Source organism: Betaproteobacteria bacterium (assembly GCA_016194905.1).
Lineage (GTDB): Bacteria > Pseudomonadota > Gammaproteobacteria > Burkholderiales > JACQAP01 > JACQAP01.
The window spans coordinates 1-57671 of sequence record JACQAP010000009.1; the positions used below are offsets into that span (position 1 = coordinate 1).

General features: G+C 60.7%; 49 protein-coding genes (1 of these 49 running past the window's edge). 15 read left to right on the top strand and 34 right to left on the bottom strand.

The window, feature by feature from the left end; genetic code table 11:
• Nucleotides 1-211 precede the first annotated feature (211 nt).
• The 5 genes from greA to HY067_05425 all read right to left on the bottom strand — a co-directional run bounded on the left by greA (nt 212) and on the right by HY067_05425 (nt 6426).
• Nucleotides 212-688 carry a transcription elongation factor GreA gene (greA, locus tag HY067_05405; protein MBI3527388.1) on the bottom strand — a complete coding sequence of 159 codons (477 nt, stop codon included), beginning with the start codon at nt 686-688 and terminating at the stop codon, nt 212-214.
• Between the two features lie 39 nt (nt 689-727).
• Nucleotides 728-3931, bottom strand: a complete 3204-nt coding sequence (carB, locus tag HY067_05410; GenBank protein ID MBI3527389.1) for a carbamoyl-phosphate synthase large subunit — start codon at nt 3929-3931, stop codon at nt 728-730.
• Between the two features lie 18 nt (nt 3932-3949).
• Nucleotides 3950-5170, bottom strand: coding sequence for a glutamine-hydrolyzing carbamoyl-phosphate synthase small subunit (carA, locus tag HY067_05415; protein ID MBI3527390.1), 1221 nt, complete (start codon nt 5168-5170; stop codon nt 3950-3952).
• Between the two features lie 68 nt (nt 5171-5238).
• On the bottom strand, nt 5239-6045 hold the full coding sequence (gene dapB, locus HY067_05420) for a 4-hydroxy-tetrahydrodipicolinate reductase (protein MBI3527391.1): 807 nt from the start codon (nt 6043-6045) through the stop codon (nt 5239-5241).
• A gap of 33 nt (nt 6046-6078) precedes the next feature.
• A complete protein-coding gene (locus HY067_05425) occupies nt 6079-6426 on the bottom strand; it encodes an outer membrane protein assembly factor BamE (GenBank protein MBI3527392.1) in 348 nt (115 codons plus the stop codon).
• Between the two features lie 98 nt (nt 6427-6524).
• On the opposite strand from HY067_05425, the gene fur reads away from it, so the two are divergent.
• The gene (fur, locus tag HY067_05430; protein MBI3527393.1) at nt 6525-6956 is read left to right on the top strand and encodes a ferric iron uptake transcriptional regulator; all 432 of its coding nucleotides are present in this window, start codon (nt 6525-6527) and stop codon (nt 6954-6956) included.
• Nucleotides 6957-7011: 55 nt separating this feature from the next.
• Here fur and recN read toward each other — a convergent pair whose 3' ends face one another.
• Nucleotides 7012-8697 carry a DNA repair protein RecN gene (gene recN, locus HY067_05435; GenBank protein ID MBI3527394.1) on the bottom strand — a complete coding sequence of 562 codons (1686 nt, stop codon included), beginning with the start codon at nt 8695-8697 and terminating at the stop codon, nt 7012-7014.
• 29 nt (nt 8698-8726) lie between these two features.
• The gene (locus HY067_05440) at nt 8727-9599 is read right to left on the bottom strand and encodes an NAD kinase (GenBank protein ID MBI3527395.1); all 873 of its coding nucleotides are present in this window, start codon (nt 9597-9599) and stop codon (nt 8727-8729) included.
• An 81-nt stretch (nt 9600-9680) separates the two neighbouring features.
• Between HY067_05440 and hrcA the strand changes: the two genes are divergently transcribed.
• Nucleotides 9681-10718, top strand: coding sequence for a heat-inducible transcriptional repressor HrcA (gene hrcA, locus HY067_05445; protein MBI3527396.1), 1038 nt, complete (start codon nt 9681-9683; stop codon nt 10716-10718).
• A gap of 117 nt (nt 10719-10835) precedes the next feature.
• The gene (locus HY067_05450; protein ID MBI3527397.1) at nt 10836-11939 is read left to right on the top strand and encodes a ferrochelatase; all 1104 of its coding nucleotides are present in this window, start codon (nt 10836-10838) and stop codon (nt 11937-11939) included.
• A 10-nt stretch (nt 11940-11949) separates the two neighbouring features.
• Here HY067_05450 and HY067_05455 read toward each other — a convergent pair whose 3' ends face one another.
• A complete protein-coding gene (locus tag HY067_05455) occupies nt 11950-12522 on the bottom strand; it encodes a DUF922 domain-containing protein (protein MBI3527398.1) in 573 nt (190 codons plus the stop codon).
• 152 nt (nt 12523-12674) lie between these two features.
• Here HY067_05455 and grpE point away from each other — a divergent pair, with 152 nt between their 5' ends.
• The 3 genes from grpE to dnaJ all read left to right on the top strand — a co-directional run bounded on the left by grpE (nt 12675) and on the right by dnaJ (nt 16461).
• On the top strand, nt 12675-13238 hold the full coding sequence (gene grpE / locus HY067_05460; GenBank protein ID MBI3527399.1) for a nucleotide exchange factor GrpE: 564 nt from the start codon (nt 12675-12677) through the stop codon (nt 13236-13238).
• A 66-nt stretch (nt 13239-13304) separates the two neighbouring features.
• Nucleotides 13305-15236 carry a molecular chaperone DnaK gene (gene dnaK, locus HY067_05465; protein ID MBI3527400.1) on the top strand — a complete coding sequence of 644 codons (1932 nt, stop codon included), beginning with the start codon at nt 13305-13307 and terminating at the stop codon, nt 15234-15236.
• Between the two features lie 100 nt (nt 15237-15336).
• Nucleotides 15337-16461, top strand: a complete 1125-nt coding sequence (gene dnaJ / locus HY067_05470; protein MBI3527401.1) for a molecular chaperone DnaJ — start codon at nt 15337-15339, stop codon at nt 16459-16461.
• 55 nt (nt 16462-16516) lie between these two features.
• Here dnaJ and HY067_05475 read toward each other — a convergent pair whose 3' ends face one another.
• Both HY067_05475 and HY067_05480 read right to left on the bottom strand, forming a co-directional pair.
• Nucleotides 16517-17398 (bottom strand): trypsin-like peptidase domain-containing protein, encoded by an 882-nt coding sequence (locus tag HY067_05475; GenBank protein ID MBI3527402.1) that lies wholly within the window; start codon nt 17396-17398, stop codon nt 16517-16519.
• A 201-nt stretch (nt 17399-17599) separates the two neighbouring features.
• Nucleotides 17600-19036, bottom strand: a complete 1437-nt coding sequence (locus HY067_05480) for a cysteine--tRNA ligase (GenBank protein ID MBI3527403.1) — start codon at nt 19034-19036, stop codon at nt 17600-17602.
• Between the two features lie 147 nt (nt 19037-19183).
• Here HY067_05480 and HY067_05485 point away from each other — a divergent pair, with 147 nt between their 5' ends.
• The 5 genes from HY067_05485 to HY067_05505 all read left to right on the top strand — a co-directional run bounded on the left by HY067_05485 (nt 19184) and on the right by HY067_05505 (nt 23296).
• Nucleotides 19184-20158 (top strand): tetratricopeptide repeat protein, encoded by a 975-nt coding sequence (locus HY067_05485; GenBank protein MBI3527404.1) that lies wholly within the window; start codon nt 19184-19186, stop codon nt 20156-20158.
• A gap of 98 nt (nt 20159-20256) precedes the next feature.
• Nucleotides 20257-21390 carry a L,D-transpeptidase family protein gene (locus tag HY067_05490; protein MBI3527405.1) on the top strand — a complete coding sequence of 378 codons (1134 nt, stop codon included), beginning with the start codon at nt 20257-20259 and terminating at the stop codon, nt 21388-21390.
• Between the two features lie 50 nt (nt 21391-21440).
• Entirely contained in the window at nt 21441-22010 is a 570-nt protein-coding gene (locus HY067_05495; GenBank protein ID MBI3527406.1) for a peptidyl-prolyl cis-trans isomerase, read from the top strand.
• A gap of 23 nt (nt 22011-22033) precedes the next feature.
• Nucleotides 22034-22504: a peptidylprolyl isomerase gene (locus tag HY067_05500; GenBank protein ID MBI3527407.1), complete on the top strand. Its 471-nt coding sequence runs from the start codon at nt 22034-22036 to the stop codon at nt 22502-22504.
• A 66-nt stretch (nt 22505-22570) separates the two neighbouring features.
• On the top strand, nt 22571-23296 hold the full coding sequence (locus tag HY067_05505; protein ID MBI3527408.1) for a UDP-2,3-diacylglucosamine diphosphatase: 726 nt from the start codon (nt 22571-22573) through the stop codon (nt 23294-23296).
• 30 nt (nt 23297-23326) lie between these two features.
• On the opposite strand, the gene HY067_05510 is transcribed toward HY067_05505, so the two are convergent.
• The 18 genes from HY067_05510 to aroC all read right to left on the bottom strand — a co-directional run bounded on the left by HY067_05510 (nt 23327) and on the right by aroC (nt 43671).
• Complete coding sequence (locus tag HY067_05510; protein MBI3527409.1) at nt 23327-24508, bottom strand: O-succinylhomoserine sulfhydrylase; 1182 nt, start codon at nt 24506-24508, stop codon at nt 23327-23329.
• A gap of 201 nt (nt 24509-24709) precedes the next feature.
• A complete protein-coding gene (gene purF / locus HY067_05515; GenBank protein MBI3527410.1) occupies nt 24710-26230 on the bottom strand; it encodes an amidophosphoribosyltransferase in 1521 nt (506 codons plus the stop codon).
• 65 nt (nt 26231-26295) lie between these two features.
• Nucleotides 26296-26787: a CvpA family protein gene (locus tag HY067_05520; protein ID MBI3527411.1), complete on the bottom strand. Its 492-nt coding sequence runs from the start codon at nt 26785-26787 to the stop codon at nt 26296-26298.
• A 92-nt stretch (nt 26788-26879) separates the two neighbouring features.
• A complete protein-coding gene (locus tag HY067_05525) occupies nt 26880-27518 on the bottom strand; it encodes an SPOR domain-containing protein (GenBank protein ID MBI3527412.1) in 639 nt (212 codons plus the stop codon).
• A 24-nt stretch (nt 27519-27542) separates the two neighbouring features.
• The gene (folC, locus tag HY067_05530; GenBank protein MBI3527413.1) at nt 27543-28820 is read right to left on the bottom strand and encodes a bifunctional tetrahydrofolate synthase/dihydrofolate synthase; all 1278 of its coding nucleotides are present in this window, start codon (nt 28818-28820) and stop codon (nt 27543-27545) included.
• An 18-nt stretch (nt 28821-28838) separates the two neighbouring features.
• Entirely contained in the window at nt 28839-29702 is an 864-nt protein-coding gene (locus HY067_05535) for an acetyl-CoA carboxylase carboxyltransferase subunit beta (GenBank protein ID MBI3527414.1), read from the bottom strand.
• An 88-nt stretch (nt 29703-29790) separates the two neighbouring features.
• The gene (locus tag HY067_05540; GenBank protein ID MBI3527415.1) at nt 29791-30591 is read right to left on the bottom strand and encodes a tryptophan synthase subunit alpha; all 801 of its coding nucleotides are present in this window, start codon (nt 30589-30591) and stop codon (nt 29791-29793) included.
• A 74-nt stretch (nt 30592-30665) separates the two neighbouring features.
• Nucleotides 30666-31877 carry a tryptophan synthase subunit beta gene (gene trpB, locus HY067_05545; GenBank protein ID MBI3527416.1) on the bottom strand — a complete coding sequence of 404 codons (1212 nt, stop codon included), beginning with the start codon at nt 31875-31877 and terminating at the stop codon, nt 30666-30668.
• Nucleotides 31870-32493: a phosphoribosylanthranilate isomerase gene (locus tag HY067_05550; protein ID MBI3527417.1), complete on the bottom strand. Its 624-nt coding sequence runs from the start codon at nt 32491-32493 to the stop codon at nt 31870-31872. Before HY067_05550 ends, trpB begins: the two co-directional genes overlap by 8 nt.
• Before the next feature lie 20 nt (nt 32494-32513).
• Nucleotides 32514-33314 carry a tRNA pseudouridine(38-40) synthase TruA gene (gene truA, locus HY067_05555; GenBank protein ID MBI3527418.1) on the bottom strand — a complete coding sequence of 267 codons (801 nt, stop codon included), beginning with the start codon at nt 33312-33314 and terminating at the stop codon, nt 32514-32516.
• 110 nt (nt 33315-33424) lie between these two features.
• Nucleotides 33425-36175: a hypothetical protein gene (locus tag HY067_05560; GenBank protein MBI3527419.1), complete on the bottom strand. Its 2751-nt coding sequence runs from the start codon at nt 36173-36175 to the stop codon at nt 33425-33427.
• Between the two features lie 141 nt (nt 36176-36316).
• Nucleotides 36317-37429: an aspartate-semialdehyde dehydrogenase gene (gene asd, locus HY067_05565; GenBank protein ID MBI3527420.1), complete on the bottom strand. Its 1113-nt coding sequence runs from the start codon at nt 37427-37429 to the stop codon at nt 36317-36319.
• A gap of 75 nt (nt 37430-37504) precedes the next feature.
• The gene (gene leuB, locus HY067_05570) at nt 37505-38575 is read right to left on the bottom strand and encodes a 3-isopropylmalate dehydrogenase (GenBank protein MBI3527421.1); all 1071 of its coding nucleotides are present in this window, start codon (nt 38573-38575) and stop codon (nt 37505-37507) included.
• Nucleotides 38576-38645: 70 nt separating this feature from the next.
• Complete coding sequence (gene leuD, locus HY067_05575; GenBank protein ID MBI3527422.1) at nt 38646-39287, bottom strand: 3-isopropylmalate dehydratase small subunit; 642 nt, start codon at nt 39285-39287, stop codon at nt 38646-38648.
• Between the two features lie 8 nt (nt 39288-39295).
• Complete coding sequence (leuC, locus tag HY067_05580; GenBank protein MBI3527423.1) at nt 39296-40705, bottom strand: 3-isopropylmalate dehydratase large subunit; 1410 nt, start codon at nt 40703-40705, stop codon at nt 39296-39298.
• Between the two features lie 64 nt (nt 40706-40769).
• Nucleotides 40770-41930 carry an MFS transporter gene (locus tag HY067_05585; GenBank protein MBI3527424.1) on the bottom strand — a complete coding sequence of 387 codons (1161 nt, stop codon included), beginning with the start codon at nt 41928-41930 and terminating at the stop codon, nt 40770-40772.
• Nucleotides 41931-41955: 25 nt separating this feature from the next.
• Entirely contained in the window at nt 41956-42501 is a 546-nt protein-coding gene (locus HY067_05590) for a hypothetical protein (protein ID MBI3527425.1), read from the bottom strand.
• A gap of 12 nt (nt 42502-42513) precedes the next feature.
• The gene (aroC, locus tag HY067_05595) at nt 42514-43671 is read right to left on the bottom strand and encodes a chorismate synthase (GenBank protein ID MBI3527426.1); all 1158 of its coding nucleotides are present in this window, start codon (nt 43669-43671) and stop codon (nt 42514-42516) included.
• A 221-nt stretch (nt 43672-43892) separates the two neighbouring features.
• Between aroC and HY067_05600 the strand changes: the two genes are divergently transcribed.
• The 3 genes from HY067_05600 to HY067_05610 all read left to right on the top strand — a co-directional run bounded on the left by HY067_05600 (nt 43893) and on the right by HY067_05610 (nt 47054).
• A complete protein-coding gene (locus HY067_05600; GenBank protein MBI3527427.1) occupies nt 43893-45626 on the top strand; it encodes an EAL domain-containing protein in 1734 nt (577 codons plus the stop codon).
• 97 nt (nt 45627-45723) lie between these two features.
• Nucleotides 45724-46518, top strand: a complete 795-nt coding sequence (locus HY067_05605) for a thymidylate synthase (GenBank protein ID MBI3527428.1) — start codon at nt 45724-45726, stop codon at nt 46516-46518.
• A 74-nt stretch (nt 46519-46592) separates the two neighbouring features.
• Nucleotides 46593-47054 carry a dihydrofolate reductase gene (locus HY067_05610; protein ID MBI3527429.1) on the top strand — a complete coding sequence of 154 codons (462 nt, stop codon included), beginning with the start codon at nt 46593-46595 and terminating at the stop codon, nt 47052-47054.
• Here HY067_05610 and HY067_05615 read toward each other — a convergent pair whose 3' ends face one another.
• The 6 genes from HY067_05615 to apbC form a co-directional block, all read right to left on the bottom strand.
• Nucleotides 47055-49244 (bottom strand): tetratricopeptide repeat protein, encoded by a 2190-nt coding sequence (locus tag HY067_05615; GenBank protein MBI3527430.1) that lies wholly within the window; start codon nt 49242-49244, stop codon nt 47055-47057.
• Between the two features lie 210 nt (nt 49245-49454).
• On the bottom strand, nt 49455-50744 hold the full coding sequence (locus tag HY067_05620; GenBank protein ID MBI3527431.1) for a FecR domain-containing protein: 1290 nt from the start codon (nt 50742-50744) through the stop codon (nt 49455-49457).
• 270 nt (nt 50745-51014) lie between these two features.
• Entirely contained in the window at nt 51015-52352 is a 1338-nt protein-coding gene (locus tag HY067_05625) for a DUF560 domain-containing protein (GenBank protein ID MBI3527432.1), read from the bottom strand.
• Nucleotides 52353-52523: 171 nt separating this feature from the next.
• Entirely contained in the window at nt 52524-54779 is a 2256-nt protein-coding gene (locus HY067_05630; GenBank protein MBI3527433.1) for an arginine/lysine/ornithine decarboxylase, read from the bottom strand.
• An 89-nt stretch (nt 54780-54868) separates the two neighbouring features.
• A complete protein-coding gene (locus HY067_05635) occupies nt 54869-55441 on the bottom strand; it encodes a dCTP deaminase (protein ID MBI3527434.1) in 573 nt (190 codons plus the stop codon).
• A gap of 121 nt (nt 55442-55562) precedes the next feature.
• Nucleotides 55563-56651, bottom strand: coding sequence for an iron-sulfur cluster carrier protein ApbC (apbC, locus tag HY067_05640; protein ID MBI3527435.1), 1089 nt, complete (start codon nt 56649-56651; stop codon nt 55563-55565).
• 108 nt (nt 56652-56759) lie between these two features.
• On the opposite strand from apbC, the gene metG reads away from it, so the two are divergent.
• Nucleotides 56760-57671: the 5' portion of a methionine--tRNA ligase gene (metG, locus tag HY067_05645; protein MBI3527436.1), read on the top strand. The gene runs 1182 nt beyond the window's last position; 912 of the gene's 2094 nt are visible here — the first part of the coding sequence; its start codon is at nt 56760-56762; its stop codon lies beyond the right edge, outside the window.

The window sequence follows — 57671 nt, forward strand, 5'->3', positions numbered from 1 at the left end:
CTAGGGGCTAGTGGCTAGGGGCTAGGGGCTAGGGGCTAGGGGCTAGGGGCTAGGGGCTAGGGGCTAGGGGCTAGGGGCTAGGGGCTAGGGGCTAGGGGCTAGGGGCTAGGGGCTAGGGGCTAGGAAAATTCTAGTTTGGTTTTATTCAGGCGTTGGGTTCTTGAAGAATCTTTTTCGATTCCCCTAGCCCCTCATCCCTAGTCCCTCGTCCCTACAGGTACTTCACATCCAGGATCTCGTATTCCTTGATGCCGCCCGGTGCCTTGACCTCGGCGACATCGCCGGAATATTTCCCGATCAGAGCGCGCGCTATCGGCGAGCTGATCGAAATCTTGTTGTTCTTGATATCAGCTTCATCATCACCGACGATCTGGTAGATCACGGTTTCGTGGCTGTCCACTTCTTCCAGCTCCACCGTTGCACCGAACACGCAACGCCCGTCGGCATCGAGGTGGACCGGATCGATAATCTGCGCGTTGGCCAGCTTGCTTTCCACTTCGACTATGCGGCCTTCGATGAAGCTTTGCCTTTCCTTTGCGGCATCGTATTCGGCGTTCTCGGACAGATCTCCGTGCGAACGCGCCTCCTGGATCGCGGCGATCACTTGGGGCCGCTCCACCGTCTTGAGTTGATGCAGTTCGCTGCGCAACAGTTCGGCGCCCTTCACGGTCAATGGAACCTTGTTCATCATTTAGAGCCCTTAGAGATTTATGGATTGTCCGGTCGACTACAGCCTGGCGTGCAATTCCTGCACCGAGTAGGCAGTCAGTTCCTGCATGTGCTGCATGCCGGTGCAGGCCGCGCGCGCGCCGGCGATCGTCGTGAAATAAGTCACACGCGCCTGCAATGCCGAGCGCCGGATCGAGTAGGAGTCTTGTATCGCGCTGCGGCGGTCTTCCACCGTGTTGACGATCAGCGCGACCTCGCCGTTCTTGATCATATCCACGATGTGCGGCCGGCCCTCGGCGACTTTGTTGACCGGCGTAACCTGCAAGTCCGCTTCGGCCAGCGCCGCCGCCGTGCCGCGCGTCGCCAGCAGGCTGAATCCGAGTTTCGATAGTGTGCGCGCGATTTCGACGACTTTGGGCTTGTCCGAATTGCGTACGCTGATGAAGACTTTGCCGCTCGGCGGCAGTTTCACGCCGGCGGCAAGCTGCGACTTCACGAACGCCTCCGCGAAAGTGTTGCCCACACCCATGACTTCTCCCGTGGACTTCATCTCCGGTCCGAGGATCGTATCCACGCCCGGGAATTTGATGAACGGGAACACCGCCTCTTTTACAGAGTAGTACGGCGGGATCACTTCTCCCTTGATACCCTGGCTCTTGATGGTCTGACCGACCATGCAGCGCGCGGAAATCTTGGCGAGCGCCAACCCGGTCGCCTTGGACACGTAAGGCACGGTACGGGACGCGCGCGGGTTGACTTCTAGCACGAAAACAACGTCATTCTGAATCGCGAACTGGACGTTCATCAGGCCGACCACCTGCAATGCCCTGGCCATCGCCGCGGTCTGCCGCCGAAGTTCATCCTGCAGCTCCCTGGAAAGGCTGAATGGCGGCAGCGAGCAAGCCGAATCTCCGGAATGCACGCCTGCCTGTTCGATGTGCTCCATGATGCCACCGATCAGCACATCCTCGCCGTCGCAGATTGCGTCGACATCGACCTCGATCGCATCATTCAGGAAACGGTCGAGCAGTACCGGGGAATCGTTTGAAACTTTCACCGCCTCGCGCATGTAACGTTCCAGATCGCGCTGCTCGTGCACGATCTCCATCGCCCGCCCGCCGAGCACGTAGGACGGCCGAACAACCAGCGGGTAGCCGATCTCCTGCGCCAGCGCGATCGCCGCCTCCGGGTTGCGCGCGGTGCGGTTCGCCGGCTGCCGGAGCCGCAGTTCCATCAGCATTTTCTGGAACCGCTCGCGGTCTTCCGCGCAATCGATCATGTCCGGATTGGTACCGATGATCGGCACGCCGTTGGCGTCGAGATCCTGCGCGAGCTTCAGCGGCGTCTGGCCGCCGTACTGCACGATCACGCCGAAAGGCTTCTCGACGGCGACGATCTCGAGCACGTCCTCGAGCGTCAGCGGCTCGAAGTACAATCGGTCGGACGTGTCGTAATCGGTGGACACCGTTTCCGGGTTGCAATTGACCATGATGGTCTCGTAGCCGTCTTCGCGCAGCGCCAGTGCGGCGTGCACGCAGCAGTAGTCGAACTCGATGCCCTGGCCGATCCGGTTCGGCCCGCCGCCCAGCACCATGACTTTCTTGCGACCGGTCGGCCGCGACTCGCACTCTTCCTCGTAAGTCGAATACATGTAGGCCGTGCGGGTATCGAATTCGGCCGCACAGGTGTCCACGCGCTTGTAGACCGGCCGTACGTTCAGCTCCCAGCGTTTGGCACGCACGGCGTCCTGGGTGGCGTTCAACAGCTTCGCCAGCCTGCGGTCGGAAAATCCGGCGCGCTTCAGGATCAGCAATGCATTACGGTCCAGGTCGCCCACGCGTTTGCCGGCGAGCGCCTTCTCCTGGCGGATGATGTCGTCGATCTGCATCAGGAACCACGGATCAATGCGAGTCAGTTGCTGGACTTCCTCGAGGCTCATGCCGATGCGCAAGGCGTCGGCGAGGAACAGGATGCGATCCGGCCCGGCATCGGCCAATTCGGTTTCGATGAGTTCCCGGTCGGTCGTCTTCTCGTCGAAACCGTCGATGCCCGTTTCCAGCCCGCGCAGCGCCTTCTGCATCGATTCCTGGAAGGTGCGGCCCATGGCCATGACTTCGCCCACGGATTTCATCTGCGTGGTCAGGCGCGAATCGGCCTGCGGGAATTTCTCGAACGCGAAACGCGGAATCTTGGTGACGACGTAGTCGATGGTCGGTTCGAAGGATGCCGGCGTGATTCCGCCGGTGATGTCGTTCCTGAGTTCGTCGAGCGTGTAGCCGACCGCGAGCTTGGCCGCCACCTTGGCGATCGGAAAACCGGTCGCCTTCGAGGCCAGCGCTGACGAGCGCGATACGCGCGGATTCATCTCGATGATGACCATGCGCCCGTCCTGCGGATTGATGCCGAACTGCACGTTCGAGCCACCGGTATCGACGCCGATCTCGCGCAGGCACGCGATCGACGCGTCGCGTATGATCTGGTATTCCTTGTCGGTCAGCGTCTGCGCCGGGGCCACCGTGATCGAGTCGCCGGTATGGATGCCCATCGGATCGAGGTTCTCGATCGAGCAGACGATGATGCAATTGTCCTTGTGGTCGCGCACCACCTCCATCTCATACTCTTTCCAGCCGATCACTGACTCTTCGATCAGCAGTTCGTGCGTCGGCGATGCATCCAGGCCACGTTCGCAGATGGCGACGAATTCTTCCTTGTTGTAGGCAATGCCGCCGCCGGTGCCACCGAGCGTGAACGAGGGCCGGATGATGGTCGGGAAACCGACCATCGCCTGCACCTGCAGTGCTTCTTCCAAGCTGTGCGCGATGGAGGAACGCGGGCTCGCCAGCCCGATCCTGGTCATCGCCTTCTTGAACTTCTCGCGATCCTCGGCCTTGTCGATGGCCTCCCTAGACGCGCCGATCAGTTCCACGGCGTACTTATCAAGTACGCCGTGCCTGGCCAGGTCGAGGGCGCAATTCAGCGCGGTCTGGCCGCCCATCGTCGGCAACAACGCGTCCGGCCGCTCCACGGCGATGATTTTCTCCACCATCTGCCAGGTGATCGGCTCGATGTAGGTGACATCGGCCATCTCCGGATCGGTCATGATCGTGGCCGGATTGGAATTCACCAGGATCACGCGATAACCCTCCTCGCGCAGTGCTTTGCAGGCTTGCGCGCCCGCGTAGTCGAACTCGCAGGCCTGGCCGATGACGATCGGGCCGGCGCCGATGATGAGGACGCTTTTGAGGTCGGTGCGCTTCGGCATGGTTCGATCGACCCGGCGCTAGCGATGCGCCTTGTGCTGTTCCATCAATCCGATGAAACGGTCGAACAGGTAATCGACGTCGTGCGGTCCGGGGCTGGCTTCCGGATGGCCCTGGAAACAGAACGCCGGCTTGTCGGTGCGGGTGAAGCCCTGCAGGCTGCCGTCGAACAGCGATACGTGCGTGACTTTCACGTTCGCGGGCAGCGTTGCCGCGTCCACCGCGAATCCGTGGTTCTGGCTCGTGATCATGACGCGGCCGGTTTCGAGATCCTGCACGGGGTGGTTGGCACCATGGTGGCCGAACTTCATCTTGATGGTCCGGCCACCACTGGCGAGTCCGAGCAACTGGTGGCCGAGACAGATGCCGAAAGTCGGCACGCCGGCATCCAGACATTTACCGATCGCATGAATCGCGTAGTCACAGGGCTCGGGATCGCCCGGTCCGTTCGACAGGAATACGCCGTCGGGTTTCAGCGCCAACGCTTCCTCGGCCGAAGTCTGCGCCGGCAGCACCGTCAACCTGCAGCCGCGGCTCGCGAGCATGCGCAGGATGTTGTGCTTCACGCCGTAATCGTAGGCGACGACGTGATATTTCGGCGTTGCCTGCGTCCGATATCCCTCGCCCAGCGCCCACTCGGATTGATTCCATTGGTAGCGCTTTTCGCAGCTGACCACTTTCGCGAGGTCCATGCCGGCCAGACCGGGGAAGGCGCGCGCCTGCAGTAGCGCGAAGGCTTCGTCGACCTTGCCACCCATCAGGCAGCCGTTCTGGGCACCTTTGTCGCGCAGAATGCGGGTGAGCTTGCGAGTATCGATGCCGGCAATCGCCGGGATGTTCTGTTCGCGCAGGTAATCGGGCAAGTCCTGGCTCATGCGGAAATTGCTTGCGCGGTTCGGCAGATCGCGTATGACCAGTCCGGCGGCGAAGACCCTGTTCGACTCGGCGTCTTCCGGATTGACGCCGACATTGCCGATGTGCGGATAGGTCAGCGTGACGATCTGCCGGCAATACGAAGGATCGGTCAGAATTTCCTGATAGCCGGTCATCGCGGTGTTGAACACCACTTCGCCGGATGTATGAGCCTGCGCACCAATCGAAACTCCGCGAAATACCGTGCCATCGGCGAGCACGAGTATGGCGGGCTGACGGTCGAGGGCAGGCAAGAGGGGCTCCCGGAAACGCGGTTTCTTAAGGTACACATGGAAAGCGGGAGAGGCACACGCCCCTCCCGCTTTCATTTGGTCTGCGATTATAGATGAACGACGGCAGTCGTTCAATGCGCCGCGGCTAATTAGAGCCGGGCGGCTTATTTCAACCCGAGCACGTCCTGCATGTCGTACAGGCCGGACCTTTTGCCGGCCAGATAGCGGGCCGCGCGCAATGCGCCGAGCGCAAAGGTCGCGCGGCTGGCGGCCTTGTGCGTGATCTCGACCCGCTCTCCGGTACCCGCGAACAGCGCGGTATGGTCGCCGACGATATCGCCACCGCGCACCGTGGCGAATCCAATGGTCGACGGCTTGCGCTCGCCGGTCACGCCCTCGCGACCGTAGACCGCCTCCCTGGTAAGGTCGCGGCCAAGGGCTGCGGCGATCACCTCGCCCATGCGCAGCGCGGTGCCGGAAGGCGCGTCCACCTTGTGCCGGTGATGCGCCTCGATGATTTCGATGTCGTAACCCTCGTTCAGTACTTTTGCAGCGAGTTCGGCCAGCTTGAACGTCAGATTGACGCCGACGCTCATGTTTGGCGCCATCACGATCGAAATCTTCCTCGCCGCTTCGACGATCAGCGCTTTCTGCGCCGGCTGGAAGCCGGTCGTGCCGATTACCATGCGGATGCCTTGCGCGCTGCACAGTTTCACATGGGTCAGCGTTCCTTCGGGCCGAGTGAAATCCACCAGCACGTCGCAACCCGCGAGCGAACCTTCGAGATCTGCCGATATGCGAACGCCGCACGGTGCACCCACCAGTTCACCGGCATCCTTGCCGAGAGAGGGATTGCCGGGAAGTTCGAGCGCTGCCTTGAGGCGAAAATCCGTCGACTGCGCGATGGCCTCGATCAAGGCCCGGCCCATGCGCCCGGAACTGCCCGCTACTGCAATCTGCTGAGTCGTCATCTCGCCGCGCGCAAATGAACCTAGAAAAGCCCCTCAGGGCTTACGGGTATCGGGGGCCGCCTGCGAGAGAATATCGGCAGGCACGATGTCGCCCTCGACATGTTTGAGCTTGTCACCGTCGAAGATGACCGTGATCTTGTACTGCGCATGCACGTCGTTCGCCTTGCCGGTCAGGTAGACATAGTCCCAGCGGTTCTGATGGAAGACGTCGGCAATCAGCGGCGTGCCGAGAATGAAACGCACCTGGGATCGCGTCATCTCCGCTTTGAGCTTCGCCACCATCGCCTGGTCGACATAATTGCCCTGCTGGATATCGATCTTGTGCGGCGCCAGCATGCAGCCGGCGAGCAGCAGTGTCGGTAAGAGAAACAGAAGGCGCATTTTTTCGGGGCGCGCATCGGTGCAGAGGCCGTGCGCGGTTTCCAAGCAGATTGAAAGCCGCTATGATAATTCACCCTTCCCTTCCTGTCAGTCCCGCCATGAGTACACCCCACGATCTGAAGAACATCGGACTGAAGGCGACCCTACCGCGCCTGAAAATTCTCGATCTGTTCGAGAACAGCGATGTGCGGCACCTGACCGCCGAAGACGTCTACAAGATCCTGCTCAACGAAGGCATGGAGATCGGGCTTGCCACGATTTATCGCGTTCTTACCCAGTTCGAACAGGCCGGCATTCTGATCCGGCACCATTTCGAGTCCGGCAAGGCGGTATTCGAGTTGAATCAGGGCGGCCACCATGATCACCTGTTGTGCCTTCAGTGCGGGCGAGTGGAAGAGTTCCTGGACGCGGAGATCGAGCGTCGCCAGATGAAAATCGCCAAGGATCGCGGCTTCTCCATCCACGAGCACTCGCTGCAGCTTTACGCCGACTGTATCAAACCGGACTGCCCCAACAAGCCAAAGGCGTGAACGAAGGCTATCGGCAGACCGCGAATGGCTGAAAGCGGCTCGCTCCTTTTTCTGTTCACCGCTTGCCGTTCACTGTATTTCCGTTCACCATCTCAAGCATTTCGGCAGCGTGCTTGCGAGTAGTCTCGGTGATTTTCACGCCGCCCAGCATGCGCGCAATCTCCTCCACCCTGGCATCGCGGTCCAGCACAGCCACCGCACTGGCGGCCTTGCCGTTCGCGGCAGTTTTACTCACCTGCCACTGATGGTCGCCGGCGGCGGCTACCTGAGGCAGATGGGTCACACACATCACCTGATGCTTGCGGCCGAGGGTCTTCAGCATGAGACCGACGATTTCGGCGACCCGCCCGCCAATGCCGGCATCGACCTCGTCGAAAATCAGCGTCGGTACCGCGGCGACCTGACTGGTGACGGTCTGGATTGCGAGGCTGATCCGCGACAGTTCTCCGCCCGATGCCACTTTCGCCAGCGGTCGCGGCGTCGCGCCGGAATGTCCGGCGACCAGAAATTCGATTTGCTCCAGTCCGTGTGCATTGCCCTCGGCCAGCGCATTGAGCGCAATCTCGAACGCGCCACCCGCCATCGCCAGCGCCTGCATCGAGGTAGTGACTTTTTTCGCCAGGTCCGTCGCGCCTCTTTTTCGCGAAGACGATAGTTTGCCGGCGACGTTCTTGTACGCCTTCTGGGCCTCCGCCTCGCGCTGGCGCAACGCATCGGCGTCGAAACCCGCGGCCAGTTCGGCAAGCCGCGTCCTTATTTTCTGCAGCCGCTCGGGAATGTCGGCGATCCGCAGTTTGAACTTGCGCGCCGCGGTGTGCACCGCGTCGAGCCGGGCTTCGACCTCGCGCAGGCGCTGTGGATCCAGTTCGAGCCGCTGCTGATAGTGGCGCAGACCGTAAACGGTTTCCTGCAACTGGATCTGCGCCGGCTCCAGCATATCGAGAATCTCCCTGAGCTTTGGATCGAAGTCCACCATGCCCTGCAAGCGCGACTGTACCGAAGCCACCGCCGTCAGGGTCGACACCTCTCCTTCCGACAACACGTCGAGTCCGAATTGAACGGCTTCGATCAGGCTGGCAGCATTCGCCAGCCGTTTGTGTTCGGCCTGCAGTTCGTCCCACTCCTCGGCCCGGAACGCCAGCGCTTCGAGTTCCTTCGCCTGCCAATCGAGTTGCTCACGCTCCGCCGCCAGTGCTTGTGCGTCGGTTTCCAGCGCCACGAGTTGGCGACGAATGTCCTGCCATGTGCGATAAGCCTCCGCGACTTGTCCTGCCAGTTCGGCCGCACCGGCATAACCATCGACAAGATCGCGCTGCGACGCGGCACGCAACAGGGATTGGTGGGCATGCTGGCCGTGAATGTCGACCAGATGTTCGCCGATGTCCTTCAGCTGTTGCACGGTCGCGGGCCGGCCGTTGACGTAGGCGCGCGAACGGCCCGACGTTTCGATGACTCTGCGCAACAGACATTCGCCCTCGTCGCCGACGAGGTCGTTTTCCCGGAGGTACGCTGCCAGCGCGGAGGCGCGGTCCGCGGCGAATTCGGCACTCACTTCGGCTTTGTCCCTGCCGTCGCGCACCAGCCCGGACTCGGCACGCTCGCCCAACACGGCAGCGAGCGCATCGATGAGGATCGATTTGCCTGCACCGGTCTCGCCGGTCAGCACGGTGAAACCCGGTTGGAATTCCAGGTCAAGCCTGTCGACAATGACAAAATCGCGGATGCTGAGGGTGCGCAACATGGACGCTTCGTGATCGGCGGCCGGCGGAACTAGAGCGTTTCGCTCCAGTGTAGTTTTTCCCGGAGCATGTGGTAGTAATTGTGCCCAAGCGGGTGCAGCAGCCGGATCGAATGGGGGCAGCGCCGCACCAGAATCTTGTCGCGCTCCTTTAACTCGTGGTGCGAATGGCTGTCGAAGTGCACGCGCGCGTCGGCGGCCTTGAGGATCATGATTTCGATCTCCGATTCGCTGCCGACGACAATCGGCCGGTTCGACAGCGTATGCGGACACACCGGCACCAGGCCGATGACGTTCAGGCTGGGATGAAGTATCGGACCGCCCGAAGATAGCGCATAGGCCGTGGAGCCGGTCGGGGAAGTCACGATCAGGCCGTCAGAGCGCAGGTTGTAGACAAACTTGCCGTCGATGCGCACCTCGATTTCTATCAGGCTGCCTTCGGCACCCTTGTTGACCGAGATATCGTTAAAGGCCACGACGTCCAGTACCCTGTGCTCCGCGCTCCAGACTTCGGCTTGGAGCAGCATGCGGGATTCCTCCACGAAGTTGCCCTCGAGGATGGCCGCCATCGCATCGAACATACCGCCCATGGACAGATCGGTCAGGAAACCCAGCCGGCCCTGATTGATGCCGACCAAGGCCACGTCGAAGGGTGCGAACGTGCGGGCGATGTTGAGCATCGTGCCGTCGCCGCCGATGACGATCGCCAGTTCGGCCGTACGCCCAACCTCCTCCAGCGGCAGCACAGAATAGCTGTTCTTGCCGACGTGGATTGCAGTCAACGGATCGAGCAGCACCTGGATACCGCGCTCGTGCAGGAACCGCGCAAGGCGCAGAACGGGTTCGGCGATTTCCGGGCTTTTGTATTTGCCGATCAGCGCGATGGTCTTGAATGTCTTCGACATGCTTCGAATTAGAGCACATTTGCCGATCCGGCTCCCGTCAGCAACCGACAGATCGCGACTGGGGCACGGTAGAATGCCTGCATGACCACGAGCGATCCTTTTCCCAGCGAACGGGCGCAGCGGCTTCTGAAGATGCTGGTCGAGCGCTATATTTCCGACGGCCACCCGGTCGGGTCGCGCGCGCTTGCCAGGCTTTCCGGCCTCGAACTGAGCCCGGCGAGCATCCGCAACGTCATGGCGGACTTGGAAGAACTCGGTTTCATCTCCAGCCCGCACACTTCCGCGGGCAGGGTACCGACGCCGCGCGGCTATCGTTTTTTCGTCGATACGCTGCTCAAGGTCCGGCCGCTGGATCAGGTCGAGATCAGCCAGTTGGAAGGTCAACTACAGCCGGACAACACGCAGAAGCTCGTCGCCCAAGCCTCGCACCTGCTGTCCGACCTGACGCGCTTCGCGGGTGTGGTGATGACGCCCAAGCGCAGGACCGCCGCCTTCCGCCACATCGAATTCCTGAGCCTTTCCGAAAAACGGATCCTGCTGATCATCGTCGCGCCGGATGGAGACGTGCAGAACCGCATCATCCTGACCGATCGGGCCTACAAACCTTCGGAATTGATCGAAGCGGGAAATTTCCTGAACCAGAACTTCGCCGGTCTGACGTTCGACGAGATCAAGGGACGCATCCATGAAGAACTGCGCCAGTTGCGCGAGGACATGACGCAGCTGATGACCATGGCGCTGGAAGCCGGCAACGAAGTCATGGGCCAGCATTCAGAGGATTACGTGCTCTCAGGCGGACACAACCTGCTGCATGTTCAGGACCTGTCGTCGAACATGGTAAACCTGCGCAAACTCTTCGACATGTTCGAGCAGAAAACCAGCCTGCTGCAACTGCTCGACATCAGCAGCCGCGCAGAAGGTGTGCAGATTTTCATCGGCGGCGAATCTGGCCTGGTACCGCTGGACGAATGCAGCGTAGTGACTGCGCCTTACGAAGTGGACGGGCAGGTGGTCGGCACCGTCGGCGTGGTCGGGCCGACCCGCATGGCCTACGAGCGCGTGATCCCGATCGTCGACATTACCGCGAAACTGTTGTCCAGCGCGCTGTCACAACACTGAACACGGGCGAACAGCAACCGGAGGACAGTGAACTGAAAACCCACCGGTGCTTTCGCACTTCTCGGTAGTCGACCACAGATTACCGTTCGCGGATAACCGTTCACGCCTTACATGCCCATGCCCTTTTTCCCCGAACCGAAACACCAGCACGGCGCCATCCCCAAAACCGGCATTCTGCTGATCAACCTCGGCACGCCGACGGCGCCCACTGCGAGTGCGCTGCGGCCTTATCTGCAGGAATTCCTGTCGGATCCGCGGGTGGTCGAAATATCGCGCCCGCTGTGGTGGCTGATCCTCAATGGCATCGTACTGCGCACGCGTCCGCGTCAATCGGCTGCGAAGTACGCGCTGATCTGGACCAAGGACGGTTCGCCGCTGGCGGTGCATACCGCGAAGCAGGCGACATTGCTGAAAGGCTACCTGGGAGAACGGATCAAGACACCGCACCTAGTGGCATGGGCCATGCGTTACGGCCAGCCTTCGATCGAAAAGGCGTTGCTCGGACTGCGCGAACAGGGTTGTGACCGCATTCTGATATTGCCGCTCTATCCGCAGTACGCGGCCAGCACCACGGCCAGCGCCTTCGATGCCGTATTCGACACCGTGAAGCAAATGCGCAACGCACCTGCGTTGCGGCTGGTCAAGCATTACCACGATCACTCTGCGTACATTGCAGCGCTGGCGAAGAACATCAACGACTACTGGGTGACCAACGGCCGTCCCGACAAGCTGCTGATGAGCTTCCACGGCGTGCCGCGCTTCGCGCTCGACCGCGGCGATCCTTATCACTGCGAGTGCCATAAAACAGCACGGCTGCTGGGTGAAGAACTCGGCCTTGCGCCGGAGCGCTATCAGGTCTCGTTTCAGTCCCGCTTCGGACGAACGGAATGGCTGAAGCCCTACACCCTGCAGACGGTGAAGGAACTCGGCAAACGCAAGACCGGCAGGCTGGATGTCATCTGCCCGGGCTTCGTTTCGGATTGCCTGGAAACCCTGGAGGAGATCGGCATCGAGAACAAAGCCGCTTACCTCAAGGCCGGCGGCAGGGAATTCCATTACATCCCGTGCCTGAACGAACGCCACGAGTGGATCCAGGCACTCGCGCGCATTGCTGCCGAAAATCTGCAAGGCTGGGCATCGACGGACTGGGAGGCCGGCGCGGCGCTGCGCACAGCCGCCGCAGGTCGCGAGCGTGCCCTGGCTCTCGGCGCGAAAAATTGAGCGCGAAAATCTACAGCAATGTAGCGCCCTGATTGCGGCCGTGGTCGGTCTTGCGGTCGTACTCTCCGTCGAGCGCCTGGTATTTCGCCACGATCGCCTGCGCCGCTGCGTTGGCGGCCGCCTCCAGATCCTCACAGTTGCTGGCCGGCTTGACGGCGAGCACAGCAGCGTCGATCTCCTTGCCGGCTTTCAACCCGTGCTCCTTGTGACCATCTTCGTGGCGCCGCAAGGCTTCGAGGAATTTTGTCCAGCGGGCCTTCAAGGCAGCCGCCCCCTTGTCTTCACCGCGCCACCGCGGCAGGGTCTGGGCGATGCCGATCGCGACCGCAACATCCTTCATCGAGCATGCGGTTCCCTGCTGCTGGTGCCGGAATTTCCATTGAATGTCCCACCGGGTCCTGCCTGCGTAATGGTTGCCGTCGAACCCGACTGGCCCGTTTTGATCGAGTTGAGCCGCCAGCACAGTGGCTGACGGGCCATCGATGTAGTAGTAACTGGTGTGCATGCGCACCAGCGGTTCTCCGGCAGCCGGCACGACCGGCATCGAGATCAGCACGGCGCACGCGAATAGTATCTTGCGCATTCTTTAAGAACTCCTGGAGGTCGTATCCGCAAGGCAAAAGGCCACGCAGATCGGGCCGGTAGTATAGCGGCCCGCGTTTTTTCGCCAGAACGGGGTTGAAACCGGCGGGCACGCCCCCAGATCACCTTCGATTTCGTCTCAGGAGGAGTTGAATGCACGACCAGAACAAAACAGCCTCGGCGCCGGATGCGGAATCCGAACCCGGGAACTCGACCAATGCGACAGCCAACGATCCGACCCCGGGATACGCGTCAGCCCTGGCAGGACAGCTCGAAAAAGCCGAGGCTGCCGCCCAGGAGCATCGCGACGCGTGGCTGCGGGCAAAGGCCGATGCGGACAACATTCGCAAGCGGGCTCAGAGCGACCTGGCCAACGCTCACAAGTACGCCCTGGAAAATTTCTCGGCCGAACTGATCCCCGTGCGCGACAGTCTCGAAGCGGCGCTGGCCAGCCAGAACGCAACACCGGAATTGCTGAGAAGCGGCGTCGAACTCACGCTGAAACAGCTCACGGCGGCCTTTGAGAAGTTTTCAGTTCGCGAAATCAACCCCTTGGGCGAGAAATTCGATCCCCACAAGCATCAGAGCATCAATATGGTCGAGTCCGATGCGGAGCCCAATTCGGTGGTCGGCGTGCTGCAGAAGGGCTACGCCCTGAATGACCGGATACTGCGCCCGGCGCTGGTCAGCATCGCAAAACCAAAGGCTTCCGCTTGATTTTCCGACCCAGAGCCCAAACCTTCGGAGACAAAGGTATTTTTACTTTCGAGCAAAGGAACCATCATGGCAAAAATCATCGGCATTGACCTCGGCACCACGAACTCCTGTGTGGCCGTCATGGAAAACGGCCAGCCCAAGGTCATCGAGAACGCCGAAGGCGCGCGCACGACGCCTTCGATCGTCGCTTACATGGACGATGGTGAAATCCTGGTCGGCGCCCCGGCCAAGCGCCAGGCGGTCACCAATCCGAAGAACACCCTGTTTGCGGTAAAACGGCTTATCGGCCGCCGCTTCACCGAGAAAGAGGTGCAGAAGGACATCGACCTGATGCCCTACAAGATCGTGCAGAACAGCAATGGCGACGCCTGGATAGAGGTGCGCGGCAAGAAGATCGCGCCTCCCGAAATCTCGGCGCAGGTGCTGATCAAGATGAAGAAGACCGCCGAGGATTACCTCGGCGAGCCAGTCACCGAGGCGGTGATCACGGTGCCCGCCTACTTCAACGATTCGCAGCGCCAGGCCACCAAGGATGCCGGGCGCATCGCCGGGCTCGAGGTCAAGCGCATCATCAACGAACCGACCGCGGCTGCACTCGCCTTCGGCATGGACAAGAAGGAAGGCGACCGCAAGATCGCGGTCTATGACCTCGGTGGGGGTACCTTCGACGTATCCATCATCGAGATTGCGGAAGTCGACAAGGAACACCAGTTCGAAGTCCTCTCCACGAACGGCGACACCTTCCTCGGTGGGGAAGACTTCGACCAGCGTTTGATGGACTATCTGGCCGACGAATTCAAGAAAGACCAGGGTATCGACCTGCGTAACGACGTGCTCGCGCTGCAGCGTCTGAAGGAAGCCGCCGAGAAGGCGAAGATCGAGCTTTCCTCCACCCAGCAGACCGAGGTAAATCTTCCCTACATCACGGCGGATGCTGCCGGACCGAAGCATCTGGCGATCAAGATCACCCGCGCCAAGTTTGAAAGCCTGGTCGAGGAATTGATCCAGAAGACTGTCGAGCCCTGCCGCATAGCCATCAAGGATGCCGGCGTGAAGCTCGATGACATTGCCGACGTGATCCTGGTCGGCGGCATGACCCGCATGCCCAAGGTGCAGGACAAGGTCAAGGAGATCTTCGGCAAGGAGCCGCGTAAAGACGTCAATCCTGACGAGGCGGTCGCGATCGGCGCTGCAATCCAAGCCGGCGTGCTGCAAGGCGAAGTCAAGGACGTTCTGCTGCTGGACGTGACGCCATTGTCGCTCGGCATCGAGACGCTCGGCAGCGTGATGACCAAGCTCATCCAGAAAAACACGACGATCCCAACCAAGGCGCAGCAGGTGTTCTCGACCGCCGACGACAATCAGACCGCGGTGACAATCCACGTGCTGCAGGGCGAGCGCGAGATGGCCGCCGGCAACAAGAGCCTGGGTCAGTTCAATCTGTCCGACATTCCGCCGTCACCGCGCGGACTGCCGCAAATCGAGGTCACGTTCGACATCGACGCCAACGGCATCCTGCATGTTTCGGCCAAGGACAAGGCCACGGGCAAGGAAAACAAGATCAAGATCCAGGCGAACTCGGGCCTCAAGGAGGACGAGATCAAGCGTATGGTCCAGGATGCCGAAGAGCACGCGGACGAGGACCGCAAAGCCCGTGAGCTGGTTGACGCGCGCAACCAGGCCGATGCGCTGATCCACGCGGTGAAGAAATCGCTCACCGAGCATGGCGACAAGATCGACGCGGACGAGAAGGCCGGAATCGAAAGTGCAATCAAGGATGCGGAGGAAGCCATCAAGGGCTCCGACAAGGGTGCGATCGAAGCAAAGACCCGGTCTCTGACGGAAGCGTCGCACAAGCTCGCCGAGAAGATGTATGCGCAGCAGCAGCCCGAAGGCGGCACTTCGCAGAAGTCCGAAGCCGCCAGCGGCAATGCCGACGAAGGCAACGTCGTGGATGCCGAGTTCGAGGAAGTGAAGGACAAGAAGAAATCGGCCTGACGCGGGTCAGGCGCTTAACGTGAGGGGTGAGGCGGAAATCCGGCTCACCCCTTGTGTTGTTTGGGAAAGCAGGGCAACGACCTTGCAGCGAAAGAGTTAAATGGCGAAACGCGACTATTACGAAGTGCTCGGCGTCAATCGCGATGCTTCCGACGAGGACCTCAAAAAGGCTTATCGCAAGCTGGCGATGAAACATCATCCGGACCGCAATCCGGACAATCCGAAGGCGGAAGAGCTGTTCAAGGAGGCGAAACAAGCCTACGAAGTGCTCTGCGACTCCGGCAAACGCACCGCCTATGATCAATACGGCCATGCCGGTGTGGACCCGCACTCCGGTATGGGGGCCGGCGCAGCCGGCGCCGGTTTCGGCGGCTTTGCCGACGCCTTCGGCGATATCTTCGGTGACATTTTCGGCGCAGGGCGCGGCCGCTCGAACGTCTACCGGGGCGCAGACCTGCGCTACAACCTCGAAATCGCGCTGGAAGAAGCGGCGCGCGGGACCGAAACGCGCATCCGCATTCCGACGATGGAGGAGTGCGAGACCTGCAAAGGTTCCGGTGCAAAACCCGGCAGCCAGCCGATCACCTGCCCGACCTGCAACGGCCAGGGCCAGGTGCGCATGACCCAGGGATTTTTCTCGATTCAGCAGACCTGCCCGAAATGCCACGGCAATGGCAAGGTGGTACAGAACCCCTGTGCGACCTGCAGCGGTGCGGGACGTCTGAAGAAGCAGAAAACGCTGTCGGTGAAAATTCCGCCCGGCGTCGACGAAGGCGATCGCATCCGTCTGACTGGCGAGGGTGAGGCGGGTGTCAACGGCGGCCCGCCGGGCGATCTGTATGTCGTGATGCATATCCGTCCGCACGACGTTTTCACGCGCGAGGGCAATGATCTACACTGCGAAATGCCGGTCAGCTTCTCCAGGGCGGCGCTTGGCGGCGAGATCGAGATCCCGACGCTGGACGGTTACGCCAAGATCAAGATACCCGCGGAAACGCAGTCGGGGAAAGTGTTCAGGCTGCGCGGCAAAGGCATCAAGGGCGTGCGCAGCCAATCCTATGGCGACCTGCTCTGCCACGTCGTCGTGGAAACGCCGGTGAACCTCACTGCGCGGCAAAAGGAAATGCTGCAGGAACTCGAGGAAATCAACGAACGCGACGGCGGTCGCCACAATCCCCGCGCCAAGAGTTGGATGGACAAGGTGCGCGAATTCTTCGAGCCCTAAGCTGGAAAAACTTAGAGAACAAAAAGGGCCGCCTGGCGGCCCTTTTTGTATCCGTCTACCGAATCGAAGTACGCGCGGACTCGGAAGCCTGCTTCGCCCGTAGCCGGGCGGTACCGCCTTCCATCACGCCGCCCAGCGCCATCAGTGCGCGGCTGAGCGCCTCCCAGGACTGCATCTGCCCCGGCTCCTCCTGCGTCCACAATCGCGCCGCCGCTTCCATCTCCGCCCATTTGCCGTCCGCCTCGTAACTAGCAACCTGCAGAAACAGCGGCTGGTCGCCTTGCGGCCGCATCCAGAACGGATTCGAGCGGGATTCAGATTCGACATCAGACGACGTCAAGGCATCGATCCATTCGACCGGGATCGCAAAGAAAGCCGACTCGGCTCCGCTGCGCCGAAAGAAAGTGGTAATGCCGACCAGATTGCCGCGACGATCGAACAGGCCGCCGCCGGACGCACCCTGGCGGAATGCCGCGGTAGTCTGGATGACCTGGCCGTTGCGATACGGGTATAGCGCAGTTACGCGACCGGACGAGATGCTGCGGCCGCCTCCGCCGCCGAAGCCGATTGCCACGACTTCGTCCCCGACTTCCAGCGTATGCGCTGTGGCGGTTTGCGCGGGAGGCGTGGTCAGCGCGATCGGGTGCAATACGCACAGATCTGCGGCGAGGTCGCTGGGTCCGCGCTCGACTTCGGTGCCGACCGCTCCTTCCATGACGACCACCTTGCCAGCGCCGGGAATGACATGGCAGTTGGTAACAACGCGGCCGTCCGGCAAAACGACTCCGGAGCCGAATGATGTGCTATTGGTGTTTGGAATTCTCGCGACGACCCTGACAACGCTGGCGGCTACTTTGCCGTAGGCGGCATAGTCGACTGCGACAGCCGGAAGAGACAGGAACGACAACAACACGACAACCGGAAAACGTTTGCGCATTTCGGATACCTTCCCTTATTCATGGACAGATATCCCCCCGACTGCATCGCGTTGTTGTTCTTTTGCACGCAACCTGTTCGATCGCAAACAGGCAGTTCGCTTTACCTTCGCATGATCCTAACGATCGCCCGGGGCAAAGCCGATGCTACGATTTATTGAAGCAATCGCCGTACCAGGGCCGGTACGGGGTTCATTCCCGATCTAGCGTCGTCGCCAGGTGGTGGTGCCAGAGGGGCCGTCTTCAAGGACGATGCCGGCCGCGAGCAACTCGTCGCGAATGCGGTCCGACTCGGCGAAATTCTTTGCCCTGCGGGCGACGTTGCGCTGTTCGATCAACTTTTTTATCTGTTCATCGGACAGGCCGGAAGCTGTCGAGACGGTCACATTACCGACGCTGGTCCTGGCCTCAACGCCTGTAACCCTGACCGTTGCATCTCTGCGGCCCTGCAAAAAATCCACGGGATCGCGCTGAAGTATCCCCAGGATATTGCCGAGCGATTTGAGCAGGACCGCCGCTTGGGCAGATTTTGAGCGGTTTACTTCGTTGACAAGATCGAACATCACCGCGACCGCTTCCGGCGTGTTGAAATCGTCGTCCATCGCATCGCGGAAGCGCCGCGCCAGCGGCAAATCCCAGTCAATGGGCGCGGCCTTGGCCGAAACCGCCTTGAGTGCCGTATACAAACGCGTCAACGCGCCTTTGGCATCGTCCAGATGCTGGTCCGAGTAGTTGATCTCGCTGCGATAGTGTCCGCGCACGATGAAGAAGCGCACCACTTCCGCATCGTATCGGGCCAGCACTTCGCGCACGGTGAAGAAATTGCCCAGCGATTTGGACATTTTCTCGTTGTCCACGCGCACGAAGCCGTTGTGCATCCAGTAGTTCACGAACGCGTGATCGTGCGCGCCCTCGGATTGCGCGATCTCGTTTTCGTGATGCGGGAACTGCAGGTCCTGTCCGCCGCCGTGAATGTCGAAATGTTCGCCGAGACAGCGCTCGCTCATGGCCGAGCACTCGATGTGCCAGCCCGGCCGGCCCTTGCCCCACGGCGACTCCCACGAAGGCTCGCCCGGCTTGGCCGATTTCCACAGCACGAAGTCCAGCGGGTCGCGCTTGTTCACGTCCACTTCGACGCGTTCGCCCGCCTGCAATTCGTCGAGCGATTTGCCGGACAGCTTCCCGTAGCCGTGAAATTCGCGCACGGCGTAGTAAACATCGCCGTTTTTCGCCTGATAGGCGATGCCCTTCTTTATCAATTGATCGATCAAGTCGAGCATCTGCGGGACGTTATCAGTGGCACGCGGCTCGAGATCCGGTTTCAGCACGCCGAGGGCTGCGGCATCTTCGTCCATCGCGCGGATGAAACGCCCGGTCAGCGCATCGATCGGCTCTTTGTTTTCCGCCGCGCGCCTGATGATCTTGTCGTCGATGTCGGTGATGTTGCGAACATAGGTCACATCGAAACCCGTCGCGGAGAGCCAGCGCTTTGCCACGTCGAACACCACCATGAAGCGCGCATGGCCGAGATGACAATAGTCGTACACCGTCATGCCGCATACGTACATGCCGACCTTGCCCGGCAGGATCGGAACGAAAGTTTCTTTGGCACGGGTCAGCGAGTTATATATCTTCAACATCGGAGCGGCTTGAGGGCACGCTTGGGGACGTAAGCGTAAGCGCCCAAGGGGAGTTATTTTTCAGATTGTGGACAGAAGCGCGCTGCTGGTAGAATCTGCCATTAATTACAATAACCTACCGTTTTTTATTGAGGTGAAGTTTAACACATGAGCCGAATCCCCCTCCTGGCGCTGCGCGCTGCTCTGCTACTGGTGTTGCAGATGCAGGCCGGATTTGCCGCCAACAGCTACGAAGATGCCAGCAAACTGTTCAAACAGGGCAACTACGCCGGGGCGCTGGAGAAGATCGAAACGGTCATCACCGCCAATCCACGCGATGCCCGGGCGCGCTTCCTCAAGGGCCTGATCCTGACCGAGCAGAACAAGCCGGCCGACGCGATCAAGGTATTTACCACACTGACCGAGGATTATCCGGAACTGCCGGAACCCTATAACAATCTGGCCGTGCTGTACGCCTCGCAAGGTCAGTACGACAAAGCGCGCAAATCGCTGGAAATGGCGATCCGCACGCATCCGAGTTACGCGATCGCGCACGAGAACCTGGGCGACGTCTACGCCAAGATGGCGAGCGAGGCCTACGACAAGGCGCTGCAACTGGATCGCAGCAACGCCGCCGCGCAGACCAAGCTAGCGATGATCAAGGATCTGTTCTCCGGCAGCGTGGTACCGGGCAGGGGATCGCCGGAGACGGCCGAACCCACTGTTGCCGCCGCTACAACACCCGCCGCCATCGAGAAACCGGCAACGGCCACCGCCAAGCCCGCAGCGCAATCCGCGAAGGCGGATGCGGATGCCGTGCTGGCTGCCGTCAACGGCTGGGCCAAGGCATGGTCGAGCAAGAATGCCGATGCCTATCTGGCGTATTACGCACCGGCCTTCCAGGTGCCGGGCGGCGACGCGCGCGCCAATTGGGAGGCAACCCGGCGTGATCGCATCGTCAAACCAAAGTTGATCGAAGTGACTGTCGGGTCGCCCAAGGTTTCGTTCGACGCCAACGGCCGTGCGGTCGTGAAGTTCCGCCAAGGGTACAAGTCCGACACCTTGAACACATCCGGAGCCAAGATACTGACGTTGGTGAAAATCAACGACCGCTGGCAAATCGTCCAGGAGAGAATGAACTAGTGGGCTGCCCGACGCGCTGCTATCAGGCAGGCTCCCGCCAGACGCTGGCTCAGGCACTGGTGGTCATCGTCGCTGCCGGCGCATCCTACGCCTGGGCGATGAGCATCACGCCGGCGCCGGTTTCACGCCAGATTTCCGCGCCCGAGGCCATGCTGGTTCGCGCGCTGCTCGATATTCGCGACAGTAAGTTTTCCTCCGCACTCGATCACATCGACAGCCTGCTCGTCGCCAATCCGAATTTCCGGCTGGCCCAACTGGTCAAAGGCGACCTGCTGCTCGCGCGTGCGCGGCCGATCAATTCCATCGGCAACGCTTCTGGTGGATCCGCCGAACAAGTTGCGGGACTACGCGACGAAGCCAGGGTGCGCCTGGTCCGTTCGCAGATCGAACCCCCGCCCGAACTGGCACCGCGCTATTTGTTGCAACTGCCGGAAAAAGAAAAGCTCGCCCTGGTGCTCGACTCGACCAAGTCGACATTGTTCGTATTCGAGAATACGGGCAGGACTCCTCGCTATGTCGCCGACTACTACGTCACCATCGGCAAGAACGGCCTGGAGAAGCTGCGCGAGGGCGACAAGAAAACGCCGGTTGGCGTCTATCACGTGGTCAGCCGGCTGCCGAAAGACAAGCTCACGGATTTTTATGGTAGCGGCGCCTATCCGATCAGCTATCCGAACGAATGGGATCAGATGCGCGGCCGCGATGGCCACGGCATCTGGCTGCACGGCACGCCTCGCGACACCTATAGCAGGCCGCCGCGCGCCAGCGACGGCTGCATCGTGCTGACCAATCAGGACCTGGAGACGCTGGCCGCAAAATTGCAGATCGGCTCGACGCCGATCGTCATTGCCGATTCGATAGATTGGGCAAAGCCCGAGGAAGTCGAATCCCTGCGTGCCGACCTGGCTTCCTCAATCGAGAACTGGCGGCACGACTGGGAAAGCCGCAACACCGATGCGTACCTGCGGCACTATGCGCGGAAATTCACGTCGAACGGCCTGAACCTGGCGCAGTGGTCGGCGCAGAAGCACCAGGTCAATGCCGGAAAGACCTGGATCAAGGTCAGCGTCTCCGACATGTCGCTTCTGCTCTACCCCGGCAGGGAGGAAATGGCTGTGGCGACGTTCGAACAGGACTACGCCAGCAGCAATCTCTCCAATCGCATGACGAAGCGCCAGTACTGGATCAGGGAAAACAACAAATGGCGCATCGTGTTCGAAGGGGCAGCATAAAGGCAGGTTCGAGGGCCGAGCAAATTCAAACCCGCGTCGAAGGATACGCAATGAAAAAGTTTTGGGGGCTCGCTTTCGCCCTGCTGTTGAGCACCGGCGCTTTCGCCGCCAATCCGCAAGTGGAGATCAAGACCAGCCTCGGCGCCATTACGGTCGAACTCTACCCCGAGCAGGCGCCGAAGACGGTGGAGAACTTCCTGCAGTACGTGAAGAGTGGTTTCTACAAGGACTCCATCTTCCACCGCGTCATTCCCGGATTCATGGTTCAGGGCGGTGGTTTCAACAAAGCCATGGAGCAAAAGGCCACGCGCGGTCCGGTCGGCATCGAATCGAACAACGGCTTGAAGAACGGCATCGGCACCATCGCGATGGCGCGCACGCAGAATCCGAATTCCGCAACGGCGCAATTTTTCATCAACGTGGCTGACAATGGGTTCCTGAATTACACCGCGCCGACCGTGCGCGGCTACGGCTATACCGTGTTCGGCAAGGTGGTCAAGGGCATGGACGTGGTCGAAAGAATCGCGCAGCTGCCCACCGGGGCGGGCGGCCCGTTCCCGCAAGACGTACCGCAGCAACAGGTGGTGATCGAAGACGTGAAACTGGTGGAGGCAAAGTGAGCAAAGTCAAATTGCAGACCTCGATGGGCGACATCGTCATCGAACTCGATACCGGAAAAGCGCCGGTGACCGCGGAGAACTTTCTGCAGTACGTGCGTGATGGCTTCTACGACAACACTGTCTTCCATCGCGTGATCAACGGATTCATGGTCCAGGGTGGCGGATTCGAACCGGGCATGAAGCAGAAATCGACGCGCGCGCAGATCGAGAACGAAGCGGCAAACAGCCTGAAAAACGATGCTTACACCGTCGCCATGGCACGCACGTCGGATCCGCACTCGGCAACCGCGCAATTCTTCTTCAATGTAGTGAACAACAACTTCCTGAATTTCCGCGCCGCCAGCGCCGACGGCTACGGTTACTGTGTTTTCGGAAAGGTCGTGGAAGGGCGTGACGTGGTGGACAAGATCAAGGCTGTCCCAACCGGCAACCGCGGCTTCCACCAGGACGTGCCGGCCGAAGATGTCGTCATCAAGAAGGCGGAAATCGTTTAATTACGGACATCGGTCCGGTGGCTGGATAAAGCCGGCCTTTCCGACCCCCGTTTCCCAGCTGTCCTGATGCCTCATACGCTCTTCATTTCGGATCTGCATCTGTCGCCGGATACCCCCGCGGCAACAGACACGCTGCTGCGCTTTCTGCGCGAAACCGCGCCGGAAGCCGAATCACTCTACGTGCTCGGCGATCTGTTCGAATACTGGATCGGCGACGAAGGCCTCGATCAACCGTATGCGATGCAGATCGCCCGGGCATTCCGCGCACTGGCTGATCACGGCGTGCGCGTCTACTTCATGCACGGCAATCGCGATTTTCTGATCGGCGCGCGCTTTGCGCAAACGAGCGGCATGCAATTGCTGCCGGATCCGACACGGGTGGATTTATACGGCAGGCCGACACTGCTGATGCACGGTGACACGCTGTGCAGCGACGATCACGAATATCAGAAGTTCCGTGCGATGGTGCGCAATCCCGCCTGGCAGCAGGCTTTCCTGGGCAAACCCCTCGATGAACGCGTACGCATGGCCCGGGAAGTACGGGGCAGGAGCGAGCAGGCGAAGCAGGTCAAGGACATGACCATCATGGATGTGGCGCCAGCAACCGTGGAGGACGCATTCCGTGCTCATCCCTACGCGCGGTTGATTCATGGTCACACACACCGGCCGGCACGCCATGAGCACAAGGTTGATGGCCGCGACTGCGAACGCTGGGTGCTGGCCGACTGGTACGACCACGGCTCCTATCTATTGTGTGACGCCAGCGGCTGTCGGGCTCAGTCGCTGGGGTGACTCGCCGGATCGAACAAGAGGCCGGACTGGTCAGAGCTTCGACAGTCCGCGCGCGAGATCGGCCTTGATGTCGGTCGCCGCCTCCAGGCCGGCGGCTACGCGCAGCAAACCCTCTCCGAGTCCAGCCGCTTTACGCACTTCGGGCGACAGGCGTCCGTGCGTGGTACTGGCCGGATGCGTGATCGTGGTCTTGGCATCGCCCAGATTCGCCGTGATGGAAATCAATTGTGTCGCATCGACCACTTTCCATGCCTCATCGCGGCCGCCCTTCACGTCGAAAGACACGATGCCGCCGCCGGTCTTCTGCTGGCTCTTTGCCAGTTCATGCTGAGGATGCGACGGCAGGCCGGGATAGTAGACGCGCTCCACTTTGGGATGCTCCTCGAGCCAGCGCGCCAGTTCGAGCGCCGTTTGCGAGTGGGCTCGCATGCGCAATCCCAGCGTTTCCAGTCCCTTCAGGATCACCCACGCGTTGAACGGCGACAACGCGGGACCGCCGCTGCGCAGGAAGCCGTTCAGGCCTTCGAAGATGACGGCACGGCGACCGAGCACTGCTCCACCCAGCACTCTGCCCTGCCCATCGAGATATTTGGTCGCCGAATGAATGACGATGTCGGCACCCAGATCGAGCGGCCGTTGCAGGACCGGTGTACAGAAGCAATTGTCGACAACCAGCAACGCGCCGTGAGCATGGGCCTCTTTCGCGAGCGCGGCGACATCGGAGATTTCGGTGAGCGGATTGGAAGGCGTTTCCAGGAACAACATCCGCGTGTTCGGTTTGATCGCCCGCTCCCAGGCCTTGACGTCGGTTGCGGAGACGAACGTGGTTTCGACGCCGAAGCGCTTCAGGATGTTGTTGAACAATTGCACGGTCGCGCCGAAGATGCTTTGCGAGGCGACGATATGTTCGCCGCCCTTCATCAACCCCATTACGCAGGCCAGGATCGCCGACATCCCGGAAGCGGTGGCGATACAGCACTCCGCGCCTTCCAGCGCGGCCAGGCGCTCCTGCAAGGCAGCGACCGTGGGATTGGTGTAACGCGAATACACCATGCCGGAGTCTTCGCCCGAAAAACGCGCTGCCGCCTCGGCCGCATTCTTGAACACGAAGCTCGACGTCAGGTACAGCGCCTCCGAATGTTCGTTGAACTGGCTGCGATGGATGCCCGCGCGCACTGCCAGCGTCTCGAGTTCCAGTTCGTCCCACCTCATCGCCACATCCCCGTATGCCGTTGGTTTCGTCATGAAAAATAAAAAACCCGCTTGAGCTTTCGCCAAGCGGGTCCGGAATTCGACGCGCGCTTTAGCAGTATTTGTTACGCGCCCGCAAGCTGTCGTCAAATCGGCGCGAAGACCACACGCTACTCCGAGCACCCGAGGCTGTCAATTGCGGGCACCGGTCATACAGGGGAGCTATTCGGCAGTCGCCAGATTCAGGTCCAGTTGGGTGATATTGGCTTCGCCCCTGGACAGTTCGTCGTCGTTGCGCTGCGCCTCGACACCGGCCAGGTACTCTGCGGTAATGTCGCCGGTGACATAGACGCCGTTGAAACACGATGTCTCGAATTGCGAAATCTCCGGATTCACCGAACTTACGTCATCGACCAGCGCATCCAGATCCTGGTAGATCAATTTGTCGGCGCCGATCTCGCGTGCGATCTCGTCGTCGCTGCGTCCGGTGGCAATCAGTTCGCGCGAGGTCGGCATGTCGATGCCGTACACGTTGGGAAAGCGTACCGGCGGAGCAGCCGAGGCAAAGTAAACCTTGCGTGCGCCGGCATCGCGCGCCATCTGCACGATTTCACGGCTGGTCGTCCCGCGGACGATCGAGTCGTCCACCAGCAGGACGTTCCTGCCCTTGAATTCCATGGCGATCGCATTGAGCTTCTGTCTTACCGATTTCCTGCGCACCTCATGGCCAGGCATGATGAAAGTGCGCCCGATGTAGCGATTCTTGATGAAGCCCTCGCGATAAGGCAGTCCGAGCTTTTCCGCCAGTTCCATCGCCGAGGGGCGGCTGGAATCGGGAATCGGAATCACGACGTCGATCTCGAGGTCGCGATGATCGCGCCTGATCTTGTCCGCCAGACTTCTGCCCATGCGCATGCGCGTCTCGTATACCGAAATCCCATCGATGACCGAATCGGGGCGCGCCAGATAGACGAACTCGAAAATGCACGGATGGTGCTGTGGATTGGCCGCGCACTGGCGGCTGTAGAAGTTGCTGTCCTGATCGACAAAGATCGCTTCGCCAGGTTCTACATCGCGCACCAACTCAAAACCAAGCGTATCGAGCGCGACGCTTTCGGAAGCCACCAGATACTCGGCGCCCTTTTCGGTTTTCATCTCTCCCACCACCAGCGGCCGTATACCGTGGGGATCGCGGAAAGCCAGCAGTCCGTATCCGGCAATCATGGCCACCACGGCGTAGGCACCGCGACAGCGGCGATGTACACCGGCAACCGCCCGGAAGATTGCCGGAGGGTCGAGCTGATACCCGGTGGCAGCCTCCTGCAATTCGTGCGCCAGCACATTCAGCAGCACTTCGGAATCGGAGTTGGTATTGACGTGGCGCTGATCCTGAAGGAAAAGGTCGCGCTTCAACTGCTCTGCGTTGGTGAGATTGCCGTTGTGACCCAGCACGATGCCGAACGGAGAATTGACATAGAGCGGCTGGGCTTCGGCGAAGGAGGATGCAGAACCGGCCGTCGGATAGCGGCAGTGAGCGATGCCCATGTTGCCGACAAGATGACGCATGTCGCGGGTGCGGAAGACGTCGCGCACCAGACCGCCGCCCTTGTGCATCTGGAATTTGCTGCCGTCTGCGGTGACGATACCCGCCGCGTCCTGGCCCCTGTGCTGCAAGACCAGCAGCCCGTCATAGAGCAACTGGTTGACCGGTGTCTTTGCTACAACGCCGAGGATTCCACACATGGCTCAGATCTCCACGCCCAGTTACACCGGCCCGGCAGCCGGCAATTTGCAGGCAAAAGTATAAGTCATTCGAAGCTGACCCGTCGGGCGATGTCCTCGGGCAGCCATGGTTTTACCCATGAAGCCATTTTCTCCAGCGGCCTGGAAAACAGCGCATGTCGCCAGTAAGGCTCGCGCGGCTCGGAGGTCATGCCACCGAGCAACACCATGGTCACGATGATCAACAGGCCGCGCAGCAGACCGAACACTGCACCCAGCATCCGGTCGGACGTGGTCAGGCCCGCGACCTTGACCAGATGAACGATCATCATGGACACCAGACTCAATGCCAGCACGCTCACCAGCATGACGGCGATAAAGCCGATTGCAAACCGCAATCCCTGATGGCTCCACGAGGAGGGCAACCAGCCGGCAACCACCGCCGCAAACAATCTGGCCAGGCAGAACGCCACGACCCAGGACAGCAGCGCCAGCACTTCGCGCACCAGACCGCGCCGGATGCTGAACCCCACCGAGATTGCAACGACCAGAACCGCGATGAGGTCGAATACCGTCATCGGCAGCGGTGCGTTCCCGTTTGGATTTCACAGATTGGGATCGACAGCCGGAATTTCAAGCAAATGCTGAGCATCGGCCGGCTACCGGAGCGTCAGTCCCGTCGGACGACGGCCGCTTCGCCGATGATGAGTTTCATCGACTTCAGGCGATCACGTGCCTTCTCCGCGGCGTCGCGTGTCGGGTAGGGGCCCACCCGCACACGCGTGCGATCTCCACCCGCGTTTTTGACGAGTTCGGTATAGGCCTTGAACTTGTTATCCTGCAATTTCTTCTGCAATGCCTTGGCGTTGGCGGCATTGGAAAACGCGCCGAGCTGGACAACGAAGCTTTCCTCGCCGGCGGCGTGGCTGGCCGGCACAGGCTTGATCTCATGTTTCTCTACGGGCTTTGGCACCGGCTTGGCTTCTGGCCTGACCGGCTCACTCTTGGGCAGGTCGGGTGCCGGGTCGGGCTGAACTGCGGGTGCAGGCGCGGGCATGCCCGCCACGCGTGGTGGTGCAGGTGGAGCAGGCGTCGAAGAGACAACGGGAGCGGGCTTCTGCTGGTTCGATTCCGACTTGGGAATCGGCGGGATGGTAATCGCGATATCCTGGTTCAGCGGTTTGGGCTCGCTATCGAGGACCATCGGTAAGAACACGACGATCAGAAGGACCAGGGCGACTGCCCCTACCAACCGCCGGCGTGCACGTTTCTTGAGCTGAAGCTCTTCGTCGCTAATTGCTTTCGCCATGAATTCCGCGGGTCGGCAGCAGGCTCATCCGCGAGCCTGCACTACCGCTCCCACCGTGAAAAAGGAACCGAACACCAAAATTTTATCATTTTGTCCGGCCGACCTGATCGCACATTGATAGGCGTCGGCCGCAGATTCGAAACGGCTGATCGGCGCGCTGACTCCGATCGAAGCCAGCGCCTGCTCGATCCGCTGGGCGTCCGCGCCGCGCGACCCCGGCAACGCGGCCACCAGCCACTCGTCGACCTGGTCTTTCAGAGGCTGCGCGACACCTGCGATATCCTTGTCTTTCAGCATCGCGAACACCGCAATCATGCGTCCGCCCGCGGGCAACGCACGCAGGCTGTCGGCAAGACCGCGTGCGGCATGGGGATTGTGGCCGACGTCCAGGATCACCATCGGCCTGCCGGGCATAACCTGAAAACGTCCGGGCAGATCGACCTCGACCAGTCCGCGCCGGATCGAGCCCATGTCCACCGGCAGCATGTCCTTAAGCTGTTCAAGCGCGGCCAGCGCGGTAGCCGCATTGGCGAGCTGATAGGCTCCGCGCAGTGCGGGATACGGCAATGCGGAACGTTTTCCCTGCAGGCTCCAGTATCGCCAGTCGCCGCGGCCGGCATTGTAACCGTAGTCGCGTCCGATCAGAACCAGTGGTGCGCCGATGTTGGCGGCATGACCGGCCAGTGTCGTCGGAGGCTCCTCGTCGCCGCAAACCGCAGGCACACTTGCGCGGAAGATGCCGGCTTTTTCGCGGGCGATGCTTTCCCTGTCCGGCCCGAGATAGTCCATGTGGTCGAAATCCACAGTGGTCACGACCGTGCAGTTCGCATCGAATACGTTAACCGCATCGAGCCGCCCACCCAGTCCGACTTCCAGCACGGCAACGTCCACATTGTCGCGGATGAAGATATCCATTGCAGCCAGCGTGCCGAATTCAAAATACGTCAGCGAATCCGGCGCGCGCACACTTTCGACGCGGCTGAATGCCTGGACAAGCGTGGTATCGTCGACTTCGCGCCGCGCAACCCGCACACGCTCGTTGTAGCGCAACAAATGGGGAGAAGCATACAGGCCGACGCGATAGCCGGCGCTGGACAGAATGGCCTCGAGCATCGCGCACACCGAGCCTTTGCCATTGGTTCCGCCTACGGTGATGATCGGGAAATCAGGCGCGAGGCCGAGCCGGTCGCGCACCGCGGACACGCGTTCCAGCCCCATGTCGATGACCGAGGGATGGATGCGTTCGAGATAGGCTAGCCAGTCTGCAAGCGACTGCGGCGCGATGACGCGATCAACGGACAATGGATTCCTGGAGAAAACTCAGGCGGCGGGTGCGCGCATCAGCAGCGTGATCAGGCTGACAAGCTTGTCGCGCATCTGCCGGCGGTCGACGATCATATCGATGGCGCCGTGCTCGAGCAGGAATTCGGCTCTCTGAAATCCTTCCGGCAGCGTCTGTCGCACCGTCTGCTCGATCACCCGCGGCCCGGCAAAGCCGATCAGCGCGTTGGGCTCCGCGATCACCACATCGCCGAGAAACGCGAAACTCGCCGAGACACCACCCATGGTCGGATCGGTCAGCACCGAGATGAAAGGCAGTCGCGCGCGGGCCAGCTGCGTCAGTGCTGCAGTTGTCTTCGACATCTGCATCAGCGACATCAGTCCTTCCTGCATGCGCGCCCCACCGCTGGCCGTGAAGCACACGAAAGGCAGATTCTGTTCGCAGCAGCTCTGCACGCCGCGCACGAAGCGCTCGCCTACCACCGAGCCCATCGAACCACCGAGAAAGCGGAACTCGAATGCGGCGACGACCAGCGGAACATTCTTGATGGAACCCTGCGTCACCACCAGGGCGTCGTCTTCCCCGGTCTCGGCATTGGCCTGCTCGAGGCGCTCGGTGTAACGTTTGCTGTCGACGAACTTCAGGAAATCGATCGGCTCTACTTCGGCAGCGATCTCGAACTGGCCTTCCGGGTCGAGTGTCAGGTCGATGCGCTCGCGTGCGGTGAGCCGGTTGTGATGGCCGCACTTCGGGCAGACGTTCAGGTTCTTGTCGAGGTCGGCGCGATAGAGCACCGTTTCGCAGATTTCGCACTTGCTCCACAGGCCTTCGGGCACCACCTTCTTGACGGCGCCCGCGGTGCGCTTGATTTTCGGCGGAAGCAGTTTCTGCAACCAACTCATTCAAGTGTCCTCATGGGCTGACGAACGCACCGTCGCCGGCACATTTCAATCCGGCTGCCATGCCCTGAAAAGGCTTCATTGGGGGGCATCAGGCCTCGTCCATGGCGCGGCGGATGCCGCCAAGCAGCGTCGACAGATTGCCGATCACCCGGTCGGGGCTGGACGATTCGATCTCCTGCACCAGCCGGCTGCCGATCACCACCGCATCCGACACCGACGCGATCGCCCTGGCGGTCTGCGCATCGCGAATGCCGAAGCCCACGCCAATCGGCAGCCTGATATGGGAGCGGATCTGGGGCAGTTTCGCGGCCACTTCCTGCAGGTCGATGTTGGCCGCGCCGGTCACGCCCTTGAGCGATACGTAGTAGATATAGCCGCTCGCCATCCGGCCGACCTGCTCAATGCGACCCTCTTCCGACGTCGGTGACAACAAAAAGATCGAATCGAGTCCACGCTTCTTCAGCAACTCTACGAGTTGCTTGCTCTCCTCCGGCGGACAATCGACGACCAGCACGCCGTCGACCCCGGCTTCGTGCGCCGACGCGGCGAAGGATTCGTGACCCATTGCCTCGATCGGATTTGCATAACCCATCAGGACCACCGGCGTCGTCGAGTTCGAGGTGCGGAATTCGCGCACGAATCCAAGTACGTCCTTCAATCCCACGCCGTGCTTGAGGGCGCGTTCGCTCGAACGCTGGATCGTCGGACCGTCGGCCATCGGATCGGAGAACGGGACACCCAGCTCGACGATATCGGCACCAGCGAAGACCAGCGCGTGCATGATCGACACGGTCATGGCCGGTGTGGGATCGCCGGCCGTGACGAAGGGAATCAGCGCTTTCTTTTTCTGCGCCTGCAGTTTCTTGAACGTTTCTGGAATGCGCGACATTTTGAGGGGTTAGGGATGAGGGACTGGGGATTACGGGAAAAGATTTGAATCTACTCGTCCCTCGATCCTCCTTCCTATAACTTCATTCCCGAATGTTCGGCGACGGTATTCATGTCCTTGTCGCCGCGGCCGGACAGATTGACCAGCAACACTTTGTCCCTGGACAGGGTGGATGCCAGCTTCATCGCATAAGCAACCGCATGCGCCGATTCGAGCGCCGGCATGATGCCTTCCATGCGCGTCAGCATATGGAAGGCATTGAGCGCTTCGTCGTCGGTAATGGCAACGTACTCCGCCCTGCCAGAATCCTTGAGCCACGCGTGCTCCGGACCGACGCCGGGATAATCCAGGCCCGCCGAGATCGAATGCGTCTCGATGATCTGTCCGTTTTCATCCTGGATCAGATACGTGCGGTTGCCGTGCAGAACGCCGGGCTTGCCCGCGCACAAGGTAGCAGCATGCTTGCCCGAGGCAAGTCCGAGTCCGCCGGCCTCCACGCCGATCAGGCGCACGTCCTTGTCTTCGATGTAGGGATAGAAAGCACCGATTGCGTTCGAACCGCCGCCGACACAGGCGAGGATGGCATCCGGCTGACGCCCGATCGCCTCCGGCATCTGCGTGCGCAGTTCCCGACCTACGACAGAGTTGAAATCGCGCACCATCATCGGATAGGGATGCGGACCCGCAACGGTACCGATGATATAGAACGTGTTCTCGACATTGGTCACCCAGTCGCGCATGGCTTCGTTGAGCGCGTCCTTCAGCGTCTTTGAACCGCTCTCCACCGGCACCACGGTGGCGCCCAGCAGCTTCATGCGGAATACATTCATCGACTGGCGCTTGATGTCTTCCGAGCCCATGTAGACGACGCATTCCATGCCGAAGCGCGCGGCCACGGTGGCCGAGGCTACGCCATGCTGTCCGGCACCGGTTTCCGCGATGATGCGCTTCTTGCCCATGCGTCTCGCGAGCAGCGCCTGGCCGATGGTGTTGTTGATCTTGTGCGCGCCGGTGTGGTTGAGGTCTTCACGCTTGAGCCAGATCTGCGCGCCGCCACAGTGCTGCGACAACCGCCTGGCATGATAGACCGGGCTGGGGCGGCCCACGTAGTGCTTGAGTTCGGATTCGAACTCCGCGACGAACTCGGGATCCTTGCGCATCAGATCGTACTGCATGCGCAGTTCGCCGAGAGCGTGCATCAGCGTCTCCGCGACGAACACGCCACCGTAGGGTCCGAAGTGGCCTTGCGCGTCGGGGAGGTTGTAGGCCTTCAAAGCCTCATACATCTGCATTTCTCACTCCTCGAATGAAGGCGGCTATCTTAGCCGCGTCCTTTATGCCTTTTGCCGCTTCAACACCGCTGCTGACGTCGACCGCCCAGGGGCGAACGCGAAGTATCGCATCGGCGACATTGTCTGGATGCAGGCCGCCAGCGAGAATCAGCGGCAGGGGAAGTTGATCCGGGATCAACTCCCAGTCGAAAGTGGATCCCGTCCCGCCGTGGCTGCCATCCACGAATGCGTCGAGCAGCAGACCTTTCGCGGTCCGGTAACGGCGCGCGTATTGTAACAAATCCACCCCTCGCCGCACCTTGGTTGCCTTGATATAGGGAAAACCGAAGCGCTCGCAGAATTGCGGGGTCTCGTCACCGTGAAACTGGAGCAGTTGCGGCTTCACTTCGCTGATAACACGTTCAACATCAATCGACTTGGCATCGACGAACAAGGCCACGGGGGTAACGAACGCCGGCAACGCGTCGACCACCCGGCGCGCGACGTCATGCGACACCAAGCGCGGACTGCCGGCGTAGAAGATCAGCCCGATCGCCTGCGCGCCGGCATGCGCGGCGGCAAGCGCATCTTCCACACGGGTGATTCCGCAGATTTTGACGGCGGTAGCCATGATTTTCTGTGGAATGACGATCAGGCGCCGGCGAGCATCGCATCCTCGACAGCTTCGACGTCAGGGCGAGGCGGCAACGCCCATACCGCATCGTAGTCCACCGCAGCGAGGTAAAGCCCCGCAGGAGAAAAGGTGGGAGCTGCACGAGTGCGGTCCCGGCTTTGCAACAATTCGTCCATCCACTCGGAAGATTGGCGGCCGCAGCCGATGGTTACCAGGCTGCCGACGATGTTGCGCACCATATGCTGCAGGAAGGCATCTGCCGCGAACTCGAAGCGGATCGTTTCGCCGCGCCGGGTTATCTGCAGCTCGCGCAGCACTTTCACCGGCGACTTGGCCTGACATTCGGCGGCGCGGAACGCGCTGAAATCGTGCTCGCCGATCATGCAGCGCGCGGCCCGTCGCATGGTATCGATATCGAGAGTCTGATGGAACCACCCGACACGTTTGTGCATAAGTCCCGGACGCTGCGGCCGGTTGAGCAGCCAGTAGACATAGCGCCGGCCCGTTGCCGAGAAGCGGGCGTGGAAATCTTCCCCGACTTGCTTTGCCCAGTTCACCGATACAGCTTCGGGCAGCAGCGCATTCGCGCCCCGGGTCCACGCGCTGAGTGGACGTTGCGCGGTTGTATCAAAGTGCACCACCTGCGCCAGAGCATGCACGCCGGCATCGGTGCGGCCGGCACATACTGTGACTATACGGTCGCCGGCAACCTCGGACAGGACGCCATCAAGCGAATCCTGTACTCCGCAGGCCTGCGGCTGAGTCTGCCAGCCACAGAAGGCGCTGCCGTCGTATTCCAGGCCAAGGACTATTCTCAAGACACGCTCCGTGGGGGGGACCGGATCGCAGCCGATCGTTGCGCGTTGCCGTAAAGCAGGGATTGTGCAGCAAGCGGCAGCGGCGTCAAACCACTGCGCCGGTCCGACGATCAGGAATCCAGGCTGGAGAGCACCGACTGGGCCGCGGTTTTCTGCTCGGCGTCGCCTTCCTGCAGAACTTCCTTGAGGATTTCGCGCGCGCCGTCCTTGTCCCCCATCTCCTGATAAGCCTTGGCCAGGTCGAACTTGGTCTGCACGTCGTACCAGTGGTCGTCCTTTCCGGTCGGCGATATCGCCGGTGCCGTCTCCGTGCCGAGATCCAGGCTGATTCCGGACAAATCGATTTCCAGTGGTGCAGCGGCACTTTTCAACTTGGGCTCGCTTGGGGCATCCAGCGACAGCCCGCTCATGTCGAAATCAAGACCTCCGCCTGCGGCAGGTTCGGGCGGCGAGGCCGCAGCGTCCCCCGAATGCGCCGTAAGCGAGTTCAGGTCGATGTCGAAATCAAGTCCTGAAGCACTGGCCGTATGCGGGGCCTCCGGCTCTGCGCCCGATACGCCCGAGGAAGGCAGATCGACGTTGAGGTCCATCGCAGGCATCGCAGCGAAAGAGACCGTGGAATCGTGCGCCGCCTCGACAGCAGGATCGATGATCTGGGTTCGGTCGAACTGGCTGCCGGCGTCACCCAGGTCGATGTCGGTGGTTGTGGCTGTCGAGTCTGCGGAACCGATGTTGAAGTCCACGTTCTCCGCAGCAGCGGTTGCCGCTGCCGCGGCACCTGCAACGACCGCTGCGCCCGCGGCAGATTTGCCTGCCGCATAACGGGAATTCTCGGGATCGACCTGATAGCCAAGGGCGACCGCCTGATTCCAAATTTCGCCTGCGCCTCCGGTGGCCTGCTGCAGATCGCGCGCAACCTTCTCGAACGACTTGGCGTCCTTGCGATTGGCGTAAATCTGCAACAGCTTAAGACGGATTTCGTGGCGTTTTGGAGAGCTTTCCAGCGCTTCCTTGAGCAGCTCCTCGGCCTGCGCATCGCGACCGTAAGCAAGGAAAATCTCCGCTTCGGCTACCGGGTCGACTTCCTCGCTAGTTTTTGTTGCCGCTTCGGCGCTTGCCCCGACGTTGCCATCGACGCGGACTGCTGCAGCCGCCGATGATTCGGCAAAAGCCCTCGCAGGGCCAGATTCTTCGGCGTCGGACTTCGATTCACGCCGGCGTTTGACGGCGCGCACCGCAAGGGCGCCGATGATGATCAACACGCCAATGGCCGCACCGAGATAGGCCGGCTGTGCCAGGACCTGATCCATCAAGCTGGGTTCAGGGGCGGGCACAGGAGTCGTTTTGACGGGAGCCGGCTTCGGTTGCGCCGGTGCCGGCTGCGAAGGCGCAGGAGCACTCTCGCTCTTGGGCGCAGGAGTCGGAGGAGTCACGGGCGCCGCGGGTGTCACCGGCTTCACTTCGGACGCCGGTGGCGTCGCCGCGGCGGGTGTCGTTGGTACCGCGGCCTGCGGAGGAGCAGGTTTCTGAGCAGGCGCTTGAGGTGTTGTCGCTGACGGCGCGACAGCAGGCTTTTGCAGATCTGCCATGCCCTTGTTCTTCATTTCCAGCAGTGCCTGCAGATCTCTGATCTGTTTTTCCAGCTTGGCTACGCGATCGTTGGATTCCCTGATCGCCTTGTCGCGAGCGACGACTTCTTCTTCCAATGCACGACCACGTGCAGCCGCCTTGGCGTCACCGCCCGCAACCCCGGCGGCAGTCGCTCCAGCGGCAGCGGCCGGTTCATTCTTCGATAGCTTCAGGACTTCCTTCGGCTGCTCCTTGGCGGATGCCGCCTTATCTTCGGCTGCGACGCCTACCTTGCCGGAAACAGCCTGCTGGGCTGGTTGCTCGGCGGGAACCGCGTGCCCTGCTGCCGCCGCCAATTGTTCCCTGTAAGCTCGCCAGTCGCGCGCCTGGACCTTCACTTCCTTGCGAGCGTCGGCTTCGGAAATGCCGGCGAACTGGTCGGTCGTCGGCAACTGAAGAATCTTGCCGGTCTTCAACCGGTTCATGTTCTTGCCGGAGAAAGCGTTGGGATTGTTCTGGACCAGCAGTACCAGCATCTGTTCGAGACTGACATTCGCGGGCTTGGTCGCACTTGCAATCTTGCCAAGCGTATCGCCGCCCTTGACCGGGCCGTAAGCGTCGGCACTGGGCGCGGACTTTGCGCCACTAGGCAATGCGCTTCCTTCGTTAAGCAGGGTCGGCTGGGTCCCGCCGATAGTTTCGACCGGAGCCGTTGGTACCGGTGCCGGCTTAGGTTCGGCCGGCGCTTGAGCCGCAGGCTCCTCGGCGTTGGCTGTTTCAGGTTTCGAAGTTTCTGCGGCCGGCTCGGGAACCGGTTCCGCCTTGGGCTGTACCGGAGTCGGGGCAGCACGCACTTCGGCGGCCGCAGCCTTCTGCTTTTCGCGTTCCGCGATGACGAATGGTGGATCAAGAAGTACAGTGAATTCGCGGCTGATCCGGCCGGAGGACCAAGTCAGTTCGATAAGCAGATCAACGAAGGGCTCTGTGACCGGTTGAGTCGACGTCAGCCGCAAATAGGGCTCGCCGCCAGAACGCTTTTCGATACTGAGCTTGACGCTGGTCATCAGGTTCGAATAGGCCAGCCCCGCACGCTCGAAAGCATCCGGACTGGCCAGGCGTGCGACCAGAGAACCGATCTCATTCTTCTCGGCTACTAGCTCGACCTCCGCCTTGAGCGGTTCGCCGAGTGCCGACGTGACTTTAAGCTTGCCGAGACCTGCTGCATGCGATACCGCGCAGATTGAAAGCAACGACGCGGCGACTATCCACGCGCGAAGAGACGTGATGCCCAAAGCGCTCACCCTGATCGTTTTTTGTTTGAGGTAATTAAAATAACATCATGGATTTAGAGATGCAAGCTCATCTTTCGCCTTACATTCCCCGGCAATTCCAGATTTTTTAAGGTCTTGCAGCGTAAAAACTGGTTCTCACCCCTATCGCGCAAGGAGAATACGCAACATCCGCCGCAGCGGCTCGGCCGCGCCCCACAGCAATTGATCCCCCACTGTGAAGGCCATCAGGTACTCGCCGCCCATCGGCAGTTTGCGCAGGCGGCCTATCGGTACAGCGAGGGTGCCGGTGACCGAGGCCGGCGTCAACTCCCCAATCGATGATTCGTTCCGGTTGGGAATCACTTTTACCCACTGATTAGCAGCGGCCAGTACGCCTTCGATCTCTTCAATAGGAAGATTCCGATTGAGCTTTATCGTCAGTGCCTGGCTGTGACAGCGCATCGCGCCAATACGAACGCAAACGCCGTCGATCGGAACAGGATTCGACTCGCGTCCCAGAATCTTGTTGCCCTCCGCCTGGGCCTTCCATTCCTCTTTGCTCTGACCATTGCCGAGATCCTTGTCTATCCACGGGATCAGACTCCCGGCCAGGGGCACGCCGAAATGCTCCGTCGGAAAAGCGTTGCTGCGCTGGGCCTCGGACACTTTTTGGTCGATCTCCAGAATCGAGGAAACCGGATCGTCCAACAGCGATTCCACCGCGCCGTGCAGACGCCCCATTTGCGACAACAGCTCCCGCATGTTCTGCGCGCCGGCACCGGAGGCTGCCTGGTAGGTCATCGCGGTGACCCATTCCACCAGTCCATCCTTGAACAGGCCATGCATGCCCATCAGCATGAGACTCACGGTGCAATTGCCGCCTATGAAATTCTTTCCTCCCTGCTTGAGCGCGGCATCGATGACATCGCGATTGACCGGATCGAGGATGATCACGGCGTCCTTCTGCATGCGTAGCGCAGAAGCCGCGTCGATCCAATAGCCGTTCCACCCTTCCGCGCGCAACCTGGGAAAAATTTCGTTGGTGTAGTCGCCGCCCTGGCAGGAGATGATGATCTCCATCGCCTTCAGTTCCTTGAGGTCGCGTGCATCCTTCAGAGCGGAGACGTCCTTGCCGATCGCGGGACCTTTGCCGCCAACCTGCGACGTGGTAAAGAACACCGGATCGACATGGTCGAAATCGCGTTCCTGTTGCATGCGCTGCATCAGCACGGACCCGACCATGCCCCGCCAACCTACCAAGCCAACTCGTCTCATCTCAATCCCCAAAATGCGCGAACAGTGAACAGAACGTCCCACCGCCACTTCAAACCGTTCGCCGATTGCTGCCGATCAAGCATGCAGCGCCGCTAACACCGCTTCACCCATCTCTTCGGTACCGACCTTTTTCGTGCCCGCTTCGTGAATGTCGGCCGTGCGCATGCCCTGCTTGAGTACGCGCTTCACGGCGGACTCGATCCGGCTTGCAGCCGCTTCTTCGCCAAAGGTGTAGCGCATCATCATCGCCGTCGACAGAATGGTAGCCAGCGGATTGGCAACGTTGCGGCCGGCTATATCGGGCGCGGAGCCGTGGATCGGCTCGTACAGACCCTTGTTGTTTGCGTTCAGTGACGCCGACGGCAACATCCCGATCGAACCGGTCAGCATCGACGCTTCGTCGGAAAGAATGTCGCCGAACATGTTGCCCGTCAGAATCACGTCGAACTGCTTGGGCGCGCGCACCAGTTGCATGGCCGCGTTGTCCACGTACATGTGCGACAGCTCGACGTCGGCGTAATCCTTGGCGACCTCGATCACTACTTCGCGCCACAGAATGCTGGTATCGAGCACGTTGGCCTTGTCCACCGAACAGAGCTTGCGGCCGCGCTTGCGCGCGATGTCGAACCCCACACGGGCGATGCGGCGGATTTCCGATTCGCTGTACTTCATCGTGTCGAAACCCTCGCGCTCGCCGTTGTCGGTCTTGCGAGCGCCGCGCGGCTGCCCGAAATAGATGTCGCCGGTCAGTTCGCGCAGGATCATGATGTCGAGCCCAGCGACGATCTCGGTTTTTAGTGATGAGGCGTTGGCCAGTTCCTCGTACAGCAGTGCGGGGCGCAAATTGGCGAACAGCCCGAGTTCCTTGCGGATGCGCAGCAGCCCCTGCTCCGGACGCATCGGCCTTGGCAGCGTGTCGTACCTGGGACCGCCGACCGCACCCAGCAGCACCGCATCCGACGCCTTCGCCAGCGCCAGCGTCCTCTGCGGCAGCGGGTCCTGGGCGGCGTCATAGCCGGCGCCGCCGATCGGCGCCTCTTCCATTTCGATGTTCAAACCGTCGCGCGCCAGGCTCTTCAGCACCTTCACCGCCTGCCTGACGATTTCCGGACCGATCCCGTCGCCGGGTAATACCGCGATTTTCATGTTTTGTTCTCTCAAAAAAAACAACCGGGGCATCTGTTTCTGCCCCGGCCGGTGTTTTCACAATAATTCGTCAACTGAACAGCCAGGGTTGTTCGATGCGGCGTTTGGCCTCGAACGTTCTTATTTCTTCCATATGGCGCAGCGTGAGTCCGATATCGTCCAGCCCGTTCAGCAGGCAATGCTTGCGAAAGGCGTCCACCTCGAAGCCGAACACCCGGTCGCCGTCGGGATAGGCGACCGTCTGGGCACCGAGATCGACGACCAGCCGGAAGCCCGGAAACGCCGCGACATCATGGAATATCCTGTCCACCTGGGTTTCCGGCAGCACGATCGGCAACAAACCGTTCTTGAAACAGTTGTTGTAGAAGATGTCGGCGTAACTGGGCGCGATCAGTGCGCGAAAACCGTAGTCGTCGAGGGCCCAGGGTGCATGTTCGCGCGAAGAGCCGCAACCGAAATTCTTGCGCGCCACCAGAATGCTCGCGCCCTTGTAGCGCGGCTGGTTCAGCACGAAGTCGGGATTGGGCTTGCGTTTAGCCGTGTCCATTCCCGGCTCGCCGTGATCGAGATAACGCCAGGCGTCGAACAGATTGACGCCGAAACCGGAGCGCTTGATCGACTTCAGGAACTGCTTCGGTATGATCGCGTCGGTATCGATGTTGGCTCGATCCAGCGGCGCGACCAACCCTTCCAATCGGATGAATTTCTGCATGGCGTTGCCTATAAATCCGAGCGCACGTCGACGAACCGGCCGGCAATCGCCGCTGCCGCCGCCATCGCCGGGCTGACCAAGTGGGTACGCCCGCCCGCGCCTTGACGTCCCTCGAAATTGCGGTTCGACGTCGAAGCGCAACGTTCGCCCGGTTCGAGGCGATCATCGTTCATTGCCAGGCACATCGAACAGCCGGGTTGACGCCACTCGAAGCCGGCTGCAACGAAGATCTTGTCGAGTCCTTCCTTCTCGGCTTGCTCCTTCACGAGGCCGGAGCCGGGCACAACCATCGCCAGCCGTACATTTGAAGCGACCCGCCGGCCGCGCACGACACGAGCGGCAGCCCGCAAGTCTTCGATGCGCGAGTTGGTACAGGAACCGATGAATACCTTGTCGATGCGGATGTCCGTGATCTGCGTATTCGGCTTGAGTCCCATGTAAGTCAGCGCGCGTTCCATGCCTTCGCGCTTGGTCTCGTCCTTCTCCTTGTCCGGATCGGGCACGCGGCCATCCACCGGCACCACCATTTCCGGTGATGTGCCCCACGTGACCTGCGGCTTGATTTCGCGCGCATCCAGCCGCACGACGAAATCGAACCGCGCGTGCTCGTCGCTTGTCAGCGTCCGCCAGTGCGCGACCGCCTTGTCCCACAGATCCCCCTTGGGCGCGAAGGGGCGTCCACGCAGGTATTCGATGGTCGTGTTGTCGACGGCGACCATGCCGGCCCGCGCACCGGCCTCGATCGCCATGTTGCACAAGGTCATGCGTCCTTCCATCGACAGCCCGCGGACGGCGCTGCCGCCAAATTCGACGGCATAGCCGGTGCCGCCCGCCGTGCCGATCCTGCCGATCACCGCCAACGCAACGTCCTTGGCGGTAACCCCGCGACCCAACGGGCCATCGACTTCGACGAGCATGCCCTTCATTTTCTTCTGCATCAGGCATTGCGTGGCGAGCACATGCTCGACTTCGGAAGTGCCGATGCCGTGTGCCAGACAGCCGAATGCACCATGGGTGCTGGTATGCGAATCGCCGCAGACGACGGTCATGCCGGGCAGCGTTGCGCCCTGCTCCGGCCCGATCACGTGCACGATGCCCTGCCGCTTGTCGAGGAATGGGAAATAGACCTTGGCGCCGAATTCCCGGATGTTCGCGTCTAGGGTCTCGACCTGCAGGCGCGAGATCGGATCCTTGATGCCCTGTTCCCAGTGCTGGGTCGGCGTGTTGTGATCGGCCGTGGCGACCACCGAATCGATGCGCCAGGGCCTGCGTCCGGCAAGCTTCAGCCCTTCGAAAGCCTGCGGACTGGTGACTTCATGCACCAGGTGGCGATCGATGTAGATCAGTGCGGTGCCATCCGGTTCTTGCCGCACCAGATGGCTGGCCCAAAGCTTGTCGTAGAGAGTTTGCGGATTCATTGGGTGACTCGAAGCGAACGGAAATTATGACACAAGCCGCTGGTCAGACGGCAGGGCTCGTACGCTAAGAACCGGGTCGGACCGGCAGGGAAATCGGCTTCCAGGCCACCACTATCAGAGCGAGCAGGGCGGCTGTGGCGGCGAAAGTGAAAGTCCATTCGGAACCCAGGGTTTCCCAGGAATAGCCGGCCATCAGCGTACCCAGCGTGCCTCCCAATCCGTACCCCAGGCTGGTGTAGATCGCCTGGCCGCGCGCCTGGTTACGGCCGCGGAAAATCTGATGCATCATCGCCACGCCCGCGGAATGAAAGGCGCCAAAGGTAATGGCGTGCAACAACTGCGCCGCCAGCAAAATCCACAGCGACCCGACTCCCCAGCCGATCATTAGCAGGCGCACAAAGGCGCAGCCAAAACTGAACAGCAGTATCTGGTTCAGACTATAGGCACGCATTAGCCTTGGTAGCAGCACGAAGAGCCCGATTTCCGCGATCACGCCCAGCGACCACAACCATCCGACCGCTTTTTTCGAATAGCCAGCCTCGACCAGGTGAATCGAATAGAAAGCGTTATAGGGTCCGTGGGCAACTTGCATGAGGAAAAAGCCGGCCATCAACGCAATCACCTCGGGCCGTGCGACGATGCTGAGGATGGACGCATGGTCTGCATGGTGAGACGGCTCGCGATCTCGCGGCAGGAAAAAAGTGCTGGCTGCCATCAGCGCCAGCAGCATGAGCACCATCGGGGCGAGCGCGCCGATGCCGAAGTAATCGAGCCCATAGCCGCCGGCGATCACCACCGCAACGAAGCCGACCGAGCCCCACAACCTGACGCGTCCATAGACGCCCACGCGGGAGCCCACCAGGCTCAATGTCGCAGATTCGGCGAGCGGCAGTACTCCGCACCAAAATACATTCAGCAGCAACAGCGCCGTGAACATCCAACCGAAGCCGCGATTGAAGAACACGGCTGTGAACACCACTGCGGTGCCCACGGCGGTAAGTCGGATCAGCTGTCCGCGGGCACGGTAGTGATCGGACAGCCAGCCCCAGAGGTTCGGCCCGAAAATCCGCGCCACCGGACTGACTGCCAGCAGTAAGCCGATTTCCGCAGCCGGGTAGCCCAGGGACTTGAGATAGAGCGCGAAGTAAGGCGCGAACGCGCCGATGAACGCGAAATAACAGAAATAGAAGCTGGATAGCCGTTGGTAGAAGGAACCGCGAACCATGGGCAACCGTTCGTTAACCGGTATTTCAATCGGCTTCGCGGTCTTGCCACCAGCGCCACGCCACCCAGCCCCACACGATCGATACCCCGATCCAGGCCAGGATGGAGACGAATCCGGCAATGCTGGTATCCCGATGCAGCACGTGCCAGCGCGAGAAGATCTCGGTCCAGTCGTGCTCGCCGTTGCCCACCAGCGGCAACACTTGCTCGCGCGCGTCCGCCATGTAGCGTGCGATGTTCCAGAAATTTTCGAACAACCAGGCCGCGCACAAAGCAAACGACAGCGCTTCGCGCCGCCACCAGAACGTCGCCGTCGCCACTATCGGGAATACCAATTGCCCGACCGTGCCACCGTAAACCGTGATGCGTTCGCAGAGCAGTAGTCCGAAAAACGGGTGGCCGGCTTCGTGAAAAGCGAGATTGGCACTGTCGAGGATGTGCACCCAGCGCTCTCCCGTATTGGCGAGATAGCAGACGACGACCACCAGCAGCGAAGAAGCAACGAAGGCGATAGACCCGACCGGACGCCACTCCTTCTCGTTGACTTCGACTAGGCGCTCCAGCCAGGACACGAGTAAGGGCGATCAGGCTTCGTCGGGATCGGGATCGTTGGCCACCGGGGCATCTTGCCTCGCAGCACCCGCAGGCGCCTGAGCGGCAATCCTGGGCGTCGTGGTCCGCACGTCGGCGTTCTGCGCACGCTGGCGCAGCGCGTGATCCATCAGCACCAGCGCCAGCATCGCTTCGGCAATCGGCGTAGCGCGAATGCCCACGCAGGGATCGTGGCGGCCGGTGGTCTCAACTATCGTCGGCGCACCGCTCTTGTCGATCGAACGGCGCGGCAGCCGGATGCTCGATGTCGGCTTGACGGCGATATTCACGACGATGTCCTGGCCGGTGGAAATTCCGCCGAGGATGCCGCCGGCGTTGTTGGACAGGAAGCCTTGCGGCGTCATCTCATCGCCGTGCTCGGTGCCCTTCTGTTCGACCGATGCGAAGCCGGCACCGATTTCCACGCCCTTGACCGCGTTGATTCCCATCATCGCGTAGGCGATGTCGGAATCGAGCTTGTCATAAACCGGTTCGCCCCAGCCTACCGGCACACCGTGCGCGACCGCGGTAATCCGCGCGCCACAGGAGTCGCCTGACTTGCGCAGCTTGTCCATGAATGCCTCGAGTTGCGGCACGATGTCGGGGTCGGCAGAAAAAAATGGGTTTTGGTCAACCGATTCCCAGGTTTTGAAGGGGATCCGGATCGGACCGAGCTGCGACATGTGGCCGCGGATCTCCACGCCGTGATGCTCGCGCAGCCATTTGCGGGCGATGGCCGCGGCGGCAACCCGCACGGCCGTTTCCCGGGCCGACTGGCGCCCGCCACCGCGAAAGTCGCGGATGCCGTATTTCTGCCAGTACGTGTAATCGGCGTGGCCCGGGCGAAAGGTTTCGGAAATATTGCCGTAATCCTTGCTGCGGCTGTCCTGATTTCGGATGAGCAGGGCGATCGGCGTGCCGGTGGTCTGGCCTTCGAACACCCCGGAAAGGATTTCCACGGCGTCGGGCTCGCGGCGCTGCGTTACATGGCGGGATGTACCGGGCTTGCGGCGATCGAGGTCTTTCTGGATGTCTGCTTCGGAGAGCGCCAGTCCGGGTGGACAACCGTCCACGACACAGCCGATCGCGGGTCCGTGGCTTTCCCCGAAAGAGGTTACGCAGAACAACTTTCCGAGCGTATTGCCGGACATGGTGGGATATAGAAACTTTTTTGGAGTTTAACATAGGCCTCCAAGCTTACCTCCCTTCTCGCAGCGCCGTTCCGCGGCTTCATGACGCGAAAAAGCTGCCGGGCGAACCGGGTGCAGCGCCCTAGGGCGGGAAGAATTAGAGTCAAGATCTCATGACCATGGATCCTCGAGACCGACCACCCGCAAGCGCAAGCCCACGGCTGCCAACAGGACTTCGCATCGTGCGTTCAACTCCACCCGCACCGCTTTCCGCGCCGCTTAACGAGGCCGACACCGCCTCTGCTCAACGGCTTCAGATGGTAATCGACGCAATGCCGTTTTCCATCGCGTATGCGGACCGTGACTTCCGCTATGTAATCGTCAACCGGCGCTTCGAGGAATTGTTCAATCGGCCGCGTGCCGATGTGATCGGGAAATACACCTGGGAAGTGATCGGGCAGGATCTTTTCGACCACATCCGCCCCTACATGGATCAGGTCATGGCAGGGCGGGAAGTGAAGTATGAACGCGACGCCGTGGACGAAAAAGGTCGCGTTCAGCGCGTCGAGGTTCAGTACCTGCCGCAGATCGCCGGGGACGGTACTGTCCTTGGACATTTCGGCATTTTGCAGGACATCACCGAACGCAAACGCAACGAGGCGTTGCTGCGATTTCTTGCCAGCCATGACCAACTCACGCGATTGCCGAATCGTTCCCGCTTCCTGGAGCAGCTCACCTCGGAGATCGCACGCGCAACGCGATACGGGTACAAGATCGGCGTCCTGTTCATCGACCTCGATCGCTTCAAGAATGTTAACGATACGCTGGGGCACGACAGCGGAGATTCCCTTCTGGTGGCCGTTGCGCAACGCTTGCGCGACACCCTGCGCGAAGTCGACATGGTTGCGCGGCTTGGCGGCGACGAATTCACTGCCATCCTGAGCGAGATAAGGAATCCGCAGGAGGCCGCGGCCTCGGCGCAACGCCTACTCGATGCGCTGGCCGAGCCTGTTGAAATCAACGGCCAGGAAATATTTGCCGGGGCCAGCATCGGGATCAGCATCTTCCCCGACAACGGCACGGACACCAAGACGCTGCTTCGCAATGCCGACATGGCGATGTATCGCGCCAAGGAACTCGGCAGGAGCACTTTCCAGTTCTTCTTACACGAGACCACGACGTCATCCGTGGAGAGACTGCAACTGGAAACCCATCTTCGGCGCGCCGCGGAGCGGGGCGAGTTCATCCTGCATTACCAGCCGATCGTGGACGTGGACAGCAACCGCATTGTCGGCATGGAATCGTTGATGCGATGGAATCGTCCGGATACCGGCCTGGTTTCGCCGGCCACCTTCATCCCGCTCGCGGAGGAAACCGGGCTGATCGTGCCCATAGGCGATTGGGTGCTCGAAGCCGCCTGCCGGCAAGCCCGTGCCCTGCACGAAAGCGGTCATGCCGGGCTGCGCGTGGCGGTCAACCTCTCGCCCAAGCAGTTCCGCCGCCGCGACTTGGCCCAGACGATGGCGGACATGCTCGCGAAGACGGGACTTGCAGCGCAACATCTCGAGCTGGAGATTACCGAGAGCAGCGTAATGGAAAACCCCGAGACTGCGGTACGCACATTGCACGCGCTCAGAGAAATGGGGGTGCATCTTTCCGTCGACGATTTCGGCACAGGATATTCGTCGCTGTCGCAACTTAAGCGTTTTCCGATCAGCGCGCTCAAGGTCGATCAATCCTTTGTCAGGGATATTCCGGCCGACGAAGACAATGCCGCGATCGCCAGTGCAATTATCGCGATGGGGCAACGGCTGCGCCTCACGCTGGTCGCCGAAGGTGTCGAAACGCCCGTACAACTTGCCTTCCTGCGCGAGCGCGGCTGCCGGTACGTGCAAGGCTTTCTGTTCAGCCGCCCGCTGCCGGCCGACAGACTGTCCGTGTTGCTGGCAAACGGCCTGCCGCGTCATTCCTCCTGAAGCACATTGCACCAGCGCCAAGTCGCCGCCGCACAATGCGCCCGCGAGTCGGGTGCATTAGAATCCGGATTTCGATCCGCCTTCGATTGCGACTCCGATGCGCCAGTATCTTGATCTCATGCGTCACATTCTCGAGCAGGGCAACCGGAAGCAGGACCGCACTGGCACCGGCACCTTCAGCGTTTTCGGGCCGCAGTTGCGCTTCGACCTGCAGGCCGGTTTTCCTTTGCTGACCACCAAGAGGGTTCACCTCAAGTCGATCATCCACGAATTGCTGTGGTTCCTGAAGGGTGAGACCAACACCCGATATCTCAAGGAAAACGGCGTGAGCATCTGGGACGAGTGGGCCGACGAAAACGGCGAACTCGGCCCGGTCTACGGTTACCAGTGGCGCTCCTGGCCGGCGCCGGACGGGCGGCATATCGATCAGATCTCCAAGGTCATCGAGGACATCAAGAGCAATCCGAACTCGCGGCGCCTGATCGTCTCCGCGTGGAATGTGGCAGATCTCGACAAGATGGCGCTGCTGCCCTGCCACGCGTTCTTCCAGTTCTACGTCGCCGACGGGAAACTCTCCTGCCAGCTTTATCAGCGCAGCGCCGACCTGTTCCTCGGCGTGCCGTTCAACATTGCGTCGTACGCCTTGCTGACCCTGATGGTGGCGCAGGTTTGCGGATTGAACCCCGGCGAGTTCGTCCATGCGCTCGGGGACACCCATCTCTATTCGAATCATCTGGAGCAAGCCCGCGAGCAGCTGACGCGCGCACCACGCAAGCTGCCGGCAATGAAGCTCAATCCCGCGATCAGGAACATCTTCGACTTCAAGTACGAAGACTTCGCGCTCGAAGCCTACGACCCCCATCCCGCGATCAAGGCGCCGGTTGCCGTGTAGCGGTGACAGGTGATCCGCAATTGGTGATCAGCAGCGCGTATGGGCAGAAGCCCCGGATTTCCATCATCGTCGCGATGGCGCAGAACCGAGTCATCGGCGCCAACAACACGCTACCCTGGCATCTGTCGACGGATCTCAAGCGCTTCAAGGCGCTGACCATGGGACATCACATCATCATGGGTCGCAAGACCTTCGAGTCGATCGGACGACTGCTTCCGGGTAGAACGAGCATCGTCATCACGCGCAACCCGGCCTTCAAATTCGAAGGCGTTTTGACTGCGCGCAGTCTGCCTGACGCACTGGAGGAAAGTGCTGGCGAAGAAGAAGTCTTCGTTATCGGCGGCGAGCAGATTTTCCGAGACGCGCTACCCCTGGCCACCCGCATCCATGCAACCGAGATCGCGTGCGACTACGAAGGAGACGCGCTCTTTCCGGCCATCGACCGCGCCCAGTGGCAGGTGACGAGCGCGGCGACGTTCGCGGAAGGAGAGATTAGCGGTCGCTTCGTGACGTACGACAGGACGATCGCCCGCTGATCAGACCGCGCGCACGCTTCCGTCCGCAAGAACATGCAAATTTACAGGTGGCTTGCCATTGCGCCATCGCATCACCATCGCATCGAGAGCGTATTCATAGCTGCGGACATAATCCTCGGTCCGGAACATTAGCGCCTCGCTGCGCGCGCGCAGCAAACGTCGTCGGACCGCCTGCAACTCCTCCGGTCTGGTTGCGAGTCGAAGGGCGGTGCTGCGATAGTCGTTGAATGTTTCGACGATGAGATCGGACATCCCCAGCGCAGAAAGGATGCTGGCTGCCTGACGCGACGCGAAATGATCGCGCATGATCGAGAGCAATGGCAGCCCCATCCACAGGGCATCGCAAGCCGTCGTCGCGGCAGTAAATTGCGGCGTATCGAGAAAAAGGTCAGCCAGACGGTAGCGTGAAAAATAGCGCGCTCTCGATTCGTGGCGCGCGAATACAAGCCTCGCCGGATCCATTCTCCTGGATCGTGCTTCCGCACGCAGATTCGCTTCGATCGCGGGATTCCGCGCCACCAACCAGAGCACCGCATCCGGTAACTCATGCAGCAGCGACATCCATACGGAAAAGATTTCGGGATCGATCTTGTAAGCGTTGTTGTGGCTGCAAAAGACGAAAGCGCCATCCGGCAAACCGTACTCGGCACGAGTGACGGGCTCCGCTGGCGTGGCCTGCGCATTGTCGTAGATGAAGAAGGAGCCGGGCATGAACACCAGCTTCTCCCGCCAGAATTTTTCCTGCCCGGGTGGTGTCGCGATCCGATCGGTGATCCGGTAGTCCATCCACGGCGCACCCATCGTTCCAGGGAAACCGATATGCGCGAGCTGCACAGGGGCGGGCCGAAAAGCTGCGATACCGGGACGACAATTCTGGGTGTATCCGCCGAAATCGACGAGCACATCAATATCATCGCTGCTGATCAGCCGGGCCGCTTCCAGATCGCTCATATTGCGTAAATCAACGAATCGGTCGGCGGTATTCTTGATTGATTCGCGAATTTTGGCGCCGTCGTCCGGCCCGATGCTGTAAGCGAACACGTCAAACCGATTCCGATCGTGCATGCGAAACAGCGGGTACGACAGGTAAGCGTTAAGGTGCTCGCAAAAATCTGCCGATAGATAGCCGATCCGGATGCGGTCGCCGCCGCGTCTGTAGGTAAAGCGCTGCCCCGTCTCAGCAACTGCGGCAGCGTAACGGTCCCCGATGACACACGCGATACGATGCGGTACTTCCGGGGGAAATGGCACGGTCAGCGAATGGTAAGCCAGCGGCAGATCTATGCGTGCGGCTGCGTCTTCGCCCGCGTTCATCACCAGTTCTTTGATCCGTTCGATGTAGATCTCGCGCATCGACCAGTCGCAGTGCACGAGGCGGTGGTAGCCGCGATAAAGGAACACCAGCCGCGGGTCGAAAGCACGATCTAGGGAAGGATCCGCGGGAGCGACGGTGTCAATGTATTTGCGCATCGCTCCCGGAGAGATGGCGTCGGCCGTATCGAAAGCACGTTGCGCGTCCTCGAAGTGCCCAAGATCCGACAATGCCAATCCGCGGTCCACGTGCGCTTGCGCGTGTCGCGGGTCGAGTTCGATCGCACGGTCGCACGCGGCAAGCGCTTCCTGGCTCCGGCCAAGTCCCAACAAAGCCTCGGCGAGATTGAAGTGAGCATCGGCGGAGTCAGGCTGAAAGACAATGAGCCGGCGGTTGTTGTCGACGGCATTCTCGTAACGCCCGAGAACCATTAGCACGGCACCCCGGTTGAGCCATGCCGGCGCGAACAACGCATCCGCAGCAATCGCCGCATCGTAAGCGGCGAGGGATTCCTGAAGCCGGGCCAATCGTTCCAACACGATGCCTCGGTTATACAACGTGGGTGCGTCAGAGGGGGCGAGTGCCACTGCACGATCGAGGATATCGATGGCCTGAGCCGGCTGCCCCTCCTCGGTCAAGACCGTCGCCATTGCGTTCAGAGCAGGAACAAACGCGGGCGCAAGTTCGCTGGTTTTTCGAAACGCATTAATGGCACCAAGCCGCTCGCCCAGTGCATGCAGACTGGCCCCGAGGACGAACCACAACGGTGCCTGGTCCGGAAAAACAGCAAGCGCGCGCTCCGCTATCACACGCGCCTGCGACCAGCTCCCCTCGCCGAAGAGTTCGCGAACTCGGCTCAGTTCCTTTTCGAGGTTCAACTGGATCGAGCGGCCGCTGTGGTAGCTGGGATCCTATGCCTTATCGGCTCGCTGCCTTGTCGGCTCGCGAACAAATTGATGGCGCTCCAAACAAAATTCAGCGGCGCTCCTCCGAAGATCGTTTCGAGTAGGCCCTCGCGGACCGCACCCTTCCGCAAGGAAGGACCGGTATCCGGCAGATATCGGAGGTCAAGAAAAGTCGCTTGATCACTACCTCGCAAACGCCGCAGCACCAACCAGGTTGGCGTTAATTCCATAGACCATCCCGGCACGTACCGCGTTCGGGCCGAACAGGGCGCCGTCTGCCTGAACAAAGCAACTCCCACCGCAGCTCCCCGACAGGAAAAACGTAGAACCGGAATTGGAACCCGACAGCGTCGCACTCAGCGGGGAGCCATTAATCGTCCAGGTCATTGCCGCACTGACGGGATTCGATACCCCAAACGTTATGGAGAGCGTCGCGCTATTCAGGGAGCCAACCACTTGATCCGAGCCATTCGTGACGGGAGTCGCACCGATCAGAGAGTATGTCGCGGTCGTACCCCCCAGATTTGCCAAGTCCGACGACGGAACCGGCGAACCAATGACGAAGTGGAAAACATTGCCGCCAAATGTCGAGGGCGTCAGCGATCTAAATGTTCCCCAGGCAACAATCCCGTCATTGCCACCCATTTGCACCGAGGTCACATTCTGAGAGTTGAAACCCGTGAGTGTGCCTTGTGAGTCAAAGACCATCGGTGCGGTAGAGCCGGAGCTGGCACATAGTCCATCGCACAGGTTGCCAGACACGAAGTCCAATTTCAGCGCGCCAGTCAGAATAAACCCTGGTACCGGGTTACCAGAAGCGTCAGTATTTTCTCCCTGAGTAAAATGCACCGGAGGCGTTGTCGGCTCCGGCGGCGGCAGGTCGGTGCGCTTGTTGGTCAGCACGGGCTTGACCTCCTGCGTCTGCACGTAATAGGACTCGCCATTGGTCACGCTCAGGCAGCCCGCGCCATTGCACACTTCGATCTGGCCTTCGCCTACCGTGCCGGTGACCGACTTGCCGTATTGGATGGTGTATTCGGTGCCGCGGATACCGATGGTCGCCACGGAAGTGCTGACCTGATAGTTTTGTTTGTTGCTGCGGCCCACCAGTCCGGTGATGGTGCGCAAACCCCCTTTGAGCAAGCTGAAGAAGCCTTTCTCGTTGCCGTCCTGCTTGCCGTCGAAACGGTACTGGTCGATGCGGAATTGGGATTCGGGTTGCAGCGAGACGTAGGCCCCGTCGGTGAAGCGCAATTGGGCGCGCCCGCCGTTGGTGTTCACGGTGTCGCCTTGTTCGATCTGCGCCCCCTTGCCCAGCGGGCGGCTCTGCCCATTGGACCCCACCGCAGTGACGTTTCCCACCGCAAAATCCACTTGCGCGGCGGTCGCCGAGTATCCGATGACCGGGTAGGCCGAGGCAATCAGCGCGAGCAACGCCGCACGGCCGTTCAAACTAAAGCGATCTTGAGGCATGTTTACCTCTCCCTGAATTGTGCAACCTCGTTCAAATCCGACGGCCGCGAATGTTGTAACGCCCCTGTTTGCGCCATCGTCCGTCACTTCCGTGACGTTTAACGTCCTATAAATCCCGACTCCTACGGCACCTGACCGGCGATACCCGGTCGGTCACGTAGCGGCATCAACAAAACAACCGATCCCTCGACGATCCAAAGCGAAACGTATGCCACTAAGACAGCCTGGCCGGGCATCGCCTTGCATATCCCCCCCGCCGTCGCCCGGCGGTCACATATCCTGCCGCAAAGTGATCTGATAAATCACCCGGTCGAAATGATATATGTCGATGTTCGATCTACTATCGGTCCAGCTGATCTGAGGCGTAATGCGCAGGTTCTTCTTCGGAACGAAGATCAAGCCACCGGAAGCACTGTATTGGGTGTCCTTGCGATCGACCAGGAAGAACGGATCGGGGCCGCCATATTCGCGCCGTTCGCCGCTGGCGTTGGCGAATATCGAGTACTTCTCGTTCAGATTCCATTGCGCTCCGAAACGCGCGCCGTAGATGTCGTTTCCGAGCTGGGGCACATTGTCGGCTTTTTCCTTCTCCGTACCACCATACAATCCCACGTAAGTGATCACCGTTCCGCGGCCGAATGCGTGGGCGTAGCCGACGCCGCCGATGTAACGGTCGGCATCGCGGATCTGCTGGCTCGGATAAACCAGATCGCTGTATTGCAGGAATACGCTGATCTGATTGCGCGAGTCGAAATCGTGCTGCCACTGCCCGGTAACACCTGATGCATTGCGATAAGCGTCGCTATAGACCTGCGGATCGTCGACGAAGAACGAGTTGTACTGCGCGGCCAGCGTGAAGGTGTCGCGATCCCAGCGGTAACTCAGACCCAGATTCGCGTCCAAGTAGTAAGTGGAAAATTTGTCCTCGCTGGTATTGGTCTTGTTCTGGTAGGTCAGGCCGCCGAAAAGGGCGAGTTGCTTCGAAAAGGGATGCTGGAAGTTCACTCCACCGCCGAAGCTGATGAATTCGTCATCCAGTTTCGTCGCGGTGGACGCCAGCGTAAATACCAGGCCGCCGAACGCCGGTATGGCCACCTGATTTTCAGCCGTAGCACTGTTCACATTCGTGTCGTAGCCGATGCCGACTTCCACGAAACCGCGGATGGTGGTGCGCTCGGATTCCTGGACGCGCGTAATTGCATCGAGGAAGCGATCGATGGTCGCGGAAACCTCCGGCGGCACTTCCTGCTTCTTGACGTTTTCGAATTCGCGCTTGGCAGCTTCGGTTTCCTTCAGGTTGTAGTAGGCACGTGCGATCTGGGCGCGGGCCTGGGCGCTGTTCGGCTGGACCGCGAGCACGCGCTCCAGAGCGAAGACGGCTTCGGTGTTCCTGCCAAGTTCCAGTGCCGCCGAACCCAGCAAATAGTCGTAGTCCGGATCTCCTGCACGGGTCGACTGCAGGGGGATGAGGAGGTTGTAGGCCTCCTGCGCATTGCCGTTCTCGAGTTGTTGCCTAGCCTTCAGCAGCAGATCGTCGGCAGCGAATCCAGAAAGCGGAAGGACAACGATGAACGACAGTAGCAATGCGAACTGCCTTAGACGCCGCATGAGCATACCCCTTATATTCAATGTGCAACGTAAACCGCGACTTTAAAAGGCTTTTTATCGCCCGAACCTTACCGAACTGGCGACCCAGCGTCAAACCCTTTAGACGCCGCAAGGCCAGCGTCAATGCCCAAGGAAGCTATTGCGGCAGCGCGGTCGGGTTAACCGGCCTGCTCAGTTCTGGCGCACGCAATCCACGAAATACCGCAGCTCTCCGGCCGAGTTCTCTTCGACCAGACCGTGGATGTCGGTATCGAAGCCGGGGAAGGTGCGGTTGAATTCGCGCGCGAACTGGAGATAGCGCACGATCGTCCGGTTGAATCGCTCGCCGGGGACCAGCAGCGGAATGCCGGGCGGATAAGGCGTCAACAGCACGCTGGTGACGCGACCTTCCAGCTTGTCGATCTCGACACGGTCGATTTCCCGGTGTGCCATTGCCGCGAACGCGTCCGAAGGCTTCATTGCCGGCTGCATATCGGAGAGATACATCTCGGTGGTAAGCCGCGCCACGTCGTTCGCCTTGTACATGCCATGGATCTGCTCGCACAAATCGCGCATGCCCAGGCGCTCATAGCGCGGATGCGCCTGACAGAATTCCGGAAGGATGCGCCACAGCGGCTGGTTCTTGTCGTAATCGTCCTTGAACTGTTGCAACGCGGTCACCAGCGTATTCCACCGGCCTTTGGTGATGCCGATGGTGAACATGATGAAGAACGAGTAGAGGCCGGTCTTCTCCACGATCACGCCGTGCTCGGCCAGATACCGGGTCACGATCGCTGCGGGAATGCCGGTCTTGGCGAACTTGCCCGACACGTCCAGGCCGGGCGTGATGACGGTCGCCTTGATCGGGTCGAGCATGTTGAAGCCGGGCGCAAGGTTTCCGAAGCCGTGCCACTTCTCGCTGGACTTGAGAATCCACTCCTCGCGCGAACCTATGCCCTCCTGGGCAAGCTTTTCCGGGCCCCACACCTTGAACCACCAGTCCTTGCCGAATTCTTCGTCGACCTTGCGCATGGCGCGGCGGAAGTCGAGCGCTTCGACAATCGATTCCTCGACCAGCGCCGTGCCGCCGGGAGGTTCCATCATGGCCGCCGCCACATCGCAGGAAGCGATGATCGCGTACTGCGGCGAAGTCGAGGTATGCATCAGGTAGGCCTCGTTGAATGCGTGGCGGTCGAGCTTCCTGGTCTGCGACTCCTGCACGAGTATCTGTGACGCCTGCGAGATGCCGGCCAGCAGTTTGTGCGTGGAGTGCGTGGCATAGATGATCGAATCCTTGGTGCGCGGCCGGTCCTTGCCGATCGCATGCATGTTCTTGTAGAAATCGTGAAAAGTCGCGTGTGGCAGCCAAGCCTCGTCGAAATGCAGGGTGTCAATCGAGGAATTCAGCGTGTCCTTGAGCATTTCGACGTTGTAGAGCACGCCGTCGTAGGTGCTTTGGGTGATGGTCAGGATGCGCGGCTTCTTGCGCTTCACGGCGCGCGCAAACGGATTGGCATCGATTTTTTTCTGGATGTTCTCGGGCTTGAATTCGTCGAGCGGGATCGGACCGATAATGCCGAGATGGTTGCGCGTCGGCGTGAGGAACACCGGGATCGCACCCGTCATGGTGATCGCGTGCAGGATGGAAACGTGGCAGTTGCGGTCCACGACGACGATGTCGTCCGGCGCCACGTTAGCGTGCCAGACCATCTTGTTCGACGTCGAGGTGCCGTTGGTGACGAAGAAGCAGTGATCCGCGTTGAAGATGCGGGCGGCATTGCGCTCGGAGGCCGCGACCGGTCCGGTATGGTCGAGCAACTGGCCGAGTTCGTCGACCGCGTTGCAGACGTCGGCGCGCAACATGTTCTCGCCGAAGAACTGGTGGAACATCTGCCCGACCGGGCTCTTGAGAAAAGCGACCCCGCCGGAGTGTCCCGGGCAGTGCCACGAGTACGAGCCGTCCTGGGCGTAATGCACCAGCGCGCGGAAAAACGGCGGTGAAAGTCCGTCGAGATAGGCGCGCGCTTCGCGAATGATGTGGCGCGCGACGAACTCCGGTGTGTCCTCGAACATGTGGATGAAGCCGTGCAGCTCGCGCAGGATATCGTTCGGGATATGGCGCGAGGTGCGCGTCTCGCCGTACAGATAAATCGGAATGTCGGCGTTCCTGAAACGCAGTTCCTGGACAAAGGCACGCAGCGTCTTCAGTGCCTTGTTGGTTTCCTCTTCCGAGCCGGCTCCGAATTCTTCGTCGTCGATCGACAAAATGAAGGCCGACGCGCGGCTTTGCTGTTGCGCGAAGGAGGACAGGTCTCCGTAGCTGGTGACGCCGAGTACTTCCATGCCCTCGTCTTCGAGCGCCTTGGCGAGCGCCCTGACACCCAGGCCGCTCGTATTTTCCGAGCGATAGTCTTCGTCGATGATGACGACCGGGAAGCGAAACTTCATGCTGATCTCCCTGCAGGAACCGCTGGCGTTGAAAGCCGGCGGATTGGAATGCTTGCGTGATGTGGCCTGGCCACGTGTGGAATGACGTTCTAGATCTTGGGAAGCGTGACGCCTTTTTGACCCTGGTACTTCCCGCCGCGGTCGCGGTAGGAAGTCTCGCAGATGTCATCCGGGTCGGACTCGAAGAAGACCACTTGCGCGACTCCCTCGTTGGCGTAAATCTTGGCCGGCAGCGGCGTGGTATTGGAAAACTCCAGCGTCACGAAACCCTCCCATTCCGGCTCGAAAGGCGTGACGTTGACGATGATGCCGCAACGCGCGTAGGTCGACTTGCCGAGGCAGATGGTCAACACGTTGCGCGGGATGCGGAAATACTCCACCGTGCGCGCGAGTGCGAAGGAATTCGGCGGAATGATGCAGACATCGCCGCTGACATCGACAAAAGACTTTTCGTCGAAATTCTTCGGATCCACCATCGTCGAATTGATGTTGGTGAAGATCTTGAAGTCCCTCGAGCAGCGTATGTCGTAACCGTAGCTCGAGGTGCCGTAGGAAACTATCCTGCGGCCGTTGATCTCCCGCACCTGCCCGGGCTCGAACGGCTCGATCATGCCCTGCTCCCGAGCCATGCGGCGGATCCACTTGTCCGACTTGATGCTCATAGCTTCGCTTGAGAGGTAAGGCGTAAGGCGTGAGGCGTGAGGCGTAAAAAGCAAGGCGCCAACGCGGCCTCGGTGCTCCCGGTTTTTTCCCGCCTCACGCCTCTCGCCTCACGCTTTCTCCTTACGTGTTCTGGATGACGATCTTCGGAAACACCGCGCTGTGATCCTTGGCCAGCTCCGCGATGCGGGCGGCCACCTTGCGGGCGATCTCCTTGTAGATCTGTGCCGAGCGGCTGTCCGGCTCGGCGACCACGGTCGGCCTGCCCGAATCCGCATGCTCGCGGATCTTGATGTCCAGCGGCAGGCTGCCCACTACGTCCACCTTGTAGTCCTTGCTCATCCGCGCGGCGCCACCTTCGCCGAAGACGTGCTCTTCGTGGCCGCAGTTCGAACAGATGTGAACGCTCATGTTCTCCACCAGGCCGAGGATCGGCACACCGACCTTCTCGAACATCTTGAGGCCCTTGCGTGCATCGATCAGCGCGATGTCCTGCGGCGTGGTGACTATAACGGCACCGGTGACCGGAACTTTCTGCGACAGCGTCAGTTGGATATCGCCCGTGCCGGGCGGCAGGTCCACCACCAGATAGTCCAGGTCCTTCCATTGCGTGTCGCGCAGCAGTTGTTCCAGCGCCTGGGTCACCATAGGCCCGCGCCAGACCATCGGCGTATCCACGTCGATCAGCAGCCCGATGGACATCGCCTGCACGCCGTAATTCACCATCGGCTCGATGGTCTTGCCGTCCGGCGACATCGGCTTCCCCGTCAGACCCATCATCACCTGCTGGGACGGACCATAGATATCGGCATCCAGCAATCCGACCTTGGCCCCTTCGGCGGCAAGCGCCAGCGCAAGGTTCACGGCGGTCGTGGACTTGCCCACCCCGCCCTTGCCGGAGGCGACCGCGATTACATTCTTGACGCCGCCCAGCAGCTTGAGCCCGCGCTGGACGGCGTGGGCGACGATCTTGACCTGCACCTCGACGCTGACCTTGCCTACCCCGGCGATCTTGCCGATGCGATCGGTCAATTCCCGGCGGATTCCTTCGACCACGCTTTTGGCCGGATAGCCCAGTACGATTTCCAGGGATACATCACTGCCGTCGACGCGGATATTGCGGACTTCCTTGCCGGTGACGTAGTCCTTGCCGGTAGCCGGATCGATGAACGTCTGGAGTGCTGCCTTGACCTGCTCTTCGCTGATCGCCATGCCTGCTGTCTGGGAATCGGAGGGCCGAATTTTATTCCGAATCTCCGGTCAGTAAAGGGTTTTTACGGGGTCCATTTGCTAGAATCCCCGCTTTTCGCCCCTCTCGAAATGAAGCGCAGGATTCTCGTCACCTCGGCGCTGCCGTACGCCAACGGCAGCATCCACCTCGGCCACCTCGTGGAATACATCCAGACCGATATCTGGGTGCGCTTCCAGAAGATGCAAGGCCACGAGGTGCACTACGTCTGCGCCGACGACACGCACGGCACGCCAATCATGCTGCGCGCCGACAAGGACGGCATCACACCCGAGCAACTCATCGACCGGGTGTACGGCGAGCACACCCGTGACTTCGCCGGCTTCCATGTTGCCTTCGACAACTACTACACCACCAATTCGAAGGAAAACCAGGCGTTCTGCGAAGACATCTACCAGCAGCTCCAAGCCAAAGACCTGATCGCGAAGCGCTCGGTCGAGCAGTTCTACGATCCGGTGAAGGCGATGTTCCTGCCGGATCGCTATATCAAGGGCGAATGCCCCAATTGCCACTCGAAGGACCAGTACGGCGATTCCTGCGAGGTCTGCGGCAAGACCTACAGCCCGACCGACCTGATCGATCCCTACTCCGTCGTGTCGGGAGCCAAACCAGAGCGCAAGGCGTCGGAGCACCACTTCTTCAAGCTTTCGGACCGGCGCTGCGAAGATTTTCTGCGCCAGTTCACGCAAAGCGGCGACCGCCTGCAACCGGAGGCGTCGAACAAGATGAAGGAGTGGCTGGGCGACCCGGGTGACAACAAACTCGCGGACTGGGACATTTCACGCGATGCCCCCTACTTCGGCTTCCCGATTCCCGGCACCAACAACCAGAAGTTCTTCTATGTCTGGCTGGATGCGCCGGTGGGCTACTTCGGCAGCTTCCGCAACTATTTCGAGAAACAGGGACGATCGCAGAAGGAAATCGACGAGTTCCTGCGGCCAAGCGGCGATACCGAGATGATGCATTTCATCGGCAAGGACATC

What these genes read in the sequence shown, in the direction of transcription:
- greA (MBI3527388.1), bottom strand. Translation starts at nt 688, where the DNA reads ATGAACAAGGTTCCATTGACCGTGAAGGGCGCCGAACTGTTGCGCAGC.
- carB (MBI3527389.1), bottom strand. Translation starts at nt 3,931, where the DNA reads ATGCCGAAGCGCACCGACCTCAAAAGCGTCCTCATCATCGGCGCCGGC.
- carA (MBI3527390.1), bottom strand. Translation starts at nt 5,170, where the DNA reads ATGAAAGCGGGAGGGGCGTGTGCCTCTCCCGCTTTCCATGTGTACCTT.
- dapB (MBI3527391.1), bottom strand. Translation starts at nt 6,045, where the DNA reads ATGACGACTCAGCAGATTGCAGTAGCGGGCAGTTCCGGGCGCATGGGC.
- HY067_05425 (MBI3527392.1), bottom strand. Translation starts at nt 6,426, where the DNA reads ATGCGCCTTCTGTTTCTCTTACCGACACTGCTGCTCGCCGGCTGCATG.
- fur (MBI3527393.1), top strand. Translation starts at nt 6,525, where the DNA reads ATGAGTACACCCCACGATCTGAAGAACATCGGACTGAAGGCGACCCTA.
- recN (MBI3527394.1), bottom strand. Translation starts at nt 8,697, where the DNA reads ATGTTGCGCACCCTCAGCATCCGCGATTTTGTCATTGTCGACAGGCTT.
- HY067_05440 (MBI3527395.1), bottom strand. Translation starts at nt 9,599, where the DNA reads ATGTCGAAGACATTCAAGACCATCGCGCTGATCGGCAAATACAAAAGC.
- hrcA (MBI3527396.1), top strand. Translation starts at nt 9,681, where the DNA reads ATGACCACGAGCGATCCTTTTCCCAGCGAACGGGCGCAGCGGCTTCTG.
- HY067_05450 (MBI3527397.1), top strand. Translation starts at nt 10,836, where the DNA reads ATGCCCTTTTTCCCCGAACCGAAACACCAGCACGGCGCCATCCCCAAA.
- HY067_05455 (MBI3527398.1), bottom strand. Translation starts at nt 12,522, where the DNA reads ATGCGCAAGATACTATTCGCGTGCGCCGTGCTGATCTCGATGCCGGTC.
- grpE (MBI3527399.1), top strand. Translation starts at nt 12,675, where the DNA reads ATGCACGACCAGAACAAAACAGCCTCGGCGCCGGATGCGGAATCCGAA.
- dnaK (MBI3527400.1), top strand. Translation starts at nt 13,305, where the DNA reads ATGGCAAAAATCATCGGCATTGACCTCGGCACCACGAACTCCTGTGTG.
- dnaJ (MBI3527401.1), top strand. Translation starts at nt 15,337, where the DNA reads ATGGCGAAACGCGACTATTACGAAGTGCTCGGCGTCAATCGCGATGCT.
- HY067_05475 (MBI3527402.1), bottom strand. Translation starts at nt 17,398, where the DNA reads ATGCGCAAACGTTTTCCGGTTGTCGTGTTGTTGTCGTTCCTGTCTCTT.
- HY067_05480 (MBI3527403.1), bottom strand. Translation starts at nt 19,036, where the DNA reads ATGTTGAAGATATATAACTCGCTGACCCGTGCCAAAGAAACTTTCGTT.
- HY067_05485 (MBI3527404.1), top strand. Translation starts at nt 19,184, where the DNA reads ATGAGCCGAATCCCCCTCCTGGCGCTGCGCGCTGCTCTGCTACTGGTG.
- HY067_05490 (MBI3527405.1), top strand. Translation starts at nt 20,257, where the DNA reads ATGAGCATCACGCCGGCGCCGGTTTCACGCCAGATTTCCGCGCCCGAG.
- HY067_05495 (MBI3527406.1), top strand. Translation starts at nt 21,441, where the DNA reads ATGAAAAAGTTTTGGGGGCTCGCTTTCGCCCTGCTGTTGAGCACCGGC.
- HY067_05500 (MBI3527407.1), top strand. Translation starts at nt 22,034, where the DNA reads ATGGGCGACATCGTCATCGAACTCGATACCGGAAAAGCGCCGGTGACC.
- HY067_05505 (MBI3527408.1), top strand. Translation starts at nt 22,571, where the DNA reads ATGCCTCATACGCTCTTCATTTCGGATCTGCATCTGTCGCCGGATACC.
- HY067_05510 (MBI3527409.1), bottom strand. Translation starts at nt 24,508, where the DNA reads ATGAGGTGGGACGAACTGGAACTCGAGACGCTGGCAGTGCGCGCGGGC.
- purF (MBI3527410.1), bottom strand. Translation starts at nt 26,230, where the DNA reads ATGTGTGGAATCCTCGGCGTTGTAGCAAAGACACCGGTCAACCAGTTG.
- HY067_05520 (MBI3527411.1), bottom strand. Translation starts at nt 26,787, where the DNA reads ATGACGGTATTCGACCTCATCGCGGTTCTGGTCGTTGCAATCTCGGTG.
- HY067_05525 (MBI3527412.1), bottom strand. Translation starts at nt 27,518, where the DNA reads ATGGCGAAAGCAATTAGCGACGAAGAGCTTCAGCTCAAGAAACGTGCA.
- HY067_05535 (MBI3527414.1), bottom strand. Translation starts at nt 29,702, where the DNA reads ATGAGTTGGTTGCAGAAACTGCTTCCGCCGAAAATCAAGCGCACCGCG.
- HY067_05540 (MBI3527415.1), bottom strand. Translation starts at nt 30,591, where the DNA reads ATGTCGCGCATTCCAGAAACGTTCAAGAAACTGCAGGCGCAGAAAAAG.
- trpB (MBI3527416.1), bottom strand. Translation starts at nt 31,877, where the DNA reads ATGTATGAGGCTTTGAAGGCCTACAACCTCCCCGACGCGCAAGGCCAC.
- HY067_05550 (MBI3527417.1), bottom strand. Translation starts at nt 32,493, where the DNA reads ATGGCTACCGCCGTCAAAATCTGCGGAATCACCCGTGTGGAAGATGCG.
- asd (MBI3527420.1), bottom strand. Translation starts at nt 37,429, where the DNA reads ATGAGACGAGTTGGCTTGGTAGGTTGGCGGGGCATGGTCGGGTCCGTG.
- leuB (MBI3527421.1), bottom strand. Translation starts at nt 38,575, where the DNA reads ATGAAAATCGCGGTATTACCCGGCGACGGGATCGGTCCGGAAATCGTC.
- leuD (MBI3527422.1), bottom strand. Translation starts at nt 39,287, where the DNA reads ATGCAGAAATTCATCCGATTGGAAGGGTTGGTCGCGCCGCTGGATCGA.
- leuC (MBI3527423.1), bottom strand. Translation starts at nt 40,705, where the DNA reads ATGAATCCGCAAACTCTCTACGACAAGCTTTGGGCCAGCCATCTGGTG.
- HY067_05585 (MBI3527424.1), bottom strand. Translation starts at nt 41,930, where the DNA reads ATGGTTCGCGGTTCCTTCTACCAACGGCTATCCAGCTTCTATTTCTGT.
- aroC (MBI3527426.1), bottom strand. Translation starts at nt 43,671, where the DNA reads ATGTCCGGCAATACGCTCGGAAAGTTGTTCTGCGTAACCTCTTTCGGG.
- HY067_05605 (MBI3527428.1), top strand. Translation starts at nt 45,724, where the DNA reads ATGCGCCAGTATCTTGATCTCATGCGTCACATTCTCGAGCAGGGCAAC.
- HY067_05610 (MBI3527429.1), top strand. Translation starts at nt 46,593, where the DNA reads ATGGCGCAGAACCGAGTCATCGGCGCCAACAACACGCTACCCTGGCAT.
- HY067_05620 (MBI3527431.1), bottom strand. Translation starts at nt 50,744, where the DNA reads ATGCCTCAAGATCGCTTTAGTTTGAACGGCCGTGCGGCGTTGCTCGCG.
- HY067_05625 (MBI3527432.1), bottom strand. Translation starts at nt 52,352, where the DNA reads ATGCGGCGTCTAAGGCAGTTCGCATTGCTACTGTCGTTCATCGTTGTC.
- HY067_05630 (MBI3527433.1), bottom strand. Translation starts at nt 54,779, where the DNA reads ATGAAGTTTCGCTTCCCGGTCGTCATCATCGACGAAGACTATCGCTCG.
- HY067_05635 (MBI3527434.1), bottom strand. Translation starts at nt 55,441, where the DNA reads ATGAGCATCAAGTCGGACAAGTGGATCCGCCGCATGGCTCGGGAGCAG.
- apbC (MBI3527435.1), bottom strand. Translation starts at nt 56,651, where the DNA reads ATGGCGATCAGCGAAGAGCAGGTCAAGGCAGCACTCCAGACGTTCATC.